This window comes from Allosalinactinospora lopnorensis (assembly GCF_000981225.1).
In the GTDB taxonomy this organism is placed as follows: domain Bacteria; phylum Actinomycetota; class Actinomycetes; order Streptosporangiales; family Streptosporangiaceae; genus Allosalinactinospora; species Allosalinactinospora lopnorensis.
In genome coordinates this window covers 1-40,684 of record NZ_LAJC01000056.1, presented here as the reverse complement: position 1 = coordinate 40,684, position 40,684 = coordinate 1, and the positions used below count along the sequence as shown (strand labels likewise).

Annotated in this window: 39 protein-coding genes, 1 tRNA gene and 3 pseudogenes; 26 read left to right on the top strand and 17 right to left on the bottom strand. The window is 69.6% G+C overall.

Going from position 1 to position 40,684, the window contains the following annotated elements; all coding sequences use genetic code 11:
* Positions 1–301: 301 nt before the first annotated feature.
* Together VS93_RS19010 and VS93_RS19005 are read left to right on the top strand one after the other, a co-directional pair.
* Entirely contained in the window at positions 302–1,558 is a 1,257-nt protein-coding gene (locus VS93_RS19010) for a MurT ligase domain-containing protein (protein WP_046471245.1), read from the top strand.
* Positions 1,559–1,568: 10 nt separating this feature from the next.
* Positions 1,569–2,278, top strand: a pseudogene (locus tag VS93_RS19005) (type 1 glutamine amidotransferase).
* 4 nt (positions 2,279–2,282) lie between these two features.
* Here the strand turns inward: VS93_RS19005 and VS93_RS19000 are convergent.
* Positions 2,283–3,212, bottom strand: a complete 930-nt coding sequence (locus VS93_RS19000; RefSeq protein WP_052745858.1) for a LysR family transcriptional regulator — start codon at positions 3,210–3,212, stop codon at positions 2,283–2,285.
* 72 nt (positions 3,213–3,284) lie between these two features.
* On the opposite strand from VS93_RS19000, the gene VS93_RS18995 reads away from it, so the two are divergent.
* Positions 3,285–4,451 (top strand): M24 family metallopeptidase, encoded by a 1,167-nt coding sequence (locus tag VS93_RS18995; RefSeq protein ID WP_162231693.1) that lies wholly within the window; start codon positions 3,285–3,287, stop codon positions 4,449–4,451.
* Positions 4,452–4,479: 28 nt separating this feature from the next.
* Positions 4,480–5,652 carry a mandelate racemase/muconate lactonizing enzyme family protein gene (locus tag VS93_RS18990; protein WP_046471244.1) on the top strand — a complete coding sequence of 391 codons (1,173 nt, stop codon included), beginning with the start codon at positions 4,480–4,482 and terminating at the stop codon, positions 5,650–5,652.
* A gap of 18 nt (positions 5,653–5,670) precedes the next feature.
* Here the strand turns inward: VS93_RS18990 and ygfZ are convergent, their stop codons facing one another.
* The 3 genes and pseudogenes from ygfZ to VS93_RS18975 form a co-directional block, all read right to left on the bottom strand.
* The gene (gene ygfZ / locus VS93_RS18985; protein WP_046471243.1) at positions 5,671–6,699 is read right to left on the bottom strand and encodes a CAF17-like 4Fe-4S cluster assembly/insertion protein YgfZ; all 1,029 of its coding nucleotides are present in this window, start codon (positions 6,697–6,699) and stop codon (positions 5,671–5,673) included.
* A 43-nt stretch (positions 6,700–6,742) separates the two neighbouring features.
* A pseudogene (locus VS93_RS18980) lies at positions 6,743–7,161 on the bottom strand (Fur family transcriptional regulator).
* Positions 7,162–7,518: 357 nt separating this feature from the next.
* A complete protein-coding gene (locus VS93_RS18975) occupies positions 7,519–8,052 on the bottom strand; it encodes a nitrobindin family protein (RefSeq protein ID WP_046471242.1) in 534 nt (177 codons plus the stop codon).
* 403 nt (positions 8,053–8,455) lie between these two features.
* On the opposite strand from VS93_RS18975, the gene VS93_RS18970 reads away from it, so the two are divergent.
* The 3 genes from VS93_RS18970 (at position 8,456) to VS93_RS18960 (ending at position 11,181) form a co-directional block, all read left to right on the top strand.
* A complete protein-coding gene (locus VS93_RS18970; protein ID WP_046471252.1) occupies positions 8,456–9,535 on the top strand; it encodes a cytochrome P450 family protein in 1,080 nt (359 codons plus the stop codon).
* A 582-nt stretch (positions 9,536–10,117) separates the two neighbouring features.
* Positions 10,118–10,726 carry a GIDE domain-containing protein gene (locus VS93_RS18965; protein ID WP_338022768.1) on the top strand — a complete coding sequence of 203 codons (609 nt, stop codon included), beginning with the start codon at positions 10,118–10,120 and terminating at the stop codon, positions 10,724–10,726.
* An 89-nt stretch (positions 10,727–10,815) separates the two neighbouring features.
* Positions 10,816–11,181 (top strand): DsrE family protein, encoded by a 366-nt coding sequence (locus tag VS93_RS18960; RefSeq protein WP_046471241.1) that lies wholly within the window; start codon positions 10,816–10,818, stop codon positions 11,179–11,181.
* Between the two features lie 49 nt (positions 11,182–11,230).
* Here the strand turns inward: VS93_RS18960 and VS93_RS18955 are convergent, their stop codons facing one another.
* The 4 genes and pseudogenes from VS93_RS18955 to VS93_RS18940 form a co-directional block, all read right to left on the bottom strand.
* Positions 11,231–11,977, bottom strand: a complete 747-nt coding sequence (locus tag VS93_RS18955; RefSeq protein WP_046471240.1) for a phosphoglyceromutase — start codon at positions 11,975–11,977, stop codon at positions 11,231–11,233.
* Between the two features lie 58 nt (positions 11,978–12,035).
* Entirely contained in the window at positions 12,036–12,548 is a 513-nt protein-coding gene (locus VS93_RS18950) for a YbjN domain-containing protein (protein ID WP_046471239.1), read from the bottom strand.
* Between the two features lie 20 nt (positions 12,549–12,568).
* The gene (gene mshA, locus VS93_RS18945; RefSeq protein ID WP_082127013.1) at positions 12,569–13,927 is read right to left on the bottom strand and encodes a D-inositol-3-phosphate glycosyltransferase; all 1,359 of its coding nucleotides are present in this window, start codon (positions 13,925–13,927) and stop codon (positions 12,569–12,571) included.
* 139 nt (positions 13,928–14,066) lie between these two features.
* Positions 14,067–15,064: pseudogene (locus tag VS93_RS18940) on the bottom strand (alpha/beta hydrolase).
* 548 nt (positions 15,065–15,612) lie between these two features.
* On the opposite strand from VS93_RS18940, the gene VS93_RS18935 reads away from it, so the two are divergent.
* A complete protein-coding gene (locus VS93_RS18935) occupies positions 15,613–16,488 on the top strand; it encodes a methyltransferase domain-containing protein (RefSeq protein ID WP_236700615.1) in 876 nt (291 codons plus the stop codon).
* Between the two features lie 311 nt (positions 16,489–16,799).
* On the opposite strand, the gene VS93_RS18930 is transcribed toward VS93_RS18935, so the two are convergent.
* Together VS93_RS18930 and VS93_RS18925 are read right to left on the bottom strand one after the other, a co-directional pair.
* Positions 16,800–16,994 carry a DUF397 domain-containing protein gene (locus tag VS93_RS18930; protein WP_046471237.1) on the bottom strand — a complete coding sequence of 65 codons (195 nt, stop codon included), beginning with the start codon at positions 16,992–16,994 and terminating at the stop codon, positions 16,800–16,802.
* A 10-nt stretch (positions 16,995–17,004) separates the two neighbouring features.
* Positions 17,005–17,865 (bottom strand): helix-turn-helix domain-containing protein, encoded by an 861-nt coding sequence (locus VS93_RS18925; RefSeq protein ID WP_046471236.1) that lies wholly within the window; start codon positions 17,863–17,865, stop codon positions 17,005–17,007.
* Between the two features lie 557 nt (positions 17,866–18,422).
* Here VS93_RS18925 and VS93_RS29350 point away from each other — a divergent pair.
* From VS93_RS29350 to VS93_RS28395, 6 genes are all read left to right on the top strand, one after another.
* Positions 18,423–18,614, top strand: coding sequence for a hypothetical protein (locus VS93_RS29350; RefSeq protein ID WP_156184922.1), 192 nt, complete (start codon positions 18,423–18,425; stop codon positions 18,612–18,614).
* Positions 18,615–18,882: 268 nt separating this feature from the next.
* Positions 18,883–19,089 carry a hypothetical protein gene (locus tag VS93_RS31910; RefSeq protein ID WP_236700614.1) on the top strand — a complete coding sequence of 69 codons (207 nt, stop codon included), beginning with the start codon at positions 18,883–18,885 and terminating at the stop codon, positions 19,087–19,089.
* Between the two features lie 304 nt (positions 19,090–19,393).
* The gene (locus VS93_RS18915) at positions 19,394–19,627 is read left to right on the top strand and encodes a hypothetical protein (RefSeq protein ID WP_046471235.1); all 234 of its coding nucleotides are present in this window, start codon (positions 19,394–19,396) and stop codon (positions 19,625–19,627) included.
* 387 nt (positions 19,628–20,014) lie between these two features.
* Complete coding sequence (locus VS93_RS18910; protein ID WP_082127012.1) at positions 20,015–20,377, top strand: BlaI/MecI/CopY family transcriptional regulator; 363 nt, start codon at positions 20,015–20,017, stop codon at positions 20,375–20,377.
* A 4-nt stretch (positions 20,378–20,381) separates the two neighbouring features.
* Positions 20,382–21,323, top strand: a complete 942-nt coding sequence (locus tag VS93_RS18905) for a M56 family metallopeptidase (protein ID WP_046471233.1) — start codon at positions 20,382–20,384, stop codon at positions 21,321–21,323.
* A gap of 119 nt (positions 21,324–21,442) precedes the next feature.
* Entirely contained in the window at positions 21,443–21,736 is a 294-nt protein-coding gene (locus VS93_RS28395; RefSeq protein ID WP_082127016.1) for a DUF2516 family protein, read from the top strand.
* Between the two features lie 2,370 nt (positions 21,737–24,106).
* Here VS93_RS28395 and VS93_RS18895 read toward each other — a convergent pair.
* Entirely contained in the window at positions 24,107–25,078 is a 972-nt protein-coding gene (locus tag VS93_RS18895; RefSeq protein WP_236700613.1) for a neutral zinc metallopeptidase, read from the bottom strand.
* Positions 25,075–26,052 (bottom strand): neutral zinc metallopeptidase, encoded by a 978-nt coding sequence (locus tag VS93_RS18890; RefSeq protein WP_046471231.1) that lies wholly within the window; start codon positions 26,050–26,052, stop codon positions 25,075–25,077. Before VS93_RS18890 ends, VS93_RS18895 begins: the two co-directional genes overlap by 4 nt.
* A gap of 172 nt (positions 26,053–26,224) precedes the next feature.
* On the opposite strand from VS93_RS18890, the gene VS93_RS18885 reads away from it, so the two are divergent.
* Positions 26,225–28,015, top strand: coding sequence for a DUF2207 domain-containing protein (locus VS93_RS18885; protein WP_046471230.1), 1,791 nt, complete (start codon positions 26,225–26,227; stop codon positions 28,013–28,015).
* Positions 28,016–28,026: 11 nt separating this feature from the next.
* Positions 28,027–28,452 (top strand): D-aminoacyl-tRNA deacylase, encoded by a 426-nt coding sequence (gene dtd, locus VS93_RS18880; RefSeq protein WP_046471229.1) that lies wholly within the window; start codon positions 28,027–28,029, stop codon positions 28,450–28,452.
* Positions 28,453–28,471: 19 nt separating this feature from the next.
* Here dtd and VS93_RS18875 read toward each other — a convergent pair whose 3' ends face one another.
* Together VS93_RS18875 and VS93_RS18870 are read right to left on the bottom strand one after the other, a co-directional pair.
* Positions 28,472–29,170: a response regulator transcription factor gene (locus VS93_RS18875; RefSeq protein ID WP_046471228.1), complete on the bottom strand. Its 699-nt coding sequence runs from the start codon at positions 29,168–29,170 to the stop codon at positions 28,472–28,474.
* Entirely contained in the window at positions 29,167–30,300 is a 1,134-nt protein-coding gene (locus tag VS93_RS18870; protein WP_046471248.1) for a sensor histidine kinase, read from the bottom strand. The genes VS93_RS18875 and VS93_RS18870 overlap by 4 nt, the downstream gene beginning before the upstream one ends.
* Before the next feature lie 168 nt (positions 30,301–30,468).
* On the opposite strand from VS93_RS18870, the gene phoU reads away from it, so the two are divergent.
* From phoU to ispF, 3 genes are all read left to right on the top strand, one after another.
* Complete coding sequence (gene phoU, locus VS93_RS18865; RefSeq protein WP_046471227.1) at positions 30,469–31,131, top strand: phosphate signaling complex protein PhoU; 663 nt, start codon at positions 30,469–30,471, stop codon at positions 31,129–31,131.
* A 324-nt stretch (positions 31,132–31,455) separates the two neighbouring features.
* A complete protein-coding gene (locus VS93_RS18860; RefSeq protein ID WP_046471226.1) occupies positions 31,456–31,938 on the top strand; it encodes a CarD family transcriptional regulator in 483 nt (160 codons plus the stop codon).
* A 38-nt stretch (positions 31,939–31,976) separates the two neighbouring features.
* Positions 31,977–32,447, top strand: a complete 471-nt coding sequence (gene ispF, locus VS93_RS18855) for a 2-C-methyl-D-erythritol 2,4-cyclodiphosphate synthase (protein ID WP_173434333.1) — start codon at positions 31,977–31,979, stop codon at positions 32,445–32,447.
* A gap of 88 nt (positions 32,448–32,535) precedes the next feature.
* On the opposite strand, the gene VS93_RS18850 is transcribed toward ispF, so the two are convergent.
* Positions 32,536–33,753, bottom strand: coding sequence for a hypothetical protein (locus tag VS93_RS18850; RefSeq protein ID WP_046471225.1), 1,218 nt, complete (start codon positions 33,751–33,753; stop codon positions 32,536–32,538).
* Between the two features lie 268 nt (positions 33,754–34,021).
* Between VS93_RS18850 and cysS the strand changes: the two genes are divergently transcribed.
* The 3 genes from cysS (at position 34,022) to VS93_RS18835 (ending at position 36,578) form a co-directional block, all read left to right on the top strand.
* A complete protein-coding gene (gene cysS / locus VS93_RS18845; RefSeq protein WP_046471224.1) occupies positions 34,022–35,425 on the top strand; it encodes a cysteine--tRNA ligase in 1,404 nt (467 codons plus the stop codon).
* 77 nt (positions 35,426–35,502) lie between these two features.
* The gene (gene rlmB / locus VS93_RS18840; protein WP_046471223.1) at positions 35,503–36,465 is read left to right on the top strand and encodes a 23S rRNA (guanosine(2251)-2'-O)-methyltransferase RlmB; all 963 of its coding nucleotides are present in this window, start codon (positions 35,503–35,505) and stop codon (positions 36,463–36,465) included.
* Positions 36,466–36,505: 40 nt separating this feature from the next.
* Positions 36,506–36,578 (top strand) — tRNA-Thr (locus VS93_RS18835).
* A 460-nt stretch (positions 36,579–37,038) separates the two neighbouring features.
* Here VS93_RS18835 and VS93_RS18830 read toward each other — a convergent pair.
* Positions 37,039–37,611, bottom strand: coding sequence for an RNA 2'-phosphotransferase (locus tag VS93_RS18830; RefSeq protein WP_449353797.1), 573 nt, complete (start codon positions 37,609–37,611; stop codon positions 37,039–37,041).
* A gap of 346 nt (positions 37,612–37,957) precedes the next feature.
* Between VS93_RS18830 and VS93_RS18825 the strand changes: the two genes are divergently transcribed.
* From VS93_RS18825 to VS93_RS18815, 4 genes are all read left to right on the top strand, one after another.
* On the top strand, positions 37,958–38,167 hold the full coding sequence (locus VS93_RS18825) for a hypothetical protein (protein ID WP_236700611.1): 210 nt from the start codon (positions 37,958–37,960) through the stop codon (positions 38,165–38,167).
* 14 nt (positions 38,168–38,181) lie between these two features.
* Positions 38,182–38,547 carry a hypothetical protein gene (locus tag VS93_RS31900; protein ID WP_236700610.1) on the top strand — a complete coding sequence of 122 codons (366 nt, stop codon included), beginning with the start codon at positions 38,182–38,184 and terminating at the stop codon, positions 38,545–38,547.
* Positions 38,526–38,804, top strand: a complete 279-nt coding sequence (locus VS93_RS31895; RefSeq protein WP_052745855.1) for a hypothetical protein — start codon at positions 38,526–38,528, stop codon at positions 38,802–38,804. The genes VS93_RS31900 and VS93_RS31895 overlap by 22 nt, the downstream gene beginning before the upstream one ends.
* Before the next feature lie 204 nt (positions 38,805–39,008).
* Positions 39,009–40,031, top strand: coding sequence for a serine hydrolase domain-containing protein (locus VS93_RS18815; RefSeq protein ID WP_046471221.1), 1,023 nt, complete (start codon positions 39,009–39,011; stop codon positions 40,029–40,031).
* On the opposite strand, the gene otsB is transcribed toward VS93_RS18815, so the two are convergent.
* Positions 40,021–40,684, bottom strand: a 664-nt coding sequence (gene otsB / locus VS93_RS18810) for a trehalose-phosphatase (RefSeq protein ID WP_046471220.1), incomplete at its 5' end; no start/stop codon positions are given. The genes VS93_RS18815 and otsB overlap by 11 nt on opposite strands.

The window sequence follows — 40,684 nt, the reverse complement described above, 5'->3', positions numbered from 1 at the left end:
AGTGAAACACTCCCCGGCCTGCTCCTGGGACGGCCGGTTCAGCGCGCACCACAGGAACGACAGCGGTGCCACCAGCACGGTGTTCAGTACCGGCAGGAGCCGCGGTGACCTTTCTCGGGCGGGGAAGGCGGACGAGGGCATGGTCGGATGCCAACCGCCCGGAGCCGAAGGCGCGGCGCCACGGCGCCGGAGGCTACCAGTGGCCTCTGCGGGGCAATAGGCTATGGGGTCACCGCCCTCTCAATGAGGCGCCCCGTGCTTCCTTGCGGCAACTAATCCCAGCAGCGATTTAGTAGGGATCATGAGCGAACTTCCCTTGCGCGCCCAGTTGGCCTCGGCCCTGGGTAAGGGCGCGGCGACTCTGTCCCGGGCCACCGGACGCGGCGACGGCTCTGTCATCGGCGGCAGGGTCGCGCTCAAGGTCGAGCCGGAGCTGCTCGCCAAGCTGGCCCAAGGCCGGCGGTTGACCCTGGTCAGCGCGACCAACGGTAAGACCACGACCACGCGGCTCATCGCGTCGGCACTGCGCGAGCTCGGCGAGATTGCCACCAACGAGCAGGGCGCGAACATGCCCACGGGACATATCACGGCGCTCGCGGCCAAGCCCAGCGCCCGCAACGGTGTCCTCGAGGTCGATGAGAAGTACCTGCCGCAGGTGCTGGAAGCCACGGCGCCCGCCGCTGTCGTACTGATGAACCTCAGCCGGGACCAGATGGACCGCGCGTCGGAGATCAACCTGCTGGCGAAGAAGTGGCGCGAGGCACTGCAGAAGAGCGAGACACACGTCGTCGCCAACGCCGATGATCCGCTTGTCGCCTGGGCCGGCCTCGGCGCGCGGCATGCCACGTGGGTCTCGGCGGGACAGCGGTGGAAGGAGGACTCCTGGTGCTGCCCGGAGTGCGGCGGGCACCTCAAACGTGATCCCGACCCGCATTGGGAGTGCCCGGAGTGCGGGCTGAGCCGTCCTGAGGCCTCGTGGAGCGTGGACAACGAGGCCGACGTCGTCGTCACCCCCGACGGCCAGCGGATGCGGCTCGAACTGAGCCTGCCCGGCGGCGCCAACCAGGCCAACGCCGCGATCGCGATGGCCACGGCCACCGCCTACGGAATCCACCCCAAGCAGTCGCTGCCCCGGCTGCGCGAGATCCGTTCGGTGGCCGGGCGCTACACCTCCGTTGTCACCAACGGGGTCGAGGTGCGGCTGCTGCTGGCGAAGAACCCGGCCGGGTGGCTGGAGTCGTTCGCGGTGCTGGGGCCGCCGCGGATTCCGGTGATCCTCTCGGTGAATGCGCAGATCCCCGACGGCAAGGACACCTCCTGGCTGTGGGACGTCGACTACAGTGTGCTGCGCGACCGCCGGGTGTTCGTCATGGGCGAGCGCCGTACCGACCTGGCGCTGCGGCTGGAGACCGACGAGGTCGCCTTCGAAATAGGCGATGATGTCGCCGGGATCGTCACCAAGCTCAAGACGGAGCATCCCGAGATCACCAAGGTCGACGTCATCGCCAACTACACGGCCTTCCAGCAGATCCGCACGGCGTACGGCCGAGTGCAGTAGGAGGGGACCCATGAGCGACACCAGCAGCGCGCTACGCATCGTCTGGATCTATCCCGATCTGCTCAGTACCTACGGCGATCAGGCAACGCGCTGATCCTGCGCCGCCGGGCGGAACTGCGCGGCATTCCCACCGAGATCGTGCACGTCCACTCCAGCGATTCGGTGCCGGTGGAGGGCGACATCTACCTGCTGGGCGGGGGAGAGGACCGCCCGCAGATCCTCGCCGCCGACCGGCTGCGCTCCGACGGAGGGCTCAAGCGCGCGGCCGAGCGCGGCGCCACGGTGCTCGCTGTCTGCGCGGGGTACCAGATCATCGGCCAGAGCTACGGCGACGACGACGACAATCCGTTGCCCGGTGTCGGGATCCTGGACATCCACAGCGGCCGCGGTGAGAGCCGGGCGGTGGGCGAGATCGTCGCCGACGTCGACCCCGAGATCGGCGGCGGCCGGATCACCGGTTTCGAGAACCACCAGGGCCGCACCACCCTCGGCCCCAGCGCGAAACCGCTGGCGCGGACGCTCAAGGGCATCGGCAACGACGGCCAGACCGAAGGCGCCTACCAGGGCCGGGTCCTCGGCACCTACCTGCACGGCCCGGCGCTGCCGCGCAACCCGGCGTTCGCCGACCTGCTGCTGAGCACGCGTGTGGGCCAGCTCCCTCCGCTGCCCCCCTCCTGGGGCGAGCGGCTGCACGAGGAACGGTTGGCCGCCGTCATGTGACCTTCTAGTGGGTGCCGAGAGGCTCGGTCTGTTCGGCGGCGACGGCTTCGATGTCGGCCGAGATGGCGCGCAACGCGGGGTCGCGGCCCGTTCCGGCGCGGGTCGCCACCGAGATCACCCGGCTTACCGGGTCGCCCACCAACGGGCGCACAACGATGTCGGTGTCGCCCGGCTCCAGCGCGATCCGCGGCACCAGGGCCACTCCCAGGCCGGCCCGGACCATCGCCGTGATCACCGTGTAGTCGTTGCTGGCGTAGTCGACGCGCGGCGCGAACCCGGCGCGCGCACACACCCGGTCCAGGGCCGCGCGGCCGGACGTGTCGTCGTACGGACTGATCCAGACCTCCTCGGCGAGTGTCGCCAACTGGAGCGGGCCCTCGGGTACGTCGCGCTCGGGCGGTAGCAGCATCACGAACGACTCGGTGAGCAGCCGGGTCAGTGAGACGCCCGTGGCGTCCAGCGGCGGTAGCAGCGCGTAGGAGTACACCAGCGCGATATCGGTCTCGTGGCCGCGCAGCGCCGCGATGCTCTCCGTGGCCTCGCGCTCGTCCACCACGATCCGCAGTTGCGGGTGGCGTTCCCGGCAGCGCGAGACGGCACTCGGCACCAGGGAACGGGCGACCGTGGGGAAGACCGAGAGTCGTACCGGTCCGGTCGGCAGGCCCGCCAGTTCGGCCAGTTCCGCGCGCGCCTCCTCCAATCCTTCGAAGATCCGTTCCGCGTGCCGCACCAGAACCCACCCGGCGTCGGTGATGCGCAGCATCCGCCCCTCCCGCACGTAGAGCGTCATGCCGGCCTCCCGCTGCAGTAGCGCCAACTGCTGGGACACCGCTGAAGGAGTCATGGCGTCGGCCTCGGCGACAGCGGTCACCGTGCCACGTTGGGCGAGTTCCAGCAGCAGCCGAAGCCTGCGTACCTCAAACATGTAGCTCATCTTAAAGATATCCGAAAAAGATGTCGATAGACTGCATCCGTAGTGCTGCCCCACCATGTAGCCATGACGGCGATGCTCGACTTTGCCCCCGAACCCCCCATCCGCGAAGGCGTGACCGAACTCCGCGGTCGTATGGCCGCCGCGCGTGCCGAGATGGCCCGGCGCGACCTCTCGGCCCTCCTCCTGGTCTCCCCCGAGAACATCTACTACCTGCTCGGCCTGGACTACCAGGGATACTTCGCGTTCAACCTGCTGCTCCTCCCGCGCGAGGGGACACCCGAACTCATCACCCGCGCCATGGAGGGGCCGACCGTGGCCGCCCGCGCGCCCGACTGCGTGCACCGGCCGTTCCACGACGGGGAGGACCCGATGGCGGCAGTCGCCGCGGCCCTGCGTAGCCATGTCAGGCCCGGAGAGGCCATCGGGGTCGAGGATTCGGCGATGTTCTTCCCGCCGGCGATCTGGGCCGGGCTGCGCCGGGAGCTGCCGGAACTCCTCTGGGTGGGTGCCGGCGACCTTGGGCAGCACCTGCGCGAGGTCAAGTCGGAGTCGGAGATCGCGTCCGCGCGCCGCGCGGCGGCGCTGTCCGTGGAGGGCATGGCGGCCGGTATCGGCGCCGTTGCGGCCGGCGGAAGCGAGTCCCGGGTGGCGGCGGCCGTCTACTCGGCGATGATCTCCGGCGGCAGCCAGAACCCCGGTTTCGCGCCGCTGATCCGCTCCACTCAGATCCTCCAGCAGGAGCACGTCACCTGGGACGAGCGGGCGATCGAGCCGGGCGAGGGACTGTTTCTGGAGCTGTCGGCGTGTGTGCGCCGCTACCACGCGCCGATGAGCCGGACCGTCTACGTGGACGAGGCCCCGCCGGAAGCGGTGGCCGCACACCAGGCCGCACTCGCCGGACTGGAGGCGATCACCGCGACATTCCGGCCGGCCGCCGTGGCCAGTGACGTCTACATGGCCTGGGAGAACGCCGTCAACCAGGTCCACCCTCAAGAGGGCGCCCCTCGGCACCACTGCGGTTATCTCGTGGGCATCGGCTTCCCGCCGAGCTGGGTCGGCGGCGGGGAGGTGCTGGGCGTCCGGCCCGGCTCCGGCCGGCTGATTCGTGCCGGGATGACGTTCCACGCCATGTCATGGGTGACCGAGCCCACCGGGTATGTCATCTCCGACACCGTCCTGGTCACCGAGGACGGGTGCGAGGTGCTCACCCGGGCACCCCGCGACCTCACCGTTGTCTGAACGTTCTTCTCGGCGCAGAGAGGCGAGTATGAAGATCACCGGCGTCGAGGCCACCCCCGTCGCCGTGCCGTTCCGCACCGACGAGGTGTGGGCCTTCGGACGGCGCCGCGGCCAGGTAGTGGTCCTCGTGGAGGTGCACACGGACGAAGGGCTGAGCGGCATCGGTGAGGCGGCGGCCTACCCGTCCACCGATGTCGTACGGGCGGCGCTCGGCGCCCTCGAACCGCTGGTCGTCGGGGAGGACCCGCGCAACATCGAACGGCTCACCAAGCGGGTCGAGGTGATCGGTACCTGGCACCACATGCAGCAGAACAGCCCCGCTCTGGCCGCGGTGGACATGGCCTGCTGGGACATCATCGGCAAGGTGTGCGGGCAGCCGCTGGTGACACTGTTCGGCGGACGCTTCCGTGAGACCGTGGACTTCTTCTACTACGTCTCCGGCGCGGACCCCGAGGAGGCCGCCGAGCAGGCGGCGGAGGGGGCCGAACGCGGTTTCGGCACGTTCTACCTGAAGGTCGGCTCGCCCCGGCCGCGGTCCGACATCGAGCGTGTCGCCGCGGTCCGCCGGGCGGTGGGACCGGAGGCGGGCATCCGGGTGGACGCCAACGAGGCATGGTCGTCGGGCACCGCCATCCGGGTGCTGCGGGCGATGGAGGAGCACGGCCTGGAACTGGCCGAGCAGCCGGTGTCCGGCCGCAACCTGGCCGAGATGGCCTACGTCCGGAGCCGGGTCGACACCCCGCTGCTGGCCAACGAGGCGTCCTGGACCCGCTACGACCAGTTGGAGGTGATCCGGCACGGAGCGGCCGACGTCATCTCCGTCGACAACCAGATGGACGGCGGCCTGCTCAACCTGAAGCGGTCCGCGGGCATCTGCGACGCCGCCGGAGTTCCGGTACTCAAGCACAGCCTCGGTGAACTCGGCGTCGGCCTCGCGGCCGCGCTGCACGTCATGGCGTCCACGCCGAACTTCATCTACGCCAACCAGGCGTACTCCTCGCTGCTGGCCGACGACGTGCTCACCGAACCGCACGTCTACACCGAAGGCCGGCTGCCGGTCCCGCAGGGCCCCGGCCTGGGGGTCGCCCTCGACCGCGACAAGGTGCGGCGCTACGCCGAGGCCTACGCCCGGGACCCGGGCGGCTACGCGTTCCACGACCGGCAGCGCACCGCGGACTCCACACCGCTGCCGAGGCTCTAGCGGGCGTACCGGCGCCGGTCAGCGGGGGCGGCGCCGGAGCTCGATGTTCGCGTTGGCTCCCGTGTCCGGAGAGACGATGACCTCCTGCGCGGCGGCGATGCCGTCGACGGTGAACTGGGCGTCGACCGGGATCGACCGCTTGACCAGGCCGAGCGCGATCGGCCCCAGTTCGTGGTGGCGCGCCGATGAGCCGACGTTGCCGACCGGGCGGCCGTCGAGCTGGATCGCGGATCCGCGTTCGGGAAGCCGCTCGGCGGTGCCGTCGAGGTGCAGCAGTACCAGCCGGCGCGGCGGCCGTCCCAGGTTGTGCACCCGGGCGATCGTCTCCTGGCCCGGATAGCAGCCCTTCTCCAGGTGCACGGCCGAACCGACCCAGCCCATCTCGTGCGGGATCGCGCGGTGGTCGGTGTCGAGGCCGAGCCGGGGGCGGTGCGCGGCGATCCTGTGGGCCTCGTAGGCCCACAGGCCGACCGGCCGGACGCCGGCGCCGGTGAGGGCCTCGGTGACCGTGGGAAGCGTGTCCGCGGGCAGGAAGAGGTCGATCTCGTCGCCGGTGCGGCGGACGGGGGTGTCCTCAAGCTGCCCGGCGACGGCGGACAGAGCCTGATCGCGTTCCGGCCCGGCCAGGGTGAGTACGCTGCGCTGGTCGCTGAGGTCGGCGATTTCGACCCGGAGCATGAAGCGCATGGAGTCGAGGAACTCCGCGAGGCCCGCACCGCCCCCCGGTTCGGTGTGCGCCCACACCGCCGTACCGTCCTCGACGATCGACATGTGGTGGTTGATGTGCCCCTTGGTGTCCATCACCAGGGCCTCGGTCGCGGTACCGGCGGGCACTCCCTCCAGGAACTGGCTGGTGATGCTGTGCAACCAGCCGAGCCGGTCGGGGCCCGCCACCCGTACGACACCGCGGTTCCCGCGGTCGATCCACCCGGAACCGTGCTCCAGTGCGCGGCCCTCCTGGGAGGGCTCCCCGTAGTGGGCGGCGACGCCGGTGTCCGGGTCATCGGCGGCGACGGCCCCGGCGCGCGTCAACAGCGGTGAAATCATACTTCGATGCTACGCACACTCGGGCGGGGCGTGGGCGGCGCCGTCATCCGGAGCGGCAGGTCCGGCACCGGCCGAACACGGTCAGGTGCCGGGCGTCCGCCTCGAAGCCGATCTCGTCGCGGAGCCGTTCGACGAGGCCGTCGGCGAGTTCGAGCGCGGTGTCGGAGACCTGGCCGCACCCCCGGCAGACGACGTGCAGGTGATCGGCCTCCTCGGTGAGGTGGTAGGAGGGAGGCCCGGCTCCGAGGAGCGTGTGCGTGACCAGACCGACCTTCTCCAGCACGTCGAGGGTGCGGTAGACGGTGGACAGGTTGAGGCCGGCGGCGGTCCGCTGCACCCGGGTGCAGATGCGTCCGGTGTGGCGTGCTCCAGTTCCTGGACGGCCTCCAACACCAGTTGCCGCTGCGGTGTCACTCGGTAGCCGCGGGACCGGAGTTCTTCGCGCCAGGTCTGCTGCGCCATGGTCCCGATCCTACGTTCCCGGAGAGTGATCGGGCGCACAGCGCGGTACCACGAGGGGAAGGGGCAGACCGGGCCACGCCGCGCGAAAAACATTTGCCCGGTGCGCCGCTTCGCGCGTAGCGTCATATCCACGCAGGAAAGGAGGTGGTCCTGACAGTGAAGGCTTCAAGGACTTGCGAGGTGTCCGTCCGCTAGGGCGGAACGAGGAATCGGATCGCGCTAGCGAATCCACATCGGACACCCAGACCCCCGGGCGGCCGGAACTTGTCCATCCGGCCCCGCACACCAAGTGTCGGGAGCCGTGCCCGGGGGTCCGTCCTGTTCCGGGCAGTACCGCCGCCGGCGGGGTCCGCGCCCCTAGCCGACCTGCTTGAACTGTGCGGACATGTACGACTGCAGCTCCTGGCCGCGTGCCGCCAGGTCCCACGCGTACCCCAGCGTCCCGCGGTCCTCGCCGAACAGCCCGTAGAGTCGGTGGCCGGCGGTCACCCGCATGCCGGTCTCGGTGTGCAGAACGACGTCGGTGTAGAGCTCGACGCGGCTGGCGAAGACGGTGCCGAGGTAGACCTCGTTGAACCCCTCCGGATGTGTCAGCAGCACCTCGACGTGCACGGCCGGGATGTCGGCGGTCCCTTCCGGCTCGCCGCCCCCTTCAGGGGGGCGGACCCGCCAGTAGCCGGTCTCGGAGGTCACGAGGGCACCGAGAGAGCCGTCCTCCGCGATCCGCCACACGCGGCTCCGGTAGTTCAGGTGCGGATGGCCGTCGTGTGTGAACTCGATCTCCTGGCCGAACTGGAACTCCTCCATGTCCGGATAGCCGGCGACACCGACGCCTTCCCAGCGGCCGATCAGGAACGACAGCTTCTCCAGGTCGGGGTGTAGATCGCTCATGACTCCTCATTGCGTATTCGCGGGAACGGCCAACAGCCTAGCCGCCGGTCGCGGGCGGGCCGCCCACCAGCGCCGCCCGTGTCAGGGGCGCGGCCGTACCCGCGGGCCGGTTCCGGCCGCCGGGGGGCGTATGCTGCGCGGGATCCCCTGCGGTGAAGGCGTTTTCGTGGCTCCGAAGGGCCGGTGACACCCCCGAAAGGGCGCCGCGATGCGCCTTCGCGCTCCTCTCCGCCTCAGCAGGACGCCACCGGCCGCCTTCTGCCGTTCCGCCCCAGCCCCAGGAAGGAACACCGTGCAATCAGTCCCTCTCACTACCGGAGACCTCCACGGCCAGTCGGAGCGCCTTCGGGAGCTCGGGCCGATCGTCCCGGTCAGGCTTCCCGGCGATGTCGACGCGTGGGTGGTGACCCGCCATTCCGCCATCATGCAGGTGCTCACCCATCCGCAGGTCAAGAAGAACCCGATCCACTGGCGCGCTTGGCGCGAGGGCAGGATCCCCGGCGACTGGCAACTGATCAGCTGGGTCGCCAACGACAACATGCTGGCCCGCGACGACGCGGACCACACCCGGTTGCGCACGCTGGTGTCGAAGGCGTTCACCCCCCGCCGCGTCGAGGAGATGCGGGACTACGTCACCGGCCTCGTCAGCCGGCTGCTGGACGATATGGCGGCCGGCGGAGGCGAGGCCGACCTGAAGCGCGCCTTCGCCCTCCCCCTGCCCATGACGATCACCAGTGAGCTCTTCGGTGTTCCCGAGGAGGAACGCCCGGAGCTGCATCGGATGATCGGGAGGGTGTTCGACCAGAACATCACCTCCGAGGTGGCAGCCTCCACCCACGAGAGCCTGCAGAGGTTCCTCTCCGAACTCGTGGCGAGGAAGCGCGGCGAGCCGGGCGACGACATGACCAGCGCACTGATCGCCGCCCGTGACGAGGACGACCGGCTCACCGAGTCCGAACTCGTGTGGACGCTGATCCTCATCATCGGCGCCGGCTACGAGACCACGATGAACCTGCTGGTCAATGCGGTGCGAGCGCTTCTCACTCATCCCGAGCAGCTCGACCTCGTCAGGAACGGTATCTACACCTGGAACGACGTCATCGAGGAAACCCTGCGATGGGACAGCTCGATCCAGAACGTTCCGTTGCGCTACACCGCCGAAGAGGTGGAGATCGACGGCGTGACCATGGCCGCGGGGGACGCGGTGCTGGTGTCCTACGGTTCGGCCGGGCGCGACCCCGACCGGCACGGCGATACCGCCCACCTGTTCGACATCACCCGAGCGGACAAGAGCCATATCGCGTTCGCGCACGGGCGGCACTACTGCCTGGGAGCGAACCTGGCCCGGCTGGAGCTCGCGATCGCCCTGCCGGAGCTGTTCGAGCGGTTCCCCGACCTCGCGCTGGCGGAAGCCGAACCGCGACCGCTGCCCTCCATCGTCTCCAACGGCGTGGAGGAGCTGCCGGTGCGCTTCACGCCCTAGCCGGAGCGAGCCGGGGCCGATCCGGCCTCGGCTCTCCGTTGTGACGGACGCCTCGCCGCCCCCGTGGGGGCTCGCCGTCGAGGGCTCCGTCCTCCGGGTGATCTCGGCCACCGCGGCTCCGCGGGTCTCCCGGCCGGGGCTTCGGACATGTGGAGCAGGTGCATACTGTCCGGGAGTCGCGGCGCCCGGCCAAGGGAGCGCCGTCTGCCGTCGGCGCGGCGTCCTCGCCGCGTGTCCCGCAGAGCGGCGACCGGCAATCCGGCATTCATGACCCGGTCGACACGGTCCGGTACGACAGGGGGAGCGCCGCCGCGGGCAGGAGGCCGACCGCACGGTCGGCGCCGCACCGTGTGGCCGGCGCCTTCCGGAAACCTGGTAAAGAAGGATATTCGGGCGCCGCGGCACCAGAAGGATACGGAGGGCCGATGGCGCACAAGCCGGACGAGAGGAAAAGAGGCTGCCTGTGATGCTGGCGATCGTGGGAGCCTCCTGGCCGGTGCGGCGATCCTGGCCCTGCTGGCCTATCCCGCCGGGCGCCGGTGGTACCTGCGGCGCGGAACCGCCGCACTCCGGCCGCGCGCGGTGGCCACACGCGCCGGTGAGCCGATCACCGCCACGGGAATCGCGGTCCCCGGGCCCGATGGGCTCGTCGAGTCACGGCTGGCCCGCACCGACTGTGTCTGGCACGGGCACGAAGTGCTGCGCCACTACTGGTCCCTCCCGCAGAACGGGGTCGAGCGGGAGCGGGTGTGCGACCCCATCGCCGACCACGCCTCCGCGGAGCTGTTCGGCATCGTCGCCCCCGGCCGCCGGGCGTGGAAGGGCGGCACCGTCCTGGTGGACCCCGAGGGCGCCGAACTCAGCGGGGCCGACATGTGCCTGCAGCGCGTTGTCGGTCGCCCGCAGCAGGGGGTTCCGGCCCCGGCCGACGATCTTCTGCCGCGGGTCAAAGGCCGGATCTCCGGGATCTTCCGTGGCGAGACCATCGAGTTCGAGTACCGGGAGTGGGTCATCAGGCCCGGCGCCCCGATCGCCGTGCACGGTGTGGTGGAGATGCGCGATGGTCGGCCGGTGATCGTCCCGCCTCCCGGCGGGCGGCTCCGCGTCGAACGCGGGGACGGTGACGACTCGGAGGCGTCGGGCCCGGTGCCCAAAGGGGCCGGAGCGCTCCTGCTCGGCGGCGGCGCATGATGGCGGCCTGCACTGGGCTGCTGCTGGCACTCAACGCGATGTGAGCCGGCCGGTCCGCGCCGTCCTCGCCAAGGGCTACGCTGACCATCATGAGTCGTGCGTTGGTGATCAAGGTCACGGTAGGTGAGGACGAGCCGGAGCGCTGCAACCAGGCGTTCACGATAGCGGCCACAGCGGTGGCGAGCGGAGTCGAGGTGTCGCTGTGGCTGGCGGGGGAGGCCAGTTGGCTCGCGGTCCCGGGCCGCGCCGGGAAGGCCTTCTCGCTCTCGCACGCGGCCCCGCTGGAGGACCTGCTGGAGGGAGTCCTGGCCGGGGGCCGGATCACGTTGTGCGGCCAGTGCGCCGCCCGGCGGGAGCTCACCGAAAGCGACCTGGTCGACGGCGTCCGGATCGCGGGAGCGCCGACGTTCGTCGAGGAGGTCACCGCCGACGGAGCCCAGGCACTCGTCTACTGACACGCGCGGCCCGCACCCCCGGAACGGGGTGCGGGCCGCGGCCGGTCGGCTACTTCTTTCCCTGGTTCTTCACGGCCTCGATCGCGGCCTTGGCCGCCTCGGGGTCCAGGTACTCGCCGCCCGTCTTGCGGGGGGTGAAGTCGTCGTTGAGCTCGTAGACCAGCGGGATGCCGGTCGGGATGTTCAGCCCGGCGATGGTCTCGTCGTCGACCCCGTCGAGGTGCTTCACCAGTGCCCGCAGGGAGTTCCCGTGCGCGGCGACCAGGACGGTGCGTCCGGCCGCGAGGTCGGGCACGATCGCGTCGTACCAGTACGGAAGCATCCGGTCGACGACGTCGGCCAGGCACTCGGTGCGCGGTATCAGCTCCGGCGGCAGGTCGGCGTAGCGCCGGTCACCCACCTGGGAGTAGGTGTCGTCGTCGGAGAGCTCCGGCGGCGGCGTGTCATAGGAGCGCCGCCAGACCATGAACTGCTCCTCGCCGTACTCCTCCCGCGTCTGCGCCTTGTTCTTGCCTTGCAGCGCGCCGTAGTGCCGCTCGTTGAGCCGCCAGGAGCGCCGCACCGGAAGCCAGTTCAGCCCGGCCTCGTCGAGTCCGATCTCAGCGGTGCGGATGGCGCGCTTCAGCACCGAGGTGTGCACGATGTCGGGCCGGAGGTCGGCTTCGAGCAGCAGCCTGCCGCCCTTGCGCGCCTCTTCCTCGCCCGTTTCGGAAAGGTCCACGTCCACCCAGCCGGTGAACAGCCCTTCGGCGTTCCAGACACTTTCGCCGTGTCGCAGCAGAACCAGAGTCCCCATGGCCGCCAGCCTAGCGAGTCCCGGAGCGGGGAGCGGCCACCGGAGGGGGCGGACTGGTCTACTCCACTTCCGCGGGCTGTTCGACGAGGTGCCGGAACGCCTCCAGGTTGCGCAGCGTGTGGCCGTTGTCGAGCCGCCACTGCCACTCCTTGCGGATCGAGGAGGCGAAACCCCGTTCCAGAGCACCGTTGAAGTTCTCGTCGGAGTAGGTCAGCGCGCAGCCGAGGAGCCGGTCGACCTCGTCCGCGGTGACGCCGGAGAGCGGGAGCCGGCCCACGATGTAGACGTCGCCCGCGTCGTCGGCCGCGAAGGCCATGCCGTACATGTTCTCGTTCTTGTGCATGAGCCAGCGGTAGAACGCGGCGTGGTTCTCGTCGGGCTGGCGGCAGAAGAACGCCTTCAGCAGCAGGCTGTGCTCGCCGACGTTCAGCCAGACCAGCGTCTTGATCTTGCGCTGTCCGGGGAGGGTGACGAGGAACGCGTCCGGGCGCGGGCGTTCGAACTCGAGCTCCGCCTCCTTGATGGCGGATTCGATCGCCACAATGGCGGTCGCGTGCTCCTGTGATGGCATGCGTGCGGCTCTCTGTAGGCTCACTGGTTGGCGGCCACGGGCAGCGGTTCCCCGACCAGCGTCCCACGGTAGAGGTCCAGCAGCCCGTCCACGGACGCTCCCCAGCTGAACCCGGCCGCGTGCCTGACGGCGGCACGGCCCAGCGCGTCGCGCCAGGTCGGCTCGGTGATCATCCGGTGCACCGTGCGCGCGTAGTCCGCCGGATCGTGGCCGTCGATGAGCACCCCCGAAACCCCGTCGCGTACGGCCGTGGGCAACCCGCCCACCCGGGCCGCCACGACCGGTGTCCCGCACGCCTCGGATTCCACCGCGACCAGCCCGAACGACTCCGAGTACGAGGGCACGACGGTGGCGGTCGCCGCCCGATAGTAGTGGGCCAGCTCGGTGCGCGAGCGCGGCGGCTCCATGCGCAGGATGTCTGCGATCCCCAGGGAACGGGCCAGGGAGGACAGCCGCTGCGGCTCGGCGCGGTCGCCGCCGGACAGCCCGCCGACGATGCCCACAACGAGCCGGTCGCGCAGCGAGGGGTCCCGTTCCAGAAGCGCGGCGGCGGTGCGGAGCAGTACATCAGGCGCTTTCAGCCGCTGGACGCGCCCGACGAAGAGCAGCAGTTCGGTGTCCGGGGGCAGACCGATGCGCCGCAGCGCCGCCGTCCGCGAGCCCGGTGTGAACATGTCCAGGTCGACTCCGGGCGGCACCGTGCTGACCCGGGCGGGGTCGGCGCCGTAGTAGCCGGTGAGCTGCCGTGCTTCGTCGGCGGTGTTGGCGACGAGGTGGTCCGCGTGCCGCACGAGGTGCTCCTCGCCGCGGATCCGCCCCTCGGGTTCGGGGGCGTCCCCCTCGGCCAGGAACGCGTTCTTGACCTTGGCCAGGGTGTGCATCGACTGCACCATGGGCACGCCCCAGCGGTGCGCGGCGGCGAGTCCGGCGCGGCCCGAAAGCCAGTAGTGGCCGTGCACGAGGTCGTAGTGCCCCGCGTCGTTGCGCGCCTCGGTCTGCAGCACCCCGAAGATGAATGGGCACAGGTGCCGGGCGAGGGCGTGTTTGTCCAGATCACCGAAGGGGCCGGCCGGGATGTGCCGCACTGTGACACCGGGTGCCATCTCGACCGTCGGCGGCTGGTCCGGGCGAGTGGCGCGGGTGAACACGTCAACGGCGATACCGCGTTCGGCGAGGCGCTTGGCGACCTCGACCACGTAGACGTTCATCCCGCCCGCGTCGCCCGTCCCCGGCTGTTCGAGTGGGGAGGTGTGCAGGCTGATGGTGGCGATTCGCCGAGGGAACGGTGACCGTCCGCGGCTCGGAAATCGCGTGTCGGGCACGTCGGGGCTGTACGGCACCACCAGTGTCGGCCCTCTCTCTCCTCCAGCGGCTTTCATCCCGCGCCTCAATCACTGGTTAACAGCGACCAGGGCACGCAGTGTTCCCATAATGGAGGGGCGGCGGCCGGCGGAGTGCAGCCGGGGTAGGGGAGTGGGCGCGACGGCCGGCGGCGCGGGGGCGGAACGCCGGCGGAGGTCAGTCCCGGTCGGCCTCGGAGGCGGTCCACCCTTCGACCAGGAAGTCCACGGCGTCCGGGAAGGTCGGAGTCCAGGTGGCGAAGTCGTGGCCGCCCGGGGGGAACGCCGTCTCGACCGTCATTCCGCGCTCCCGCAGCAGGGCGGAGAACCGCTCCGCCTCGCCGTGGATGCTGCCCTCCTGCAACGGGGTCCGGTCCTCGGCCCCCTCGATGAGCTTGAAACGGATATCGGCGGCGCGGGGGTCGTCGATCAGCAGATCGGGCGCGTGCGCGTCGGTGTCGTCGCCGAAAGTGCCGCTGGGGTCGTCGACCCTGAAGTAGCCGCCCCAGCTCACCACCTGGGAGTAGGTGTCGGGATTGCGCAGAGACAGCGCCGCGGAACCGTAACCGCCCATGGAGAACCCGCCGATCGCGCGGAGCTCCTGCGGCCGGCGCTGCTCGCCCTCCACGACCTCGATCGCCTTCTCGGTGACGAACGTCTCGATGTTGAAGCGGCCGTGGACGGCGTCACCCCACTCGGTGTCGGTGTGCTGCTCCTCCTGGCCGTGCGGGGCGGCGATGACGAACTCCACACCCGTGCGGCACATCTCCTTGTCCATCAAGGGGCCGACGTCGCGTCGATGATGTCGTGGTGCGTGCCGGTGGAGCCGTGCAGCAGGTAGAGCACGGGGACGTCGTCGCTGTCGGCCCCGGGCGGGCGCCGGATCCAGACGGGGCGCTTGCCGTTGGGGGCGCCCTCATCGGGGACCTGCACGATCTCCTCCTCTCCCGGTTCCTCGCAGGCCGCGACCTCACCCGGGCGCGGGTGCACCACGGGAGTGACGGCGGCCTGCCGGGAGGGCCGGGGAGTCTGCGGAGCGGCGGTGTGGTCGTCGGCTTCGGTGACCGCGGCCGGCGGCGTGTCCCAGCTCTGCACAATGGCGAACGTCCCAGCCGTCGTTACCGCGAGAGAGGAGGCGATCAGGATCGTCGTCCTGCGAGAGAGCGTCGTGAACACACCGAAACCCTTGATTGGACGGCTCTGCGGATCTGGCGTCCGGCGGTGGCCGGATCGGCCGGGTTCGTCGCCCTCGGGAAACGGCGACACAACCGAATCTCACACACGGTAATCAACGGTTCCGTTTTTGCGTACCGCGACACGCTGAATGCGGAGAGTAATATATGGCGGGGGTGTCCGACCCCACCCGATCTCGATGGTGTTCCCTCGATCGAGGAACGGATCGCCCAGTGCATCGAGCGGACAGGTCCGCCGCAGGCATATGAGGACAAGACCCGCCACGGAGAAACGTGACGGATCGTGGCCGAGTCGGCCGTCCTTCTGACACTGCGCGACTGTCGGGTTACGGTCGCTCTATGGTTTCCCCCGGCCCTAACGACCTTGCCCACCTCGCGTCACCGGAATGGGTCGAGGCCCTGCACGCGGTGTCCCGCGAGCAATTCATTCCTGGTGCGGCATGGGCTGCTCCTCTAGGACCCGGGCCCGGTTACTGGATTGATCGAGCCGCCGACCCGGAGCTGTGGCGACGCGCGGTCTACAGCGACAGTGTGATCGTCACCCAGATCGACGATGGCGCCACCGACCTCACCGAGAAGACTGCGTCCCAAGCAGCAAGCTTCACTAGTTCCAGCTCCGCGCCCAGCAATATCTTCGAGTTCCTTGATCTTCTTGAGCCCTACTCAGGTGACCGGGTGTTGGAGATCGGAACGGGCACTGGGTGGACGGCCGCGCTTCTGTGCGTCCGGTTCGGATCGAACAACGTCACCACGGTCGAGGTGGACGAACAGATCGCCAAGCAGGCGGCGGCGACCCTGGACCGCGCGGGATACGCGCCGACGGTGGTTGTCGGCGATGGCACCGAAGGCTGGCCGGAAGGCGCGCCCTACGACCGTCTTCATGTCACCTGCGGCGTTCGCGAAATCCCTTACACCTGGGTTGAGCAGACCCGGCCCGGTGGTGTCATCGTTGCACCGTGGATGCCTGGGGTCGGGGGCCACAAGGTTCGGCTCACCGCCACGGGGGAATGTGCGGTCGGCAGGTTCCGTGGCACCTGCGGGTACATGATGGTGCGCGCCCAGCGCCGGCCAGGCGCCTCACTCGCTGACGATGAGCGTGAGTCGGTTGCGCGCGTGGATCCGCGACGCGTGACCCGAGCCGGCCGTGGGTTCGAGGTGGCGCTGGCAGGGGTCGCTCCTGGTGTCACCGTCGCGGGCAGCGAATCCGCCGACGGATCTTCCATGGTGGTGCTTTCCGACCTTGGACCCTCCCACGCGCTCGTCCGGCGCGACGGCGCGTCTCGCCGAACCGTGGTGACGCAGCGCGGTCCACGCAATCTGTGGGACGAGGCTGAGGAGACCTACCTGACGTGGGTGGGATGGGGCGAACCAGGGATCGACCGGTTCGGCCTCACCGTCACCCCATAGGGCCAGCATGTCTGGCTTGACGATCCCAACAACCCCCTTGGGTAGGTGCGTGAGGGGCAAGCATCAGAAGGAGGTCAACTGCAGCGGCTGCAAAGGGTACGGAACCGTGGAGCACTCCAGAGACGGCGAGGTGATCCAGGTTCCATGCACTCTCTGCAACGGCACCGGGAAACAGCCGTCCTAGCCTCGCGGCTGACCGGTTCGGCGTCTGGTCGCTGGTCCCACGGCGGGGTAGACTCCCCCCGGGATGCATCAGGTATGTACGTCGAGGGCCCCCAGTTCCGCGCTGGGGGCCCTCTTCGTGGATCAGGTTACAGACGGCCGTCCTTGACCTCGTCGAGGAATGCGGCCCACTCAGTGATCGGGAACATCAGCGCGCCGCCCTTCGGATATCGGGAATCGCGTATGGCGGCGCGGCCGGAAGCGTCGGCGACCTCGACGCAGTTCTGCGTTGTGGCGCCGCTGTAGGAACTCTTACGAAAGACCAGGCGGGATGTATCAGGCATGATGCCTCTTCTACAGGGATGTCAGTCGTTGGCGGATGCGGTCGCGTGACTCGTCGGTAGGTAGTGCCTCGGCCTGCACGTAGTCGTAAACTCGCTGGTAGTGGCGAATTTCCTCAGGCTTCTCCAGATAAAGCTCCTCCGACATCACTTCCAGATACACCACAGGTGGATCCGGCGGTGGGAACTCCATGATGACGAACTGTCCCGTCATCGCCGCATGCGGCCCCCGGTCGATGGGAAGTACCTGGATTCCGATGTTAGTCCGCGTGCTGACATCTAGGAGATACTGGAGCTGATCGGAGAGATCGGGTGTGATCCGCGATAGGGCAGCCTCGTCGATCACAGCCCAGTAGTCCGGCGGATCACTACGGTGAAGCACCTGCTTGCGGATCATGCGTGCCTCGACGCGACGATCAAGGTCAGTTTCGTCGACAACGAGGCCACTACCCCGGATCATGGCGCGGGCGTAGCTCTCGGTCTGCAGTAGCCCGGGGATCGTCATCGACTCGAACGTGCGGATGCCTGATGCCTCTGCTTCCAGGCCGATGAACTGGCCGCTGCCGAGGATGTTCCCGTAGCTGGCCCACCAACCTTTCTGGTTGGCCTCCTTGGCGAGGGTGATGTACGCAGCCCGCTCGTCCTGGCTCGTGACCTTGTAGATGTCGAGCAGGATATTCACGTCATCTGCCTTGACACGTTTCCATTCCCCGGCTTCCAGCCGGTTCAGCTTCGATTCCGACCAGCCGCGTGGACGCCCTGAGCGTGCTTTTGCTTGATCGGCGACCCACTTCGCGGTGTATCCGCGGTCCTCACGTAGCTCGCGCAGCAGGCGTGAGAGACGGCGACGGCGAAGTGTTGGGCTGCTGACCAATGGGTCCGTGCTCCTTCGAGCGTGGCGGTTGTGTTGGCCAGATCTTACGGCGTGGGACTGTGAACCAGACATTTCGTGCACCATCCATTGTTGTACTGGGCAGGCACAGAAAATTGTGGCGGCACTTATAATGCGGGGCTTGCAAATTATGTTGCGGGCAGCGACGATAGCACCACCTGATGTTCCCGCCGGACCTCCCATCCGGCCCCAACCCCCTGGGGTGTTCCTATGAGATTGCTGTGCTTACTGCTGCTCCCACTCGCGGTGCTGGTGGCGCCGTCTCGGCCCGGCTGGCGCGTCTGGTAGTGGGGCTTCCCGCGCCGCGCCATCGGGGCCGGAGTTGCCCGTCTACGGGCCGCATGCTCCGGTGTTCGCTTCTCGGGCGGTGCTGGTCCGTCCCTACGTTCTCGACGCCGCGCATCGCGGTCACCGACCGACCGTCGAAATCGGGAGCACCACCACGACGACGGCCTTGATGATCTGCGCGCCGAGTTGGCGCCGCTGGTGCGCGACCTGCTGGCCCGGCGCGAGTTGGCGGGGGTGGGACGGTGAGTCCGTTGCGGCGTTACAGCACGCTGTTTCACCCGTGTTCGGCTGAGGTGGGGCTGATCGATGACGCCCCGCAGGCCATCACCTTGACCCTGGGTGAAGGTGATGATGTGGAGCTGTGGCCCGGTGCGGAGGACCACCACGCCCAGGAGGCCTGGCTGGAGGCGGTGGAGAAGGTGCTGGGCCAAGCCCGGGCCTGATGGGCACCCACCGCCCCCACGACGGTGCAGACGGTGCGGATGCGGGGGCGCAGCAGTGCCCCCGAAGTCCCCGCCCGCACCTACGACGAGCTCCACTCCTGGGCGACCGCGATGGATGTCGTCCCCACCGTGGTCGAGGAGGACTGGCAGAGCATCACCTACCAGGCCGAGGCCGACCTCCGCGGAACGCGGGTCCGCTGTCGTTTCCGGGACGTGCTGCCCCCGCGAGACCGCGCTGCGGCGGTTGGCCCGCACCTATGTGGTCGGGATGGTCCACCGGGTCGGCGAGGGCGAGTGCTACCACGTGCGCCAGGTCATCGCCCCGTGCCTGTCCGCTCCCGAACCGGTCGCCCGGAAGCAGGCGGAAATCCTCGCCGGGGCGCGAATCGAGGCCGAACGCCGCGACTGGTGCGGCGCCACCGCGGCCAGCCTGCGCATCCATGGCGTGGAGCGTGCCGTCGACTGGCGACCATGAACCCCCGCGGCGGCCACCCCGTCCAGCCCGTCCGACCTGCGGGGCGGCCGCCGCGGGCCCACACCGCCGCTCAGCCCCATTACCCCCTCCGGGGCCGGGCGGCCCCAAACGACCGGAGTTTTCTCCGGAAATGGGCCTCGCTGTGCGGACCCGCTAGGGGAGACTGCGGGTGATCGCACGCGAGCTTGCCACCCCGGGGCGCCGTATCCGCCCCGGGTGGCCTTCCGCCCGGCCCTGCAACGCCCCTGCAAGGGCGGGCGGGCCCGTGTCCGAGAAGGGCGAGACGAACACCCGAGGAGGAGATGTGGAGATCCTGCTGGCCCGTAATCCGAACGTGGACGCCGGACCAGAGTGGGCGCTGCACGCTGAGGTGCCCGGCCGGGAGCCGCTGTACAAGGAGTGGGACGGCGGGGCCGACGAAGCGGGCGAACGCGCCCGTAAGGCCGGCGTGGAGATCACCGGCGAATGGGAGGAACACGGCTACCTCACATGGATCGCGCCGGCTGCCACCACCTCCCAAGGTGACACAAGGCGCTAGGTTGCGCCGCGACCGCCCTCCCCTCACTGAGGCGGCGGGCGTTCTTTCTTCGAGTCCCGGTTCCTCGCAGGCCGCGACCTCACCCGGGCGCGGGTGCACCACGGGAGTGACGGCGGCCTGTCGGCTGGGCCGGGGAGCCTGCGGGGCGGTGGTATAGTCGTCGGCTTCGGTGGCCGGATCGGCCGGGTTCGTCGCCCTCGGGAAACGGCGACACAACCGAATCTCACACACGGTAATCAACGGTTCCATTTTGGCGTACCGCGACACGCCGAACGCGGAGAGTAATCCGCAGGACGGCCGTGCGGTCAGAGTCCGCTAACCATCGGGGCGCAATGCCATAACCTGGGGTCCGACGCGATGTAGTACTACCGGGAGTAGACTCGAAGCATGAATCGGCTCGGTGACCTTGAACGCGCGGTTATGGAGGTACTGTGGGCAGAGGACGAATCCCTGACAGTCCGTGAGGTCAGTCGTGCCCTCGCTGACCGGGATCTCGCTCACACAACGGTCATGACCGTGCTCGACCGACTCGCCAAGAAGGGCGTCGTCGCCCGGTCCCGCGAGGGCCGTGCGTGGCGCTATCGCCCGGCAGCCAGCCGGGAGAGCTACGTCTCCGAGCTCATGTTCGACGCGCTTGGTCAGACCGGGGACCGTGGCGCCGCTCTGGCAGCGTTCGTGCGCTCGATGAGCGGCAACGAAGCCGAAGCGCTTCGCCGCGCACTCGCGGAAATCGACCAGCCGAGGACGTAACCATATGGTCAGTGCCGCTCTGCTCGCCACCATCGCGGTCGGCTGCCTCGCAGCCGCGGCACGGCTCCGCTGGGCCTCATGGCCGGCCCGCGGCCCCTACATCGCAGTCATCACATGGCAGGTGCTGGGACTGACGTGGGGGATCTCCACCATCGGTGCGCTTCTCGCGTTCGGCCTGGTTCCCTACGAGAAGGGCGTCATCGGCGGGCTCGCCGCCCTGGCGAGCGACGCGTCCGCGCATGGCCTCTACCTCTCCCGGCTCGCCGAGACCCCCTTGGGCGCCGTCCGGGTGGCCGCCGTGATCGCGGCGTTCGGCCTCACCCTGGTGCTCTTCTGCGGCCTGGTCGCCTCCTCCGTCCACGTGCTGCGGACCCGCCGGCGCCACCATGACCTTCTGGAGCTCGTGTCCCGCGATGACCCGGAGGTACCCGGGGCGCGCGTCCTCGACCACCCGGCGGCGGCCGCGTACTGCCTTCCCGGAGTCCTGCGGTCGAAGATCGTCATCAGCGCGGGCGCCCTGGAGGTCCTGGCCCGCAGCGAACTCTCCGCTGTGCTCGCCCACGAGCACGCCCACCTCCGGCAGCGCCACGACCTCGTGCTGCTGCCCTTCTCCTCTTTGAAGCGGGCCTTCCCGCGTGTGCGGATGGTCGAGACCTACTACCGCGCGGTCGCGCTGCTGATCGAGATGTGCGCCGACGACCAGGCGGGCCGCGAACGCTCCCCCAAGGAGCTGGCCACGGCGCTGCTGCGCTTCGGGACGGCGGGGAACGCCCAGGTCCCGGCCGGTGCGATGGCCGCCGGCGACGCCGAGCCCGAAGTGGTGCGGCGCGTCTCCCGATTGATCGCCCCGGCCGAGGAGCTGTCCCGTCCGGCGGCCGCGGCGGTGCTGCTCTCGGCCTTTACCCTGATGGCCACCACGCTGTCGCTCTGGCATCTGCCTATGTGAGAGGTACCGTGAGGGAAACGATCCCGGGCAGCCCGGCGTTTACCTTGGTGGGACCCGGGCTCCGGGTCTCCAGGTTGCCCGCCGTCGCCTAAGGTTCGGAGCGTCTCGTGGTCCAGACGTTGTTCGGGTCGTTGTGGCAGATCCTCTATATAGCGATCTTCGTCACGACCCTCTACGCGTTCATCGAAGCCCTGCGTACCCCCGCGCAGGCATTCCCGGCAATGGACAAGCAGACCAAGGGGCTCTGGACGGGCCTCCTCGGCGTGGGGACGTTCGTCTCGCTAAGCGCGGCCCTCGGGTTCTTCGGAATGTTCTCGTTCCTCGCGCTCGCCGCGGCCCTGATCTACCTGCTGGACGTGCGGCCGGCCACCCGCAACGTCGGCCGTTCCGACGGCCCCTACGGACCGTGGTAGCCTGTTAGCGCGGCGCTCCGTTACCCAGAGGGCCTCCTTGATCCGCCGGACCCCGGCCACGGCCGCCTCGGTGTAGGCGGGGTCGCGGGTGTAGAAGGAGTGGCCCAGGATCTCCGGAGGGAGCGCCTCCCCTTCCCGGACGTCGTAGCGGCGGGGGTCCGGCAGCGGTTCGGCGGGGGCGACGGTCGACCACTCGCCCTCCCGCTCCAGGTGGATCGGGCCGCCGACCGCGTCGGTCGCGCGCCAGAGGTTGCGCCACCGGAGGGTCCGTTCCGAAAGGTCGGCGAGCGCAGCGGGGCCGAAGTAGGCCGGGAAATAGCGGCCGTAGAGCCGGTACAGCGGGGAGCCGTGCGTGATCAGCGCGACGAGCGGGCGGCACCGGATCGGTATCTGCCATAGGGTCGCGGCCGCCAGCACCGACCCCTGGGAGTGCCCGGAGAGCACGATCCCCGTCCCGTTCTTCGTCATTCCGGCGACCCTGGCCGCCAGTTGCGGGACGGCGCGCTCGGCGTAGGACGGCGGTGCCAGCGGGTGCGCCACCCGCGGCCAGAACGTTCCGATGTCCCACAGCACACCGAGGGCCTGCCGGGTCGGCCGGTCCCGGTAGGCGCTGCGCCCCAGCCAGACCACCGCCAGCAGGAAGAACCCGCCCAGCCAGGACCCGACCGCGACCGTGAACGCGATGGCGCCCTGAACCCAGGACGTCGTCCCGGCGGCCACGGAGGCCGGGGTGATCTGCGCGTTGTCCAACGGAGTGGCGGTGATCCGGCCCGTTAGGGCGGCGCAGAGGACCAGCAGGGCCAGGGCGGCGGCAGGCAGTACGAACGCGGCGAGACTGGCGGGCAGGAGTTCGGTCATGCTTCCCATCGCCCGTGCCCTGGCGATCTCCTGGGTGCGGCGGGCGCCCTGGGGCCGCCGGTACATGGCGGCCGTGTTCCGCGCCTCGGCGCCGGTTCGCCGCCGCAGGACTACCGCCAGTGCGGCCGCCGCGGCCAGCGCGATCACCGCCTCCATGGTGAAGGCGAGCTGCAGCCAGGAGTAGGCGCTGGGCGGGCGCAGCACGATGCAGCCGGCCGCCTGGGCACCCGGGTAGTAGCAGCCCCCCAGCCAGCCGGCGGCCTGGTAGACCACCGCGGCCGAGAAAACCCCGCCGAACAGCACCCCGAGCACCGCTGTCGCCGGCCCCGCCATGCCCCGCATCGCAGTATCGGAGTGCACCCGGTTCATGGCGTAAAGCAGCACCGCCGCGGCCAGGAGCAGCAGCGCGAGAACGCACTGCGCCGCGAACAGCGCGTTCAGGCCGGCGGCGTATCCGGGGAGCCGGCCCTCCGCGCTCCACCCGGGCCGCGGCCACACCGAATAGATCAGTGAGGCGGCGAGCAGCAGCAGCGAGAGGTCGCGCAGGACGTGGCAGACGACGTCCGCCCGCCGGTTCCACCAGGGATCGGAGCCGGGGACGAGCACGCTCACCGTGCCGCAGGCCAGGGTGAGGACAACGAGCCCGGCCAGGACGCCGCCGACGATCGGGGAGCCCGCCGCCCGGTCGTGGATCAGCGCGGGAGTCAGCAGCAGGGCGGTCACCACCCCGAGAGCGACCGCGACGTGCGCCGACCGCAGCCGCCCCATGATCTCGCTGTTCCGCCAGAAGTCCGGATCGCTCAGGGGCGCGGCAACGTTGGGAGCGCACGAAGAGCCGTCCGCCCTTCTGGCGACCTCGTAGACACCGCTGCTCCGGCGCGACAGCCGCCACAGCACCAGGACGATCGCGAGCGGCAGCAGGGCGCCGACAGCGAGTGCCCGCCCGGGATCGGAGAGGAGAGCCCCGGGGGCGGATAGGAAGCCGAGCCACGGGCGAAGCTCGGCGCACCGCGCGCCGTAGCCGGAGCACTGCCAGCCGATGAGATCCATGCCGATACCGGCGCCGGCCATGGTCAGCAGTGCGGTGAGGCTGAGCGCCAGCAGCCGCACGGACAGCCCGTAGGCGTGGTCTGCCCATCGGTAGATCCGCGAAGGGCGCTCGCCCGGCCGTCCGGGACGCATCCAGTAGGCCACGTTGACTAGCATGAACGGCAGAAGTAGCAACCACAACGCGCGTGAAGAGCGCCCCGAGGTCAGGTTGCCCCACGCGAAGATCTCGCGCGGCACGTCGCGGACGTCCTCGGTGTCGCTCTTGCACCGCCATCGGAAGAACCCGGCGAGCCCGTCGCCTCCCACCCGCACCGCTGGTTCGACGTCGAGCAGTTCCTCGGCCTGCCCGCCACTGACCCCGTGAACCCGCAACTCCACGACGTGCTCATCCGGCATGCGGCAGGATCTTCCCGCGCGGGGGAGAGCTACACTCCCCGCGCCGCAACGGATTTGACCGCGGATTTACTGTACGAGGTCGTCCTCTGCGAGGTCCCAGGTGTTGCAGGATCCCGGGGACTGCTCCTCCATCCCGCGCTCCAGCCAGTACACGCTGTTCTCGGCGGATCCGTGGGTGCGCTCCTCGGCGGTGCTGTCCTCGCGGTCGGCGGTGGAGGACGCGTCGTCGAGCACGGTCTCGCGGTCGTCGCCGCTGACGGGGTAGGTCACCTCGACCGCGCCGAGGAACACCCCCGCGAAGCAGTTGGCCTGCAGCTCCGCCTTCCGGGTCCAGGCGTTCTGTTCGATCCTGGACTCCTGCAGCCGGCGCTGCTCGTGGTAGTGCTCCAAGAGTCCCGACTCGCCCTGGACGTGGTGCCCGTACTCGTGGGCGAGCAACGAAGCGTAGACGACGCTGTCCTCGGCGCCGTTCCACTTGTCCACGACGTCCTCGGTCCCGATGTACACGCTCTTGTTCGCCCGGCAGTAGAACGCCCCGGCGTCCGAAGGGTAATCGCGGCAGGGACTGCTCCCCGGCTCGTCCCAGAAGACGCGCCGGGGCGGCTCGTAGGGGACCCCGGCCGCCCGGAACTGCCTCTCCCACGCCTCGTCGAGGCAGTCGGTCATCGTGTCCAGGAACCCCTCGACCGAGTCGCTGTCGCCGACGTCGAGGTCCGGTGCGGGACAGGGCAGCGGGGAAAGACGTCCGGTGCCGTACAACGGGTTCGCCACCAGGGCGGACTCGCCAGTGGGGCGCTGAATGTCACCGCCGGCCAGTGGGGGACGGGCGAGGTCGTGGGTGCCGTCCTGGCGGGAGTCGCCGGGCGGCGCGGAGGGCCCTGCGGCGCCCGGCGCCGGTCCGTGCTCCGGCGCGGTACCGGTCGCCGCGTTCCAGCCCAGAGCGGCCAGCGCGAACACCAGCGCGGACAGGCCCGCGTACAGTGCCTTCCGGCTTCCGGCAACGCGCCGCCCGCGAAGCCGCCAGGTATCCCGGATCACTCGACCAGGTCCTCCCGGGCGATCCACGTGTTGCACGCCGCCGGGTTCCGCCGATCCATGCCGTGGGCCGTCCACATCGATCCGTTCTCGGGTGAGCCGTGCGTCCTCCCACCAGGATCGTAGTCACCCCGGCGTTCGGCGTCTTCGAGGATATTCGCCCGCTCTTCGGAACCGATGGGGTAGCTGTCCGCGACCGAGCCCAGGAAGTTCCCGCTGAGGCAGTTCGCCTGCAGCTCACTGCGCCGTGTCAGGGCGTCGCGGTCGCTGCGGTGCTCGTCCCCCCGGATGCTGTGGAGGTAGCCGAGGATTCCGGCCTCTCCCTGCACGTGGTGCCCGTACTCGTGGCTGAGCAGGAAAGCGTAGGCCTCCGGGTACTCACTGTCGCCTGAGTTCTGCACGATGTCGTCGAGCCCGAGGTAGAGCCCCTCGTTGGCCTTGCAGTAGAACGCGGCGACGCCTCTGGCCGGGTAGTTGCCGCACGGGCTCTGGCCCGATGTGTACCAGTAGATGCGGTTGGGTTCCTCGAACGGCAGGTCCGCGGTTTCGAAGTACTCCCCCCAGGCGTCGTCGAGGCAGTCGGTGGTCTCGTGCAGGAACTCCTCCATCGAGACGTCGTCACGGTGGTCGAGTTCCGGCGCATCGCAGGAGGCGGCGGGCAGTTCGCCGCCGTCGTAGACCGGGTTCGCGGTGAGGATCTCGGCGCCCGCCCCTTCCTCAGGCGGGCGCTCCGTCTCGGCGGCCCCGCCCGGGGGATCGTCGGCGACGGGGTGCGTCGTCGCTTCACTGCGGTCGAACAGGGCGGAGAAGCTCAGGAAACCGGCCAGACCGACGGCGGCCAGGCCGGTGAGGAGAACGACGACTACACCGGTGCCGAGCCGCTGCCGAGGTCGGTGCGCGTACGCGGGAAGCGCGTATGCACCCCCCGTACGTGTCCGTCCGATTGTGCCTGTGACGCCACAATCCGATTCGGCCATGAGGCCGTTTCACCTCCCCGCCCGCTGATGGTGAACAGCACCGACCCCTGCTGTTCTGGCCCAACCTTTCGATTATGACCTTCGTGAGAGACAACCACCGGTCCCGGTGGCTGATCCGTAACCTGATTGGCCGACGTCGGCCGCGGGAGGCGAGCCGATAAGCTCTCACGCCATGGGATGGGTTGGTCTCGCGCGTCCGGCTGCCATAGCCGCGACCGTCCTTGTTCTCGGCACCGCCGTTCCGGCAGCGGCCTCGGCGCCCGGGCCGTCGATCGATTCGGCGGCCCAGCGGGACGCGGCCTCTCCGGCGAATGACCCGGTACCCCTGCCGCGGGCGGCCGACGACGGGGCGATCAGCAACGAGGTCACGCTGCGCCTCGACGAAGCGGGAGTGCTGCACGGTGAGGAGGCCATCTCCTTCAACGGCGCCGCGCCGGAGGAGTTCACCCGCACGTTCGTGACCCGAGAGCCCTACGACAACGATTACGACCGGCTCTACGAACTCGGTTCCGTGACCGCTGAGGACGCCGACGGCGGGTCCGTGCCGGCGGACTCCGCCGAGCGGGACGCCGGCGTCGACGTGACCATGGACACGGCAGGGCTGGACAAGGTCGTGCTGCGCTACGAGGTCCGCGGGGGCACCGAGAGCGTCGGCCAGGGAATCGAACTGGGCTGGACGGCCGTCGGCGGTTACAGCGCACCCGTCGCCGGCACGACCGTCGTGGTCGAGGCGGCGTCACCGCCGATCGCCATCTCCTGCACCGCGGGAGAGCCGCGCAGCTCCATGTACTGCACCGCCTCCGACATGGGCGGACACGAGGCGCTCGTGGCCCGGTTCATGCAGGCGGACATGACCCCGGGCGAGAGCCTTGGCGTGGTCGTCTCCTATCCCGCCGGCACCGCGCCCGGCGACCCGATCCTTGACCGGAAGTGGTCACTGACATCGGCGTTCGCGATCACGCCCGCGACCGCGAGCGTCTTCGGGCTGCTGCTGGTGGTACTGGTCGGCGGGCTCGTCGTGCTGATCCGCGTCCACGGACGCGATGAACGGGCGGTGCGCTCCGAGGCGAGCGTGGGCGACAGTGTCCCGCTGGCATCGGGCGGTAACGGCATCCGTTTCACCCCGCCCGACGACGTCCATCCGGGCCAGATCGGCACCCTGATCGATGAGCAGGCCGACGTCGTGGACATCACCGCCACCGTTGTCGACCTCGCCGTACGCGGCTACCTCACGATCCGGGAACTGCCGCACGAGCATTTCACCGCGGTCGACTGGCAGATGGAGAAGCTCCCGGTGCCGCTGGAGGACTCGTTGCTCCCGTACGAGCGGCTGCTGCTCGACGCCCTGTTCCGCCACCGCGAGCGGGTCACGCTGTCGGAACTGGGCAACGACCGGTTCCCGGCCCGGCTGGCCGCTGTACGCGACGAGCTCTACCGCGACATGGTGCGGCTCAAGTGGTTCGCCCGTCGGCCGAACCTGGTGCGCACCCAGTGGGCCACAAAGGGCATCGTGCTCACGGCCATGGGGGTGCTCCTCACCGTGCTGCTGGCGGTCTTCACCCAGACCGCCTTCGTCGGCCTGGCCGTGATCATCGCCGGTGCGGCCGTGACGGTCGGCGGGCAGTACATGCCCGCGAAGACCAGCCAGGGCAGTTCGGCCTTCGCGCACACCCTGGGCTTCCGGGCCTATCTGATGAGCGCCAGGGCGGAGCAGGTGCCCGAGGAGCATCGTGTCCGGGTCTTCTCCCGGTACCTGCCCTACGCGATCATCTTCGACAACGTGGACCGGTGGGCGAAGATCCTGGCCGCAGCGGGTGAGGACGAGCTCGGCGAGAACGGGCTTCCCTGGTACAAGGGACCCGAGGAATGGCGGCTCCAGGATTTCGCCGACTCCATCCGAATGTTCACCCTGACGCTGACGGGAGTCATCTCAAACACCCGCCAGTTCCGGACGATCAGGTAGTAGAGGGATCGATGAGAGCGGTCGTACAGCGAGTCAGCCACGCCTCGGTGACCGTCGAGGGCGAGATCGTCGGCGAGATCACCGGGCCGGGGCTGATGGCGCTGGTCGGAGCCACGCACACAGACACCGAGGCCGAAGCGCGGCGGCTGGCCGCCAAGATGTGGAAGCTGCGGATCCTCGACGAGGAGAAGTCCTGCTCCGACATAGGGGCTCCGCTGCTCGTGGTCAGCCAGTTCACCCTGTACGGCGATGCCCGCAAGGGCCGCCGACCCACATGGCAGGCAGCGGCTCCCGGTCCCGTTGCCGAGCCCCTGGTGGACGCTGTCGTCAAGGAGCTGCGCGAGCTGGGCGCGCACGTTGAGACCGGTGCCTTCGGCGCCGTGATGTCGGTGTCCCTCACCAACGAGGGACCGTTCACGGTGGTCCTCGACGTATGATGGCCGGAGGCCGTCCCCGCTACTCCGCCGTGGCGACGACCGGTTCGAACTTGTAGCCCAGGCCGCGCACCGTGACGATGAACTCGGGATTGCCCGGATCGGCCTCGATCTTCGCGCGCAGCCGCTTGACGTGTACGTCGAGGGTCTTGGTGTCACCCACGTAGTCGGCCCCCCACACCCGGTCGATGAGCTGCATCCGGGTGAGGACCCGGCCGGCGTTGCGCAGGAGCACCTCCAGCAGTTCGAACTCCTTGAGGGGAAGCTGGATGTTCTCGCCGCGCACCGTGACCACGTGCCGCTCCACGTCCATCCGGACCGGACCGGCTTCGAGCGCCGTGGGGAGGAGCGCCTCGTCCTCGCCGCGGCGGCGCAGCACCGCGCGGATGCGCGCCACCAGCTCCCGGGAGGAGAACGGCTTGGTCACGTAATCGTCGGCCCCCAGTTCCAAGCCGACGACCTTGTCGATCTCGCTGTCCTTGGCGGTCAGCATGATGACCGGGACGTTGGACTTCTGCCGCAGCGTCCGGCACACCTCGGTTCCGGGCAGGCCGGGCAGCATCAGGTCCAGCAGCACCAGGTCGGCCCCGGTGCGGTCGAACGTCTCCAACGCCGCCGTCCCGGTGGTCGCCACCGCGACCTCGAAACCTTCCTTGCGCAGCATGTACGACAGGGCATCGCTGTAGGATTCCTCGTCCTCAACGACGAGTACACGCGTCACTGTGGTGCCTCCCGATTGGTGTTCTCCTGGGAGTGCGTTCGCTCCCGGGTCTCCGGCCGGGGCAGACGCAACGTGAACGTCGACCCCGAGCCCTCCTTGCTCCACACGGTCACTTCTCCACGATGGTGGGTCATGATGTGCTTGACGATCGCCAGGCCGAGGCCGGTGCCACCGGTCGCCCGGCTTCGAGCCGCATCCACACGGTAGAAGCGCTCGAAGATTCGTTCCAGGTCCTGCGCCGGGATGCCGATTCCTTGGTCGGCGATGCTGATCTCCACGGACTTCTCGGTGACCTCGGTCAGCACCGACACCCGGGTGCGTTCGGGGCTGTAGGACACCGCGTTGGCCACAAGGTTGCGCAGAGCGGTGACGAGCAGCCCCTCGTCCCCGAGGACGACGATGTCCTCGGTTCCCCTGGAGAGCAGCTCGATCTCCTTGGAGTCGGCGGCCATACGCACCGCGTCGAGCGCCTCCTCGACCAGGGTCTCGACCTGGACCTTGTCGGGTTCGGCCATGGGTTCGGCGCCCTGGATCCGCGACAACGTGATCAGGTCCTGGATGACGCTGGTCAGCCGGGACGTCTCCTGCTGCATGCGGCCGGTGAAGCGGAGCACGGCGTCAGGGTCGTCGCTGGCGTCGGCCACGGTCTCGGCGAGCAGCGAGAGGGCTCCCACCGGTGTCTTGAGCTCGTGGCTGATGTTGGCGACGAAGTCCCGGCGCACCGCTTCGACGCGGCGGCGTTCGGTCTGGTCCTCGGCGAGCACCAGGACCAGGCCGGTGCCCCCCAGGGGGGCCACCCGTACGGCGAAGGAGGTGGCGTCGGGCCCGAACTTGCGAACGGCCACTTCGATCTCGGTCTCGCGTATCACGCCGTCGCGGCGCACCTGGCGGGCCAGTGCCAGCAGGTCGCCGATGACGAGTTCCGAACCCCGTACGATCCCGTAGGCGCGGGCGGCGGAGCTGGCCCGGAGGACCCGGTCGGCGGAGTCGAGCACCACGGCCGACGACGGGAGCGCCGCGAGGACCTCGGCGATCCCTGAGGGCAGCTCGGACTGCCCGGACGGTTCAGGGGTATGGCTACGACCTCTCTCGCTGATTCGAAACGCCAGCCCCGCGGCGACGCCCGTCATGAGTCCGACGAGCCCCGCGATGGTGGCGAGCAGCTCCCCTTGCACAGTTCGATCGTAAGCGGGACGAGCTCTGCCGTACCCCTCTGGCCTTATGTTGGAACCGAGCTTCCCGCAATATTCACTGTCCCTTACGAAACGATTCAGCCGCGAACTGGAACGATGTGAACTATGCGCGACACCTACCATGAGGGGCTCGACGCCCTCAGCGAACGCCTTGTCGAGATGACGAGGCTGGCCAGGCACGCCATTGCACGCGCCACGACCGCGCTGCTCGACGCCGATCTCAACGCCGCCCAGGAGGTGATCTCCGGGGACGACGAACTCAACAAGCTCAACGACGAGATCGAACGCAGCGCGTTCGAGCTGATGGCCCGCCAGCAGCCTGTGGCCAAGGACCTGCGCACGATCATCACCTCGCTGCATATGGCGGGAGACCTGGAACGCATGGGGGACCATGCGGTGCACATCGCCAAGATCGCGCGCCGCCGGAACCCCGAATCCGCCATCCCGGCGGAACTGCGCTCCATCGTGCTGGAGATGGGGCATCAGGCCGAGCTTCTGGTCATCAAGGCCGGAGAGGTCGTCAACGCCCGCGACGCCGAGACCGCGAGAGAGCTGGACGCCGATGACGACCGCATGGACAAGCTGCGCCGCAAGCTGCTCAAGCGGATCCTCGACCCCAACTGGAAGCACGGCGTGGAGGCGACCATGGACGTCACCCTCGCCGGCCGGTTCTACGAGCGCTTCGGCGACCACGCCGTGCACGTGGCGGACAACCTCGTCTACATGGTGACGGGGGAGAAGGTGAGCGACCGCGAGCTGGAGGCCTAGTCAGCCGAGGCCCATGCTCCCCGGCGACCGCCTCCGGTATCATGGGGAACATCACATCCCGCGGGCTGCGGCCCGCGGAGGACGCGTGGCGGAGCGGTAGGGCCGAGGGCGCCCTTTGTTTTCCTCTCGCAGGCGTGGGGCGTCCGGCCCTCCCGGGGTCCGCGACGACGGAGCGCCGTCCGGAGGGAGTGCGGTCGAGAGCACCTCGAGTACCATTTGTCAAGACCTAAATTGTGGCGCTGACCTGCGCGTTCGCAAACCGAATAGGTACGTTGAGTCACGGATTCGTGGTACCCTTGTGGTAGCGGAAGGGGTACTTGTCACATGACTTTCAAGGTCGGCGACACCGTTGTCTACCCCCATCATGGGGCTGCTCGTATTGAGGCGATTGAGACTCGCACCATTAAGGGCGAGGATAGGACCTATCTCGTTCTGAAGGTCGACAAGGGTGATCTTACGGTACGTGTGCCTGCCGAGAACGCCCAAGATGTCGGGGTTCGTGACGTGGTGGGCCAAGACGGACTGGACCGGGTCTTCGAGGTGCTGCGCGCACCGCACACGGAAGAGCCCACCAACTGGTCCCGGCGCTACAAGGCGAACCTGGAGAAGCTCGCGTCCGGGGACGTCAACAAGGTGGCGGAGGTCGTCCGCGACCTCTGGCGGCGCGATAAGGAACGCGGCCTTTCCGCCGGAGAGAAGCGGATGCTCGCCAAGGCCCGGCAGATACTGGTGAGTGAACTCGCCCTTGCCGAGAAGACGAATGAAGACAAGGCCGAAGCGCTTCTCGACGAAGTCCTCACCGACTGACTAAAGGCCACCAAAGAAGCACTGTTTTCATGCCGAAAATGCCGCGGGTGGGCGTCGGAACCGACGTCCACCCATTTATGGCAGGACGCATTCTGTTTCTCGCGGGCCTGGAATGGCCGGGAGAGGACGGAGTGAGCGGCCATTCCGATGGCGATGTCGCCGCGCATGCGGCGTGCGACGCGCTTTTCTCCGCGGCCGGCCTGGGCGATCTTGGGGCGCAGTTCGGCACCGCCGATCCGAAATGGCGCGGTGCGTCGGGGGTCGCCCTCCTCGCGGAGTCGGCCGCCCGAGTCCGGACCGCCGGGTACGAGATCGGTAACATCGCTGTTCAGATCATCGGCAACCGGCCCAAATTCGCGCCGCGCAGGTCCGAGGCGGAGCAGGTCCTTACCGAGGCGGCCGGTGCCCCGGTCACGGTCTCGGCGACCACCACCGATGGCCTCGGGCTCACCGGCCGGGGCGAGGGAATCGCGGCGGTGGCCACCGCCCTGTGCGCACCCTCCGAATGACACGGACCGACCGTGTCCCGGACCTTCCGGTGGGGCCGAGGCCGTCTTGCCGGCCCGCGGAAATCAGCGGACGGGTGCCCGATGAGGTTCAGCCGTGCGGTTCCTCCGGTGGGGTAGGTCCGCTGCGGACCCGACGCGATGGCGGGTCCTCCGGGAAACCGGTCATCGGAGGCCGGCGCGGTCTGAGCGCCACGGGACGCTTCTCGATCAGGGGATCCGTCTCCGGCCCGCCCCCCGAGAACGGTTCCGCCGCCTCCCCTTCAAGGGGTGCCGCTTCGTCGCTGGTCGGGTCGTCGGGTGGGAGGTCGTGGACGAAGCCGTCCTCGTGCTGTCCGGTGTTGGCGCCGCTCTGCCCGGTATCGCTCTCCTCCGCCGCGGAAGCGCTGTCCTTGGCCGGCTCCGCGGCCTTTTTGATCGGGTTGGCAGCGGGCTGCGGCACGCGCTTGGGGAGCTCCTCGCGAGGGGGTGCCGAGTGGGGCTCCCCCGCCGCCTCGGGTTCCGAGGCGGGCGCCCCCGTTTCCGCGGCTTCGGGGCGTGGCTTCGGTGCGGGGTCCGGCAGAACGGGCTCCGGTTCGGGGAAGGGGGCGGTGTCCCCGGTATCTCCCGGTTCCGGGGACGGGGACTCCGGTTCTTCCGCCGCCGCGGCGCGGCTCCCGGATGCGCTGGTCTTCGCCTGTTGGAGGTCGCCGTCCGCCGCGTCGGTCTCGTGCGCCTCGACCTCTTCACGCTCCAGCACGCGGACCGAGGACTCCTTGTGGGAAGGCTGGTCCTGCTTGGGCGGCCACAGCAGCGCCGGTGCCGAGGGAGCGGCCTCGCGCTCCTCCGGTGGCCCCGGCTGGGGCTCCTCGGGTTCGGCGGGCTTCGGTGTCGACTCGGCGGGCAGTGGGGCGGTGTCAACGGAATCGGGATCAGCGGAGGGCGCGGAGCGGGGGCGCCGCGCGGCCTCGGGGCGTTCGCCGCGCAGGTGCGAGACCACCCACAGCCAGAGCCGGAACGCGACCAGCAGCGCCATCCAGGGCGCTACGGCGGCCACGACGACGGCCGTCTCCGGAAGCAGTTGGTAGCCCAGTGGCTGCAACGCACTGGCGAACGCAGCGATCAGGATCAGCCCGAGGATCAGGGCGTCGACCCCGAGCCGCCGGGACCTCGGGGCGTCGCGGAGCAGGTAGCTGGTCCAGAAGGCGATGAGGAGCAGCAGCGTGAACGCGCCGGGGTAAAGGTGTGCGTACTTCGGGTCGACGTCGCCTTGGCGGGCGATCTGGTAGATGCCGTTGTAGGAGAGCAGAACGGCACACGCGGCGATCACCAGGACGCCGATGCCTGTCAGTGTGATCGCGATGGCGCGGGATCCCCTGCCGGAGGTTCGGGGGGCAGGGCGCGCGCCGCGGGTACGTGAAGAGGGGTTAGCGGCCATCGTATGCAGAAGCGTAGCTCAGCCAGCGCTGTGAACACGAGGTTCCGCGCTGATGCGGCCGGGAGCGCCTCGGGAGTTCCGCGTCCGCGCCGGTCGGGCCTGTCCACCGGTCGGCGGCTCCCGGCCCGTACCCCGCCGCGGAACAGCTACCCTTGGCACTGTGAGTCTGCGCTTCTATGACACCCGAGCCCGGCAGGTCCGCGACTTCGTCCCTCTGCGTGAGGGGCGTGCCTCGCTGTACCTGTGCGGTGCCACGGTGCAGGCTCCGCCGCACATCGGCCACATCCGCTCCGGTGTCAACTTCGACATCCTGCGGCGCTGGCTCACCTACCGCGGCTACCGCGTGACCCTGTGCCGCAATGTGACCGACATCGACGACAAGATCATCAACGTCGCACGGGCCGAAGGCGTGCCGTGGTGGGAGGTCAGCGAACGCAACCAGCGCGCGTTCACCTGGGCCTACGACATCCTGGGATGCCTGCCGCCCACCGTGGAGCCGCGTGCCACCGGGCACGTGCCCGAGATGGTCGAGCTGATGCGGCGGCTCATCGAGAGCGGGCACGCCTACCCCGCCGAGAACGGTTCCGGTGACGTCTACTTCGACGTCACCTCCTTCCCTGAGTACGGGGCCCTGTCCAACCAGCGGCTTGAGCAGATGCGCGGCGCCGACGACACCGAGAACGACCTCGGGAAGCGCGATCCCCGCGACTTCGCCTTGTGGAAGGGGGTACGACCAGGGGAGCCCAGCTGGGAGACCCCTTGGGGCCGCGGCCGGCCCGGCTGGCATCTGGAGTGCTCGGCCATGGCCACCAAGTACCTCGGCTCCACGTTCGACATCCACGGCGGCGGACTCGACCTCGTGTTCCCGCACCACGAGAACGAGACCGCGCAGTCCCAGGCCGCCGGTGACGGGTTCGCCCGTTACTGGCTGCACAACGGCCTGCTCGCCATGGCCGGCGAGAAGATGAGCAAGTCGGTCGGCAACTCGCTGCTGATCCCGGAGATCGTGCGCAAGGTCCGGCCGGTCGAACTGCGCTACTACCTGGCGCAGGCGCACTACCGGTCGGTCATCGACTACTCCGACGAGGCACTGCGCGAGGCGGCGTCCGCCTACCAGCGGATCGAGGGGTTCCTGACCCGGGCCACCGAGGTCGTCGGGGAGGTGGCGCCCGCTGGCGAGATGCCGGAGGAGTTCGCGTCGGCGCTCGACGACGACCTGGGTGTCTCCCAGGCGCTCGCGGTCGTGCACGGGCATGTGCGCGACGGCAACTCGGCACTTGCCGATGGCGCCAAGGAGCGCCTCGCCGAGATCACCGGCCGGCTGCGGGGGATGCTCGCGGTGCTGGGACTGGACCCGCTGTCCGAACAGTGGGCGGAGACCGGCGACACCGGCCTGCGCGACGTCGTCGACGCCCTGGTGACGGTCGCTCTGGACCAGCGGCAGGCGGCTCGGGCCCGCAAGGACTACGCGGCCGCAGACGAGATCCGCGACCGGCTCAGCGAAGCGGGCATCACCGTCGAGGACACTCCGCGCGGTCCGCGCTGGGAGCTCCGGCACGGCTGACGGGGCGCCGAGACCGAACGGGGACCGGTGTTTCCGGCATGGCCGCATGCACAGCAGATATGGAAGGAACAGCGCTCATGCCGGCGAAGAAGGGCAAGAAGGGTCCCACGAAGGGCAGCGGGGGCAAAGGGAAGAGCGCGCTCGAAGGTAAGAAGGGCACGCTTCCCAAGGAGCAGCGGCACTGGTACCCCAAGAAACAGCGTTCCGGTGCCGGCAAGCAGCAGCCGGGCCCGCCGGTCTCCAGCCCCGACGTCCCCGGGGCTTCCGGCCGCGACGGCGGCGGCTCGGAACTGCTGGTCGGCCGCAACCCGGTCCTCGAAGCGCTGCGGGCCGGTGCCCCGGCGTCCAGGCTGTTCCTGGCGAACAGTCTGGAACCCGATCCCCGTATCACGGAGGCCGCCAGGCTCGCCGGCGATGCCGGGGTGGAGATCCAGGAGGTCACAAGGACGCAGCTGGACAACCACTGCGAAAGCAGCGGGCAGCCGGGCGCGGCGCATCAGGGCATCGCGTTGAAGGTGCCGCCCTACCGCTACCAGCATCCCGACGACCTGCTGGACACCGCCCAGGAGTCGGACACGCCTCCGCTGATCGTGGCGCTCGACAGCGTGACCGATCCGCACAACCTTGGGGCGGTCGCCCGGTCGGCCGCGGCGTTCGGCGCGCACGGCCTGCTGATCCCGGAGCGCCGCTCCGCGGGCGTGACCATGGCGTCCTGGAAGACCTCGGCCGGCGCGCTCGCCCGGCTGCCTGTAGCGCAGGCCACCAACCTCACCCGCACACTGGAGGGGTACAAGCAGGCCGGGCTGTTCGTCGCGGGGCTTGACGCCGGTGCCGACACCCGCCTGGACGAACTGGGGTTGGCGACCGGACCCCTCGTCGTCGTGATCGGCTCCGAGGGCAAGGGGCTGTCGAGGCTGGTCCGCGAGACCTGCGACATCGTCGTCGGGATCCCGATCAGCGGCGCGGAGTCGTTGAACGCTTCAGTGGCGGCCGGCATAGCGCTGTACGAGACCGCCCGGCGTCGGACGTCCGGACAGTAGCCCACAACCGGTACCATGCCACTGGGTGGTGCAGACACCGGCCGGCATAGCTCAATTGGCAGAGCAATCGCCTTGTAAGCGATAGGTTAGGGGTTCAAGTCCCCTTGCCGGCTCTTTTCTTTTCTGGCCAGGGATGACGTGGCCGCGGCAGATGGGGTCCGTCGGCTGGTCAGCTATCGCTTATGGCCACGGGGAGTCCGTCGAGACTCCCGCTGCGGCCTTTTCCTTCCCATGGGGGTCCTCGCTGATCTTGAGCATTTCGTTTCTTCGTGCGCGTGTGAAGGAACGACTTCCTCAAGATCGCCGAAGGGCTGCGGCGAGTGCCACGTCGCGGGTGACTTTCCGCATACTGCTGATCGGTGGCAGGAGCGTTTCCGCCGCGCCTTTCCCCAGCCGCTGCCACCCCGAGGGCCTTGGCAGCCGCGACCAGCATGTTGTCGGTGACCCGGAGGGCCTTGCCTTGCTTGCGGTGCCCGAGCATCGTCTGCACCACGTAGACGTCCGTACCGGAGGATTCCCGAGCCCGATTCCGTTCCCGCCCGTTGGGTGTCCTGTGCGGGCGTCGGTGGACCGCTAGCCGCCCGGGAAACGGATGAAGGACGGCGGGACGTGGTCGGTGAGCCACACTCCGTTGGCGCTGACCCGGAATTCGTACCCGGCCGCGTGCATGTCTCCGGCGCCGACCGCCAGAACGACCGGCGGGCCCCTGCGCGCCCCGACGCGGGTGGCTGTCGCACGGTCCGGGGACAGGTGGACATGGTGGCGGTTCATCGGCCGTAACCCTGCGGCGCGGATCGCCTCCAGGCTCCTGGCCACCGTCCCGTGGTAGAGGGACACGGGCGGTTCGGCCACCGGGAGGTCGAGGTCCACGGGCACGGAGTGGCCCTGGTCGGCCCGGATCCTGCCGTGCTCGATCGTGTACCGGCGCTTGTCGTTGCCGGCGACGACCTGCTCCAGTTCCGCCCGCGATATCGGGAACCCGCGGGAGGCCGCCGCCGCGAGCAGCGTATCGACCTCCACCCAGCCGTGCGCGTCCAGGTCGATCCCGATCCGCTCCGGGGTGTGCCGCAGGTGCCTGGCCAGGTACCTGGAGACCGCCACCAGCCGCTGCCCGTCCACCGCCACCACCTCCCGAAGGCTCGCCACCCTGCTGCCGGTACCCCTCGGGCCGGGGTCCGCCGGCGGGTTGAGGACGAGCTTATGGGGCGGTGCGCACCGGCCGCCTCCTCCGCCGATAGGCCCATTGCGCCCGTGTATCCGGCTCTGGTCCCGGCAGGCGCGGGACACACGCACCGGCCGGGGAGCGTAGGCGCGGTACGTAGCCGCGAAGCCGCTGCCCGGGTGACGACACGCGTAGCCCGCGGCGGCGAGGCTTGGGCCCATGAACAGTCAACTCGCTCTGTTGGCGACCGAAATGACGGCGACGGCAGCGCGGCACGGCCCTCCGTGGGGAGCCGGCCCGCCGCCGTTCGCACCGGTGATTGGAGTCCTCATGTGCCTTCTGCTGCCACTCCTCGCTGCGGGGACCGCTTTCTGGCTGCTGCGCCGCCGCGGCGGGCGGCCGCCGTGGGCCGCGCCCGCCCCGGAGCCCGCCGACGAGACCGCGCGCAGGGTGCTCGCCGAGCGCTTCGCCCGCGGTGACATCAGCGTGGACGAGTTCCTGGAGCGCGCGAGCGCGCTGAACTGGTACCCGGGTACCTAACCGGGCGGCACGCCGTGACGGGAACGGTGGGCACGGCCGCTCTGCCCGGCCGGCGCCTGGAGTGGAACAGCTCCGGTGCCGGCCGCGGCGGGCCGCTGTTCCGGCTCTCCCCTGTACTCCGCAAGGCGGCCGTGACGGTGCGCGTCGTGACCAGCGTGGGGTGGCTGGGTGTGCATCTCGCGCTGGTGGCCCCCACCGTCAACGCTGCGCTCGCCGGCATCCCGGAACCCGCCACCGCCGGCTACACCGCCGCGACGCTGCTGGTGACGGTGCTCATCACGCCGATCAGCCGCTCGCGGGGGTTAGCGGACCGGTTCTTTCCCTCGGTACGTCCTGGGGACTGCTGCGGTACTACTGGGTGGCGATCAAGCTGGTGCTGACCACCGTGCTGGTGCTCGGCAGCAATCTGGCCCTGGGCCCCGGGCTCGTGGAGTTGGCCTCGGCGGCGGGCGGCTCGGGGGAGCCGCCCGCGGCGAGCGAGCAGGAGAAGGCCGTGATCTCGCTGTCGGTCGCGTGGTCGTTCCTGCTCGCCGCCACCGTCCTCTCCACCGTGAAGCCTTTCGGTCGGCTACAGCGGCGTCCGAAGCGGGCGGGGCCGCGGCGGGGCCCCGCCACGGAGGCGCCCGGCAAGGGGTGAGGCCCTGCCCCGCTCTCCGCGCTCCTTGCGGACACGACGAAACCCTTTCCCTCTCGGGGCGCGAGGCCCGCAGTCGCGCCTTCGGGCCCGGTTTCGGTCTCCCGCACAGGAATGTTCCATGCTCATGCGCAGGTGGAACGGGGTGACAACCCCGTGTCCAGCGGGTATCCGCCGGTGGGAAAGTTCCGTCGGAGGAGGGGGCGCGTGCGAGACGGTGATTGGCTCGCGGATACGGGGATGGACATTCGCGGTGTCCTGAAGGTGATGGTCGATGCGGGGTGGTTGCCGGGGGGCACCGCCGTTGTCGGCACCGGCAGCATGTGGGAGTTCGTCGCCGTCGGCGGACTCGCCGAGGAGTGCGAGGGCGCCCGCGCCGCCCCGGACGTCCACTATGACGTGGCCAGTCTGACCAAGGTGCTGGCCACCTGGCCGCTCGTGGGGCGGGCAGTGGCCGAGGGCCTCCTCGACCTGGACACGCCGCTGTCGGACCACTTTCCCGGGGGGCCGTACCCCGGCGGGGCGGTGACCGTCCGGCAGATACTCACCCACACGTCGCGGCTGAACCCGGTCACCTGGCTGGAGTGCTATGTCGGGACCGGTCGTGACCTGGCCGAGGCGATCCTGTCCGAGCCGCTGGACGAGGAGGGGTACCGCTACATCGACCGCGGGTTCATCCTGTTGGGCCTGCTGCTGGAGCGTGTCCTCGGTGCGCCCCTGGACCGGCTGGCGGCGGAGATGTGGGCGGATATGGGCATGTCGGCGACGGCCTACGGGCCGTTACCGCGCTCGCCCTCGGTGGCCCCGACCGAGCGCCGTATCCCGGGGACCGCGCCGACGTGGGGTGTGGTGCACGACGAGGCCGCGGCCCTCATGGGCGGGGTCGCCGGCCATGCGGGGGTGTTCAGTACCGCCATTGACCTCGGGGTCTTCGCGAGGGAGCTTCTTCACCGCTACTCCGAGGGCGGGCCGGCGGACTCCTTCGCCGGCTATCTCCGGCAGAGCTGGACGCCCGGCGTGTTCGTCGAGAGGGGGTACTCCCGCGGACTGGCCTGGCTGGTCACCGACGACGGCGTCGTCTTCCACAACGGCTACACCGGGACCAGCCTCGTCCTGCACCCTGAGACCGGCCGCTACGTGGGCCTGCTGACCAATGCCGTGCACCTCGGGCGCCGGAGGACGGGTCTCGGTGACCTCCGCGCGGCGGCGCTGGCGGCGTTCAAGAGCTAGGGGGCCCGGACGGGGTGATGAGGGCATGCCGCAGGTCGGCGAGCAGGTCGGCGATCCCCTCTGGGCCGTCGACGACCAGGTCGGCGCGTTCGGCCAGGGCTGTGACCTCTGTCGAGCCGCTGCAGACCGTGATCCCGGGGACGCCCTGCTCCCGGAGGTTCTCCACGGCGTCGAACGCGGCGAGGTCACCGAGGTCGTCGCCCGCGTAGAGCACCACCGACCCCCCGCGGTCGGTGACGAAGTCGGTCAGCGCCGTGCCTTTGTCCATGCCCCGCGGGCGCAGCTCGATGACCATGCGGCCGGGCTCGACCGAGAGCCCGGTCCGCTCGGCCAGAGCGTCGAGCGGCGACCTCAGCAGGTCCAAGGCGGAGTCGGGCTCGGGCGTGCGGCGGGTGTGGACCGCGAGCGCGTGCCCCTTGTCCTCGATCCAGGTGCCCTCCGGGGCTCCGACCCGTTCGATGAGTCCCGGAAGTTCCTCGCGGACCGTCTGCACTCCCGGTGGTGGTTGCGGCGACGTGTGCCGGCCGCCCTCCCAGCGGTCCAGGCCGTACTGGCCGAGGACGGCGATGCCGCCGATGCTGTCGAGACTTCCGTACGTCACCGCCACATCGGCGGGGCGACCGGTGACGATGACGATCGATCCCACCAGAGGG

Excerpts from the sequence above, each read along its gene's own strand:
- VS93_RS18990 (WP_046471244.1), top strand. The coding sequence starts at position 4,480 with ATGAAGATCACCGGCGTCGAGGCCACCCCCGTCGCCGTGCCGTTCCGC.
- VS93_RS18995 (WP_162231693.1), top strand. The coding sequence starts at position 3,285 with ATGCTCGACTTTGCCCCCGAACCCCCCATCCGCGAAGGCGTGACCGAA.
- ispF (WP_173434333.1), top strand. The coding sequence starts at position 31,977 with ATGCCGCGGGTGGGCGTCGGAACCGACGTCCACCCATTTATGGCAGGA.
- VS93_RS18910 (WP_082127012.1), top strand. The coding sequence starts at position 20,015 with ATGAATCGGCTCGGTGACCTTGAACGCGCGGTTATGGAGGTACTGTGG.
- VS93_RS18975 (WP_046471242.1), bottom strand. The coding sequence starts at position 8,052 with ATGAGCGATCTACACCCCGACCTGGAGAAGCTGTCGTTCCTGATCGGC.
- VS93_RS18955 (WP_046471240.1), bottom strand. The coding sequence starts at position 11,977 with ATGGGGACTCTGGTTCTGCTGCGACACGGCGAAAGTGTCTGGAACGCC.
- mshA (WP_082127013.1), bottom strand. The coding sequence starts at position 13,927 with ATGAAAGCCGCTGGAGGAGAGAGAGGGCCGACACTGGTGGTGCCGTAC.
- VS93_RS18860 (WP_046471226.1), top strand. The coding sequence starts at position 31,456 with ATGACTTTCAAGGTCGGCGACACCGTTGTCTACCCCCATCATGGGGCT.
- VS93_RS18905 (WP_046471233.1), top strand. The coding sequence starts at position 20,382 with ATGGTCAGTGCCGCTCTGCTCGCCACCATCGCGGTCGGCTGCCTCGCA.
- VS93_RS19010 (WP_046471245.1), top strand. The coding sequence starts at position 302 with ATGAGCGAACTTCCCTTGCGCGCCCAGTTGGCCTCGGCCCTGGGTAAG.
- VS93_RS18930 (WP_046471237.1), bottom strand. The coding sequence starts at position 16,994 with ATGCCTGATACATCCCGCCTGGTCTTTCGTAAGAGTTCCTACAGCGGC.
- VS93_RS18950 (WP_046471239.1), bottom strand. The coding sequence starts at position 12,548 with ATGCCATCACAGGAGCACGCGACCGCCATTGTGGCGATCGAATCCGCC.
- VS93_RS31910 (WP_236700614.1), top strand. The coding sequence starts at position 18,883 with ATGGTCCACCGGGTCGGCGAGGGCGAGTGCTACCACGTGCGCCAGGTC.
- VS93_RS18890 (WP_046471231.1), bottom strand. The coding sequence starts at position 26,052 with ATGGCCGAATCGGATTGTGGCGTCACAGGCACAATCGGACGGACACGT.
- rlmB (WP_046471223.1), top strand. The coding sequence starts at position 35,503 with ATGCCGGCGAAGAAGGGCAAGAAGGGTCCCACGAAGGGCAGCGGGGGC.
- ygfZ (WP_046471243.1), bottom strand. The coding sequence starts at position 6,699 with ATGATTTCACCGCTGTTGACGCGCGCCGGGGCCGTCGCCGCCGATGAC.
- phoU (WP_046471227.1), top strand. The coding sequence starts at position 30,469 with ATGCGCGACACCTACCATGAGGGGCTCGACGCCCTCAGCGAACGCCTT.
- VS93_RS18960 (WP_046471241.1), top strand. The coding sequence starts at position 10,816 with ATGAGTCGTGCGTTGGTGATCAAGGTCACGGTAGGTGAGGACGAGCCG.
- dtd (WP_046471229.1), top strand. The coding sequence starts at position 28,027 with ATGAGAGCGGTCGTACAGCGAGTCAGCCACGCCTCGGTGACCGTCGAG.
- VS93_RS19000 (WP_052745858.1), bottom strand. The coding sequence starts at position 3,212 with ATGAGCTACATGTTTGAGGTACGCAGGCTTCGGCTGCTGCTGGAACTC.
- VS93_RS18870 (WP_046471248.1), bottom strand. The coding sequence starts at position 30,300 with ATGACGGGCGTCGCCGCGGGGCTGGCGTTTCGAATCAGCGAGAGAGGT.
- VS93_RS18885 (WP_046471230.1), top strand. The coding sequence starts at position 26,225 with ATGGGATGGGTTGGTCTCGCGCGTCCGGCTGCCATAGCCGCGACCGTC.
- VS93_RS18825 (WP_236700611.1), top strand. The coding sequence starts at position 37,958 with ATGTGCCTTCTGCTGCCACTCCTCGCTGCGGGGACCGCTTTCTGGCTG.